Raw genomic sequence first — 57,164 nt, 5'->3', positions numbered from 1 at the left:
GAGCTTATTGAACAGCGTCGTGCTGCTGAAGAAGCGGCTGCCGCTGCACAGGCCGAGCAGGTGGTTGCTGCGTCAGCTGCCTCAGCACCGTCTGAGAGTAGTTCGTCATCGAATAGCAACTCTAATTCATCTTCGGGTTCCAACTCAAGCACACGCAGCAATTCGAGTTCCAACTCAAGCACACGTAATAACTCAAGTTCAAATTCGAACTCCAGCAGCAATTCTTCTTCGAGCAGTGGCAGCTGGGAAGGCGGCAGCGATATAGTCAGCCGTGCCTATGCTTGCATCGGCGCTCCCTATGTATGGGGTGCTGTTGGTCCTGCCGGATATGATTGCTCTGGTTTGGTTAGTTACTGCTTGACTGGTCGCCATGCACGTATTTGCACGTCGAGTGACTATGCAGGTAAGGCAGCAGTAAGTAATCCGTCTCCGGGCGATATCGTCTGGTATCCCGGCCATGTGGCTATTTATGTCGGCGGTGGTCAGATGATTGAGGCTCCTTATACGGGTGCAACCGTCAGGAAGACGGCCGTGCGTAGTGGTGGCAAGATCGTCCGTGCTTAAAGGTGCTTTGACGTTTCCATATCTTGCGGAAAGTACCTTTGCTGAGCGGTTACATGCCTCTGACGTATTCAGCCGGTAGCGCTATTTATGCAGTTTTTGCTGGGTATTTTTGAGTTATCAAGCGGCGCTCTCAGTTCTTTTCTTTTCTGTGGCTTGTGATAATATAGCTGCGCCGCAGACTTATGGCGGTATTACGGGATGTGGCTCAGCTTGGTAGAGCGCTGCGTTCGGGACGCAGAGGTCGCTGGTTCAAATCCAGTCATCCCGACCATGAACCTATAGGGGGTGCACTCTCAAATAAGGGTGCATCCCTTTCTTCCGAAAAGGCGCCCACTGCGCGTGATCGGGACTCTTCGCGGGATTATATCCCGCGGTGTTTCAAGGAGGAGACATGAAATTCGGTGGTATCGGCATTCCTGAGCTCGTTATTATTTTGGTGGTTGTCCTGCTCATCTTTGGGCCGAAAAACCTTCCCAAGATTGGTAGTGCGCTTGGCAAGACGGTAAAGAATCTGCGTGACGGCATGGGTGGCGGCTCGAAAGATGTCGAGGAAACCACTGATACTGACGATTCCGACGAGAAAACATCTGACGAAAAGAAGAGCACTTCGAAGAAGGTTGACGCGAAGAGTTCAAAAAAGGCTGAGTAACACTGCCTAGCAGAGGCATGCGCGGCATGTGCGTTTTGCGCGTGCCGCGTTTCCATTGCTTGGCTTGCCGAATAGAGCAAAGGACATAACATGGCTGATCAATCATATATTCTTACTGAAGAAGGAAAACAGAAGCTTGAAGAAGAGCTTCATTATCTGGAAACTGAAAAGCGTGCTGAGGTAGGTGCGCGCATTAAAGTGGCACGTGAATTCGGCGATATTTCTGAAAACTCCGAATATGATGACGCGAAGAATGAGCAGGGCTTGCTCGAAGCACGTATCGCTGAAATCAATCGCATCCTGTCTGAGGCTACGGTTGTTGCGGCACCTAAACGTTCTTCAAAGGTGGGCATTGGCTCTACCGTGACCGTTGCCATTGGTGGATCGCAGCGCGTGTTCAACATCGTCGGTGCTGCTGAATCGAATGTACGTGAAGGGCGTATCAGCAACGAATCGCCCGTGGGGTCTGCGCTTATCGGCCACAAAAAGGGCGATACCGTCGTCGCCGAAGGGCCGACCGGTCGTGAAGTTAAGATGACCATCGAAAAGATCGAGCATTAGTAGCTGCATTCTGCAGGATGGTTTTCGTCTCTACACAGATGTGTGTGAGAAGGCGTTCAGTTATATTCGCAGGTAATGAATGCGCCGCAATGATGCGAAAGGAAGCGCAATGAGTAAGGAAACCCTTGTGCAGGAAGAAACTGCTCGCATTGAAGATGACCCACGGACGGTCCGCCTCGCCAAGCGGGCCGAGCTCTATACAGCTGGAGAAGACCCGTACGGTCATGCGTTTACCGTTACTCATCACGTGGACGAGCTTGAGGCGAAGTACGCCAACCTCGCAGCTGGCGAGCGTACCGAAGATGTTGTTGCCATGGCGGGTCGCATTATGGCTATTCGCAATCAGGGTAAGATCATGTTCATGGTTCTGCGCGAGCGTGAAGGCGACATACAGCTGTTCTGTCGGGTGAATGAGCTTGGTGACGAAGCATTTAGTCGCATGACGAACTTCGATCTGGGCGATTGGATTGCTGTGACTGGTACGATTTTGCGCACAAAGCGTGGTGAACTTTCCGTAGCGGTAACTTCATTCGAGCTCATGAGCAAGTCTATTCGTCCGCTCCCTGAAAAATTTCACGGCCTCACTGATAAGGAAACACGCTATCGGCAGCGCTACGTTGACCTAGTTGTCAATCCGCAGGTTAAACAGGTATTTATTAACCGGTCGAAGATTATTTCAGCGTGTCGCACCTATATGGCGCAAGAAGGGTACTACGAGGCCGAGACCCCCATTTTGCAAGAAATTATGGGTGGCGCGAACGCAAAGCCGTTTATTACTCACTTCAATGCGCTCAATCAAGAGTGCTATTTGCGTATTGCGACTGAATTGCATCTCAAGCGTCTGCTGGTAGGTGGCATGGATCGCGTTTACGAAATCGGCCGTATTTTCCGCAATGAAGGCATGGATCTTACGCACAATCCTGAGTTCACCACGATGGAAGCTTACTGCGCGTTTTCTGATCTTGCCGGTATGAAGCAGCTATGCGAAGGCTTTGTTAAGGCTGGTCTCCATGCGGTGTGCGACAGTGAAATCATCACCTATCAAGGCACGTCAATCGATCTTTCCGGCGAATGGCGCAGTGTATCGATGGCTGAATTAGTTAGTGAGGTCGTGGGGGAGACAGTTGATATCGACACGCCGCCTGAAACGTATCATTTGATTTTCGACCGGTTTGGTCTTGAATGGAAGCAGGATTGGGGATCCGGTAAGCTCATGTTTGAGCTGTATGACGAGCTGTGTGAGCGCACACTTGTGAACCCAACGTTTGTCTGCGACTATCCAGTTGAGGTATCCCCGCTTGCAAAGCGCAAGCCAAAAGATCCGCGTCTGACCGATCGCTTTGAGCTGGTGATTGCCGGTCATGAATACGCCAATGCCTTTACTGAGCTCAACGACCCCGTTGACCAGGAATCACGTTTTGCCGCCCAGATGGAAGCAAAACGCCATGGCGATGAAGAGGCGATGGAGTACGACACCGACTATGTTCGCGCCCTCGAGTATGGCATGCCGCCTGCGGGAGGCATTGGTATTGGCATCGATCGTTTAGTTATGCTGCTGACTGATTCAGTATCTATTCGTGATGTTTTGCTCTTCCCCCATATGCGGCCTGAGCGAAATACTCAGCGTTCAGCTGCGATTGATGGCGAAGGAGTTATGAGCACTGCGGGAGAGAAGACCACGGCCACTGCTGCGCCCGAAGGGGACGTTTCTCTGCCCGATTCTGCAACAGGGACGACTTGCGCGACAAAGCCCACGACAGAAGCAGCAACCGTATCAGACGTGGAAGCTATCGACAGCCCGTGGAAAAAAGTTCCTGCCCCTCAGCCAGGTGACCAGCTTGATGCTGGTATCAGTCGCGATAAAGCCTTCGAACTATTGAAAGAGCATAACAAAGACGCGTTTCACATTGAGCATGGTCAGACACTTGAAGGGCTTATGCGCTATTACGCGGCTCAGTTTGATCCAGATAACATCGAGTTTTGGGGTATTGTCGGCTTGCTACACGATCTTGATTGGGAAGAGTATCCCGACGGGAATGACCACACTGTCAAGACTGCCGAGATGCTTTTGCCTCTCGGCGTGAATCCGCAGTTGGTGCGTGCAATTCAAACGCATAATTTCGACTGGAATAAAGCACTGCCTGCTCCTGAGGCAAAAATGGAAAAGGTTCTGTTTGCGTGTGATGAGTTATCAGGGCTTATTGATGCGTGCGTTATGGTGCGCCCATCTCGATCGGTGCAAGATTTCTCTCTGAAGTCGCTGAAGAAAAAGTTCAAGACAAAGAGCTTTGCTGCTGGGTGTGATCGCGATCAAATTACCCATGGAGCTGAGCTTATGGAAATGGACCTCGACGAATGGTTTACCAGCGTTATTGCAGCGATGAAGGAAATCGACCCGAATAAAGATTCCTTCTCGGCTGAATAACACTAATCATCGATCGATTCCCCGATACAGGCGGTAAAGCGCAATGCTGATTACATATCGCCACCTCGAGACATGCGGTAAGGCGTAATGGTTCGGCGCAATAAGTGCGATTCTTTTTGCGTGCACCTCGTATTACGGAAAGGTATCAGATTCTCAAAAAGAAGGTGAGTCGTTGGCACTCATAATTAGTGAGTGCTAGGATAGCCACACAAATTAGCTTACGCGAAACCTCAAAGAAACGAGGCGCACATGTCATTTGATAAATTTACCGACAAGGCGCGCAAGGTGCTTGTAATCGCCCAAGACGAAGCTCGCACTCTGCATCAGCCCTATGTTGGTACCGAACATATACTTCTTGCGCTTATTAAGGAAAAAGATGGCCTTGCCGCACAAGCGCTTGATCGCTTGAATGTTACATACGATGAGACTGTTCAGACAATTCGGCAAGTAGTTGCTATCGATCCTGATACCGATGTGTCGGGACATTTGGGCTTCACATCGAGGGTTAAGCGGGTGCTAGAAAACAGCCTGCGTGAAGCTATGCAGATGGGACAGAGCTACATTTCTACCGAGCATCTTTTGCTGGGCATTATTCGCGAGGGCGAAGGTGTGGCTATCGACGTACTTGCTCGCATGGGCGTTACGGGTGATGCCGTACGCGGAGCCTTAAACGATCTCGTCGGACAATCGGCGGTGTTTGCTGGTCGGATTAACCCTGATGTACAGAGCACTCCTTCCGAAAGTGCCCTGAAAGAATATGGCACCGACCTTACCAAGAAAGCGTTCGACGGAAAGCTCGATCCGGTTATTGGCCGCGCGGGTGAAATCGAACGTATTATGCAGATACTCTGCCGCCGTCAGAAAAATAATCCCCTGCTCATTGGCGAACCGGGCGTTGGGAAGACGGCTGTGGTGGAGGGTTTGGCACAATTGATTGTTTCAAATCAGGTGCCTGATATCTTGCGCAATCGCCGCCTGTTCACGCTTGATATTTCAAGTTTGGTAGCCGGCAGTAAGTACCGCGGTGAATTCGAAGAGCGCTTGAAAAAATGCATTCGTGAAGTGGTCAATGCGGGCGATATTATTCTGTTTATCGACGAATTGCATACGCTTATTGGTGCTGGCGCCGCCGAAGGCTCTATCGACGCAGCGAGCATTTTAAAGCCGCCTCTGTCTCGTGGTGAAATCCAAGTGATTGGCGCGACAACGATCGACGAGTATCGCAAACATATCGAAAAAGATTCAGCTCTCGAGCGGCGCTTCCAGCCTATTACGGTGGGCGAACCCAACGAAGAGCAATCGGTGCGCATTATGCAGGGTCTGCGCGATCGCTACGAAGAACACCATCAGGTGCACTTCAGCGATGAAGCGCTGCAGGCGGCTGTCACGCTTTCAAACCGCTATATTCAGGATCGCTTTTTGCCTGATAAAGCTATCGACGTGCTTGATGAAGCGGGTGCGCGCATGCGCATTCGCAACATGACGCTTCCGCCCGAGTTGCGCGACATCGACGAAGAACTGCGCGAGATGCGCATGAAGAAAGAGGCGGCTATCGCCAATCAAGACTTCGAAGAGGCTGCTACATTGCGCGATCAAGAAGATCAATTGCGTGATAAGCGTGCCGAGGCGCAGAAGAGCTGGGAAGAGTCGTCGCGCAAAGACGTGCAGAACGTGTCGGCAGAGGATATTGCCGATGTGGTGAGCATGACGACCGGCGTGCCGGTGTCTGATCTAACCGAAGCCGAAGCCGATAAGCTTCTGCGTATGGAAAGTGTCTTGCACGAGCGTATTATTGGTCAGGATGAAGCTGTTACGGCCGTATCGAAGGCGATTCGTCGAGCACGTAGTGGCTTAGCCGATCCGAAACGTCCCACCGGTTCGTTTATCTTCCTTGGTCCGTCGGGCGTCGGTAAGACCGAACTGTCAAAGGCACTTGCTGAATTCCTCTTTAACAGCGAAGATGCACTCGTGAGCTTTGACATGAGTGAATACATGGAAAAGCATACGGTTTCTCGTTTGATCGGCAGCCCTCCGGGCTATGTCGGCTACGACGAAGGTGGTCAGCTCACAAAGGCCGTGCGTCAACGTCCTTATTCGGTGGTGTTGTTTGATGAAATCGAAAAGGCGCACCCTGATGTCTTCAATATCTTGCTGGAGATTCTTGAAGAAGGGCGCCTGACCGATGGACAGGGTCGCGTTGTCGATTTCCGTAACACGGTCATTATTATGACAAGCAACGTGGGTGCGCGTGATATTGCGCAGACGCAGACGCTCGGCTTCGGTGAAGGCGGATCGGGTCTGTCCGACAAAGAGATCAAGAGTCGGGTGACAAGCGAACTGAAGAAGCTCTTCCGTCCTGAATTCCTGAACCGCATTGATGAAACAATCGTGTTCAAGAGCCTGACAAAGGATGAAATTGGGCAGATCGTGAAGCTTATGGTGGCCGATCTGCGCGAGCGTTTGATTGCTCAGAATATGACGATCAATATTACCGATGAAGCATGCCGCTATATTGCCAGCGAAGGAACTGATGTTACCTTTGGGGCTCGTCCGCTGCGTCGCGCAATTCAGCGTCTACTGGAAGATCCGATCTCCGACCAGGTGCTTGAAGGACGCTGGACAAGTGGATCGGTTATCGATGTCGATTTTGAAGACGGCAAGCTGGTGTTTAAAGAAGGCACAGGGTCGATCCCGGCGCCACGCAAACGCGATAGCATTGCCCAAGATGCTGAATTGTTGTTACGCGGATATGACCTGTCCAACACTGGGCGCGCGTTAAGTCGTGATGGCGGCGGGTCGGCTTCGGGCGGTTTGGCTGCAGGTGGTGCAACTGACTAACTCAAAGTTTAGCCTGCGTTTACCCATTTGAGCGAAGTAACGGTACCGTGTCTGAATGGTGCCGTTACTTTTTCTATATATGCCCTGTTTGGCAGTGAGTATGTCGTATTATGAAACAGTGCAGTAAGCGGCAAAGGTGAATAAGTACTGACAGGAGGCTCGACGGATGAAAGACACCGATGCAATCAGCAAGCGCGCGATGGGTACCGTTGATCCGGTGTTTGCTCCTTCAGCTCTTAAAATATCCGAACAGCTGCTGGGACACCTCGATTTTGATGCCCTCACTAAGAGCCTGAGCGGTCTCGAGGGGAAGGTTGGCGACAATCCAAAGACTGCTGCGATTATCCTTGCAGGTGGCCAGGGAGAGCGGTTTGGTCGCGAAGGTGGCAAGCAGCTGGTAGAAATTGCTGGTAAGCCAGTGCTCACCTGGTCAGCTGAAGCGTTTGATGCAGTGGCTGATATCGGCCTGATCGTTGTGGTTTGTCCGGAAGACCGCCAGGCTGAATACCTTTCCCACGCTATCGACCCGTTCCCATTTGTTACCCCAGTTGTATTGGCGCCGGCAGGGTCGATCCGTCAGGAATCAGCACTTTCAGGTTTAGAATTTGTTCCCGAAGATTTTGAGTTTGTTGTGCTTCATGATGGTGCAAGGCCTCTGATCAGCCCTGACTTAATCGAGCACACGATCAATACCCTGAAGGGTAATTTCGACTCTGATGGTGCGGTGGTTGCTCATCCATCCATTGATACGCTTAAAGTAGTCGAAAACGATGTGATTGTTGGCACGCCCGACCGCACGGTGTTCTGGAACGCTCAGACCCCCCAGGTTTTTCGCGCTGGCATTTATCGCCGAGCACATGCCGCTGCTCTTTCTGATGGCTTTGTGGGAACCGACGATTCATCGCTTATCGAGCGATTGGGTGGCAAGGTTCTCGTGGTCGAAGGTAAGCGCGACAATATTAAGCTAACTGTTCCCGAGGATTATCTTATGCTGGCTGCTGCCGTGCATTCTATCTTGCGAGAGGACGCAAAATGACACATTCGACCGGTCTGCGCATTGGTCTTGGTTTCGATGTCCATGCGCTCGTATCCGATCGCAAACTTATTATCGGCGGCGTTGAGATTCCGTATGAAAAAGGGCTCGCCGGTCATTCCGATGCTGACGTGTTGGCGCATGCGGTGGCCGATGCGGTGTTGGGAGCGGCCCGGGCGGGCGACATTGGGAAGCTCTTTCCCGATACTGATCCTACCTTTGCTGGAGCAGATTCGCTTCAGTTGCTCAGTCAAGTTGCGGCTACGGTACGTTCAGCCGGGTTTTCCATTGTGGATATCGATAGCGTTATTGCCGCTCAAGCGCCGAAGCTTTCACCCTATCGCGACCAAATGCGCGCACGACTGGCGGATGCATTGGGTATTGATATGGAATGCGTAGGTGTCAAAGCGACAACAACCGAGCATCTTGGTTTTGAAGGACGCGGTGAAGGTATTTCAGCTCAAGCGGTTGCCCTGCTTGAAGAACAACGATAAAGGAATACGATGATCAGGATTTATAACACACAAACGCGTAAGAAGGAAGATTTTAAAACCATTGAAGTGGGTCGTGTCCGCATGTATGTATGCGGTCCGACGGTATATAACTACATTCATATTGGTAATGCTCGTACGTTTGTGTCGTTCGACATCGTGCGGCGGTATCTCATGTGGCGCGGATTCGATGTGACGTTTGTGCAAAACGTTACTGACGTTGATGACAAGATTATTAAGCGCGCCGGTGAAGAAGAGTGCGATGCGGCCGAGATCGCTCGCAAGTACACGGATGCGTTCATTGAGGACATGCATGCGATGGGCGTGCTCGATCCTGATAAGCGTCCGCGGGCAACCGAAGAGATTCCTGAAATGATCGAGCTGGTCCAGCGTTTAATCGATACCGGGCATGCCTATGAGGCAGCTGGTGATGTGTATTTCAGCGTGCGGAGTTTCCCTGCGTATGGCCATTTATCTCATCGCGATATTGATGAACTTGAGAGTGGTCATCGCGATCTACGTGCTTCTCATGTGGAGGGCATTGGTGATCGCAAACGGGATCCGCTTGATTTTGCTATTTGGAAGGCTGCTAAACCGGGTGAACCTTCGTGGAAGTCACCTTGGGGGCAAGGTCGTCCCGGCTGGCATATTGAATGCTCTGCAATGTCGCGTAAGTATTTAGGGCTTCCATTCGATGTGCATGGCGGCGGAGCTGATTTGATCTTCCCGCATCACGAAAACGAAACAGCTCAAAGCGAAGCGGCTTGGGGCGAAACATTCACAAATTATTGGATGCACAGCGGGATGTTGCAGATCAATGCTGAAAAAATGAGTAAGTCGCTCGGTAATTTCTTGTTGCTTCGCGATGTTTTAAAGAGTGTTAATCCGCGTTCGTTGCGTATGTTGATGCTCCAGACGCATTACCGCAGTCCCCTCGATTTTAGTGAAGAGCGCTTAACCGAGGCAGCTGCAGCCCTTGCGCGTATTGAAGCGCTGGTAGCTCGCTTGGATTGGGCCATAACGAATGCCGCAGATATTCCGAGCCCCCTTAAGGCAAAAGAGCTGCTTGCCCAGGTACAGCAGACGCGTAATGAATTTATCTACGCAATGGATGACGACTTCAATACAGCTGGTGCGCTCGGAGCTATTTTTACGTTGGTGGGAGACCTTAATACGCAGCTCGGTGACGCAACCGTATCGCGGTCTGATATCCCCGTTCTGCGACAGGCGCGTGAAAGTATCGTTGAACTGATGGGCGTTTTTGGCATTGAAGTGGTTCAGCAGCCTTCTGAGAGTGGCTATCCTGCACAGGTTGTCGATCTTGCTGCTGAACTGGCTGGTTTCGCAGGTACATCGCCTTCTGATGCAGTGGATGCCTTGCTCGGAGCTCGTGCGGCTGCCCGTCAGGCCAAGAACTTTGCCCTTGCCGATGCGGTGCGCGATCGGATGAGCGATCTTGGGTTCACTATCGAAGACACACCGCAGGGTGCCCGCGTTAGCTATCAGGGGTAGTGCAGGGAATCCTCGAGAGGTCTGCTACATATCAGAAAACAAGCCCGATTACGAAGGGGTAATGGCAGAGATAGCTTTCTGCCAGGTTGCGGTCAAGCGAGATTGAAGATGTCGGCAAGGTCGAAGTCTCATGCTTCTTTCAGATGGAAGGAGTTTCATGAGACGCAAAGGCATGCTTGCTATTTCGCTGCTCTGCGGCTTGATCTGTGCGCTCTGCGTGAGTGCGTATCTTCAGGCCGAACAAGCCCGCTTTCAGGCGCAACGTGACGAAGCGCTGTCTCGCTACGGTGGCGATCAGGTACAGGTATGCGTTGCGACGCGTGATATCGCTCCTGGTGAAACATACTCATCAGCCAATGTTGAACTGCGCTCGTGGATTGCAGAACTCTCACCACGCCAGGCGGTGGGCACGGTGGCGGATATCGAAGGCAAGCAAGCAGCGGGGCCGGTATCATCAGGTGAAGTTATCACAACAGTGCGTTGTGCGGACAACACGGCTGCTATCCAGGTACCAGCCGGTAAACAAGCGGTCAGCATTGCCGTCGAAAGTTCCCAAGCCGTGGGTGGTTCGCTTGAGGCGGGGGTGCAGGTATCGGTGTATTCCGCTTCGTCTTCGGGTTCGGTTGCGTATCTCTGCGATGCGCAGGTGCTTGCAGCAGGAACATATTCAGCGGGTCGGATGTGGGTAACACTTGCTGTTGATCCTGCCCAGGTTCAGGAAGTTATCGCCGCTGCGCGGGATTCATCTTCTGTATACCTCACTCTACCTGCGGAAGGGGAGGTACGCTAATGAAGGATAATCAACAAGAAACAGCAACCATCGATACGGCATATCAAGGAGCGATCCTTTGTGCTGAATGCGAAGCGCTTCGTAATCCCATCATGTTGGGCTTGCCCGATGAACAGCTCGATCAGCAGCCGTGGCTTACAACCTTCTCTGATGCTGATGAAGCGCGCCATCAGATTCGGCACTTCCATAATGCGGGCGTGAAGATACCAGTATGGGTGGCAGGAAGCGACCAGGTTGATGCGATTAATCTTGCAGCAGCGCTTTGCAGCGATGGAGTAGCGGCGTCACTCGTATCGTTTAAGGGTACCGGGTCGCTCTATAGTCGCGCTCGCATTGCGGGTATTGAAGAAGTCCTCGGACAACAGGAATTTCTCGAGCGGTTTAGCATATGCAAGCAACGTTTTTCTGCTCGTCAATTGTCGACATCAGAAACGTCAACATCACATCAGCCGATGGTGGGAGTATCGGCGCCATCTGAGCCATTATCAGAAGCGTTATCATCGTCGATAGAGTCAGTACCGACACCAGAAGCATGTTCGGTGCCGATACAGCCAATGCCGGAAGCTACGATGCCGCTTGAGGCAGTACCAAAAGCTACAGCGCCAGCGTCGCTTGGGTCATCATCGAAGGTCACAGTATCATCGCCCAAGCCGACAGGAGAAGCTATAGCGACGTCAACCGGCCGCGCGGAAGAGGCGACAACATCGTTATCTCAGTGCCTTAGTGGACGCAATAGCTCAAATGGTTTTAGTTGTGATCAAGTTGAAAAAGACCAGTTCAACGCTGTATCAAATCCCGCTCAGAAACCGACCACTCTCGTGAGTGGCGCATCTGCTCCATCAAAAGCATTCATTCTTGCGGTTGTTTCAGCCGAAGGCGGATCAGGCAAAAGTGCGGTAGCTGCCCTCGCAGCAATGTATCTTCAATCAAAGGGCTGTCGCACCGTTTTGGTTGATGGTGACTTGCAAGGTGGCGACCTGGGGTATTTAACAGATGAAGCAACTTCAGTTCGTCTCGATGATCTTATTGGGTCGCCAGCTCGTATCGAAGCACTGAAACCGCACGATAAGATTCCCGCTTTAGTAACGGCGCCTGCTCATGTTGAAGTTTCTGAACAAGTGGCACCTCAATTTAAGCAGGTCATTGACCAACTGTCAGAACGTTTTGATGCAGTCGTGGTCAATACAGGGTCAGAATGGGGTGATGTTCAGCTTGACGTTATTGCTGCAGCGTCGCGCACGGTATTTCTGATTGGTCAGCAGCCGTGGAGCCTTAAACGCTGCCGACATGTCTTAGATCTGTGTGCACGCTGTGGGGTGGCATCGCAGTCGTTCCTTTTTGCAGTCAATCACTGCACTCGTCAGGCGCTTTTAACCTCTATTGATGTTTCGTGTGCCTTATCCGGTGCTCATGCGGTTGAACTGCAGGAGGGCGGCAAAGTTGTCTCTGAATATCTTGGCTCGGGCCAACCGTCGGAATTACTTGAAGTGAAGAACGCTTTTGCGCAGAGCGTATTTGCTATGGTTGATGGAATGGCTCCTGCGCTTGCTGGTGGAAATTCAAGCGATCAAGCTGTTCATTCGTTTTCTTTTAATCCGTTTACGCTGCTCAGGAGTCGATCATGACGTTGATGGAGCGTGTGCGTGCTGCGGGCAATGAAACAGAAGCAGCCATTCGACACGAAAGCATTGCCGAACTCAGACGGCGGGTTCAGAATCAGGTCCCACCCGATGTACTCGGTCGCATGCGGGCAGAGAATCCAGCGCGGGCAGAAAATGAGATACGCGCCGCGTGTACGGCAATTTTTGAGGATGCACCATGGCTGATTGATGCTGGTCAAGCGCGCGATCAGGCAATTGAAACATTACTAGACGATGTGTTCGGACTGGGCCCACTTGAATGGATGCTTGCCGATGAATCCATTACCGAAATCATGGTTAATGCGGCGGATACCCTGTATGTAGAACGCGATGGCTTACTTGAATCGCATTCGAACCCCTTTAACGGCAACGATGAGGTGCGAGCTTTAATTGATCGTATTATTGGCCCATTAGGAAGGCGCGTTGACGAAGCGTCTCCTATGGTGAATGCGCGGCTTTCCCAAGGTCATCGGGTCAATGCGATCATACCGCCACTTGCTCCTGATGGACCAGTGCTGACCATCCGTAAATTCCGCGAGCGTATTATCACGCTTGAAGAAATGGTCGAATCGGCCTCAATCGAAGCCTCGGTGCGTTTATATCTTGTGTGGTGTGTGCACGCCAGGCGCAATCTTGCTGTTTCAGGGGGAACAGGAAGCGGCAAGACAACCTTGCTGAATGCGTTGTCCTGCAAGATTGGGCAGGCAGAACGCATTATTACCATCGAGGATTCGCTTGAGTTGCGCTTTACTGATCACCCTCATGTCATACGCCTTGAAGCGCGCCCGGCAAGTATCGAAGGCGCGGGCGAAGTAACTATCCGTGACCTCGTCATTAACGCGCTGCGTATGCGTCCCGATCGTATCATCGTCGGCGAATGTCGTGGTGGCGAGGCGCTCGATATGCTGCAGGCCATGAATACCGGTCACGACGGATCGCTTACAACTCTGCATGCTAATTCACCAGCTGATTGCATCCTGCGCTTAACTACGATGGTGCGTTACGCAGCCGATTTACCGGTAGAAGTTGTTCAGGCTCAGATAGGAAGTGCTATTCAATGCATCGTACAAACTGCGCGCGACAGATCGGGCGTGCGCTTTGTAACTGAAATTGACGAGATTTCCTACGACGGCACAAACCGTTGTTGTCACATGACCGTCGTGTATCAGCGCGCCTTTGCTTCGGTTGGCGGCCAGTGGCTCACTATTCCTGCATGGCTTCTTGAGGCGAGCGATTTGCCAGAGCCAGCTGAAGGAGGTGAAGCGGAATGGATGAATTCACTCTCTTTGCCGGATTAGCGTTCTTTGCATCGTTCGCCAGTGCCGGTCTTGGCGTGTACTGCCTGCTTATAACGTACTATCGCTTTAAGCGCATTGCCTGTGCGTCTACGATATCGGTTTCAGGGGCTTCAGCTATTCTTGCTCGTCGTGGTCTTCGTCCATTTGTGCCGATTGCCCGCGTTATATTGCGTCAGCCTGTCATAGCCCAATACATAGCGAAGCTTTCACTGCCGCTCCGCTGTCGTTTCATTATTGTGCGTGATGAAGCGCTGTGTTCATGCTTAGTTGGTTTCTTTCTTGTTTGTCTTGTGGGTGGTGCGGTGCTGGGAGCACCCCTTATGGGTGCAGCCATTCCAATTGCTATTCTCGCATTGGCTTCCCAGGTAGCATCGCATGCTATTGAGCGGCGCGAAGATGCATTACGTGAGGCTCTTCCTGATGCGGTTTGGTCGATAGGCATTTGCCTTCATGCAGGGTTATCGCAACAGCAAACTTTTAGCCGTCTTGAAGAAGAATCGCACGGACCGCTCAAAGAGGTATTCAGTCGGGTTTCTCAGGCACTTGCAGCGGGGTCTCCCCTTGACGAAGCGCTTGCCTTACTGAAAGGAGACGGGTCGATACGAGAATTGACCTTCGTTGCCACTGCTTTGGAAATACAGCATCAAGCGGGTGGAAGTATGAAACAGGTACTTGAAACAGCTGGTGAAATGCTTGCACACGAAACAAATCTTCGGCGGTCACTTGCGGTTAATACCGCGCAAGCCCGTCTTTCAGCTCGCGTTGTTGTGGCGGTAACGGTGCTACTGGCAGGGGTTCTCTCGGTTTTATCAGATGGGTTCCTTGAAACATTTTTCTCATCGACAGAAGGAATCATCATGCTCGCGGTCGCACTATCTATGCAGGTGGGCGGGATTATGGCGGTACGGAAGATCCTTTCTCGGGAGTCATTCTAATGGACGCATGGGTCTTTTTGGTTATCTCGGTACTTTCAGCAAGCTTTTTTGGCTTTGCTCTGTCGTGGTATGTGTTGGCTATTCGGTTAGCGCATCGTCGGCGCAAGAATCTCCGCTCGTTCGCCATGGGCGCAGCTCCGTCTTACCCTTGGCTTTCACGAGGCAGTACGTCACTTGTTTTATCGCGTTTACGGTTTCATTCGCGATCGGCGCGCTTACGGGAATGTCAAAAGCAAGAGCGATGGTGCCAGCACGATCAAGATCTTGTTCGTAAGGCAGGGCTCCTGTCGGAGGTATCGGCAGCAGGTTGGTCTTATACCCGCCGGGAAGCCATTCTTGTTGGTACAGCTGGAGGGACACTTGTTGGCATGATGGTATCGCTTGAGGTGTCTGCAATAGGTGCACTGGTCGGTGCCTTTTGCGGATGGCGTGCGGTCCCTTGGGCTCTTGGTCGTGAAGTTGTTTTACGGAAAAAGCAGATGGAGCGGCATCTATCTGAAGCGCTATCCATTCTCTGTCTTGGTCTGCGCAGTGGCCTGTCGTTCGATAGAGCGCTTGAAAAATACTGTGCCAGTTTTCCGACCATGCTTGCCTCGGAGTTGTCGGGCGCCCACATGGCTTGGATGACAGGGCTCACAACACGTACTGAAGCGTTACATGCAGTGGCTTCGAAATACGATTCGCCGCTGATCAGACGAGTGATGGATAGCATTGTGCGGTCCATGCGCTTTGGTGCACCACTAGCAGATGCTCTTGACGAATTGGCTGCAGAAGCTCGTTTGGCACGTAAGGCCTTACTTGACGAAGAAGTCATGAAAGCGCCGGTCAAAATGATGATTCCGGTGGGAACGCTCATCCTGCCATCAATGCTGTTGATGGTGCTGGGACCAGTTTTACTTGACCTGGTCGCAGGGCAATAGATTTGGGGAAATGAAAGGGACGGCAATGAAAACAGACAACGTAACAGCTGCTTATCTTAAGGGAAGAACTCTTTTAGTACGGGCTGGGCGGGCACTGCACGATCGGCGCGGACAAGGGACAACCGAATACGCGATTCTTGTCGGCGTTCTTGTGGTGATTGCTATTGTGGCTATCACCCTATTTCGGCCAAAGATTCAGGAGCTGTGGGATGCAATCGCCAATGGTATCAATGGGCTGTAGGGGAACAAAAACCCCTGACAATCGCCGTATCGTGGCCTGTTCAAGGGGACAATCAACGGTTGAATGGGTGCTCGTCATGGCTGCTCTTATTGCAGTAGTTATTGGCTTAGGGTGTCTCTGGCGGCTTGGCGACTCTGGTGCCTTTGTGCAGCATGAACTGTTGTCGGCTCCGAATCATGTTAGTGCTTCGGCGGGTGCTTGGTGCGATGCTTTGGCGTGCTGACAGTGGACAGTCTACGGTTGAAGCAGCATTTCTTATTCCGGTGCTGTTTATGGTCGTCATCGTGCTCGTACAGCCGGGGATCATCCTCTATGACCGGATGGTCATGCGCGCTTCAGCAGCTCAGGCCTGCCGAGTACTTGCCACAGCGGGGCAGGGTGAGACACAAATTGACAGCTGTCGATCGATGGCTGTGCGTCATCTAGGGGCGATTCCACCACACGAGTTGTTTCATGTGCAAACAGCAGGGGACAACTCGTGGGAGGTCGAACTTGAGGGCGATGAAGAGTCTACCGAAGTAGCAGTCACGATACGTAACAAGATCCATCTTTTACCACTTATCGATGTGGCTTGTCGGACTCTTCATATCACCAGTGAAGATGACTTCTTTTCGTTCGAAGTTACTGAAACTGCACGTACCCGACCGGCATGGCTCCAGAGCGGATCGCCACAAGAGTGGGTACAAGGACGTGAGAGGAGGGAACACGAATGAGCAAGCGGATTTTTAGCAAATGGACGCCGAATGAGAATAAAAATAAGAGCAAGACGGGATCCTCTGGCGCGTGCCGCCCCTTCTTTCGTTCTGATGGTGGATTTTCCACGGTGGGAATGGTTATCGCTCTTTTACTAACTCTTTCGCTTATCTTTTCTGCTGCTCAGGTGCATCGTATACAGTCAATTTCGTCCGAGGTGCAGAATGTCGCTGATGCAGCAGCTCTTGCGGCTGAGAATCAAGTGGCTTCGTTTTATGTCGTGATTCAGGTTTGTGACGCAGCGGTATTATCACTTTCTTTAACCGGTCTCATTATGGCAGGGGCAGGAGCCGTTGCGCTGTGCGTTCCCGCTTGTCAGCCGATTGCGGCGACGCTCATAGAAGCGGCAGATAAAGTCATCCGCATGCGCGATACGTTTGCAGAATCTGCTACGCGTGGCCTGAACGCCCTTCAGGCATTCCTTCCTTTTATCGCTGCAGCTCAGTCTGCATCCGTTGCATCAGCTAACAGCACCTCTCACGCAACCTATCTTGGAATGGCTCTTTTGCTTCCCTTAGAAGGAAAAGAGCTTACGTACCCATCCCTTACAGGAGCCCATGAGGCACTTGAGACACTGCATTCAAAAGGGGAAGAAATAGCTTCTACTGCCGAGGAAGCAGAGGAAGCGTCCCGCGAGGCCAACGAGCATAAGATGCGAGCGTTTATGGCTGACTGCGGTAATGAACCCGGGTATTGTATGAGCGAACGTGCGCGGAGTCTTGCTTCTATGGCTGGTGGAGAGAACCCACTGTTTTCCCAGGTAGATAACTGGTCATTTTCAGTTCCCCTTGCACGGGCACGAGCCTATTATGGACGTCGCGCGCTTGCAGAAGCGCCTCATTCATCTTCCGTTGATGAACAACAGAACTCTGTCCTGCGTAAACAATTTTATGAATATGCATCAGGGGAGCTTGCGCGCGGATATGTAGTGGAAAAAGAGGATTCCTTCGAATCCTATTTTCCACTGCTGCCTAAAAATACTGACGAAATGCGGCAAAGTAGTTTATATCAACAAGCAGTTTATCCGGTTACGGTTGATGAACATGGAATACGCTATCTGCACGCATGGGACGGGTGTCCGGGCATCGCAGAGTGTGGGCACTTGGCGGGGTACGCTTCACTGCAACAGTTCGAAGCAGAGGGAATGTCCCCGTGTCCCTTCTGCCGCTTTTCTCCTGTGAGCCTTGGTGAAGTGGCGGCAGCATCTACTTCGATCGAAAATGGCTTTGAGCACCACTATCGTATTGTGGCTGAAGAGGCGCGCTTATACCAGAAAGCACGAGAGAGGCTCGAGCCAGCAATGAAGCAGGTCAAAGAACCAGTTGGGTCCATACTTGATAATCTTGAGAATGCCATGAAGGCTGCCACTACTACGCGGCTTGATGATGCGTTCCCACCAGGTGCGTATGGGGCTCTTGCCCTTGTGGTAAATACCAAGGTTAATACTCTCGATAATCTTGCACCGGTAGCATTTTTTAGCAGCGATTCTTCGCTTGGTCCTTCTGCCGCGCTTTCGGGTGCTACGTTAGCTCAGGATCAATCGACTCCTTCAGGAGAAGTCGTCGATTCACTGCTGGATGGATTCATGGGGGACTCTTCAGACGTCGCTGCCTTTTTGCCGCACGAGGTGCTCAAGTTATGGGGCACCGCACTGCGCTTCTATACCCAGGGGTTTAATGCGCTGGATGAAGGCATGAAGTCAGTGCTGGGTTCAATTCCAATTGCTTCCCAAAGTGGGCTGGGAGATTGGGCGTCAAAGCGCTTTCATTCAGCGGCTGATGCTGTCGGTTTACAGTCAGCTGATACGGCGGCATGGAAACCTGTGACAGTGAACTCTTGGCATGTTGCTCAGGCGGATCCTCATGCGCCTGCTTCTGATGCGCTTTTGCGTGCCAAGCATCTGGTTACCCATCTCTCGTCCAATTCTTCTGCGCCCCTTTCCGACATCGTTGATGCTTCTGCTGCGGTGGTCGAAGAGGAGATCGACGGTATTGGGACAGTGCGTATTGCTGAAATATCTCTTGGTGATGAACAAGGGCCATCGATACCGATAGAAATTGCCTTGCCGTCAGGGGTAAAGGATGCAGGCAAAGATTTTCTCGGGAGGGCGCGTGATGCGCTTAAATCATTAACGACATCACCAAGTCAGGTGGTGAAGCCATGGAGTTGAGAAAGCAGTTCAGAAGAAGTCAACAAGCGACTTTTCGAATGGCACTTCAACAAATGAACCAGGTTAGGATAAGGGATATTCAGCACGGTATTCAGTGGCCTGCAAATAGAGTGTTGCTCTGCAATCGAGTGGGCCAGATGACCATTGAAGCAGTGGTCACCCTTCCAGTGCTTATAACGGTTGCAATCATAGCGATCAATGTGTTGATGTTTCTGGGTGATTGTGCTGCTTTTGATCGTTTGTCGCGCGATGCTGTGCGCAGCGTGGCAACGGTTCCCTCTTATCACGAGACATCTCAGGATACTGCTGCCCAAATTGAGAATGACCTGAATCAATCGTTTGCGAGCAACCATACAGCGGTACATGTCTTGGTCGAAGGACGGAGTCCTGGATATCTTTCATACATTGCCGTATTGGAGTTTCGTCCATCACTGTTTGGTCATGCACTCAACAGCACTATTTTTGGTGTATCGCTTCCTTCAGTTGAGCATCGCGCCACATTGACGATCGACCCTTATAAACCGGGAGCAATTATATGAGTGCGCAGATGAAACGGTTCATCGCAGCGCTTGCTATGGTGGGTACCCTTTTTGCGGTACTGCTTGGTATTCATGCGGTTCAGAGTGTCAACAAGGGTGCATCAATTGTATCCAGCAGCACAAATGAAGTCGCTGAAGAGCAGAAAGAAGATCACGCTCAAAACCAAGAACCACCACTCTCTACTAAGTGGATGCTCGATCAAATGTCTCAAGATGAAAGCGAGACAGTGCTGTTCAGGGCATTTGAGCAAGCAGGAGGTGCGCCGGTTCGTTGGGAAGAACTTCCTGCAGGGTTTGCTGATGAGTTCTTTGAACCAGGCGATATCGATGCCTATCAGGTTGCTTCTTTGGATGCTGGAGTTGGGCTTCTCTGTGGTGGCGATCCGCAGCAGCAGGAAAAACGCGTCAAAGCGCTTCTGACAGAAAAGGGCTGGACTGCTATTGAGTCTCCATCCAAAGGAACAATGGGGAGTGCTTGGGTAAAGCAAGGGGGCCAGTGGCAATGGGCTTTTGTGAGTGCTCAGCAATCAGGGAAGACAACATGCATCACCGTTTTATTTTGGAGGTATTAATATGAGGATGAAGAGAGGTATACGCATTGCTTCTACCTGGCCTGATCGTGTCAAAGGGCTGCTTGGCGCTGACCCGAGTGCAGAAATACTGCTTCTGACACCCTGTCGAAGCATTCATACCTTTGGTATGGGATTTTCCATCGATGTAGCGTTTATCGATCGTGAGGGTGTGGTACTGCGCGCTAAGCGGTCGGTGCCATCGTGTCGTATGCTCAAACAGGCCGATGCATATGCAGTTCTCGAGCGTTGTAGTCTACCACGTGCACGATGGTTTCAACGGGGTGATCGCATTGGCATTGACACGTTTCTATCGTCAGCAGGTTCTATTACGCGTGCGCCATGCCAAAAGCGCATCGACAAAGTTCAAGCGCGCAGGGCGGACCCCGTTACGCGGGGGTTTCGCGGCATGAACCATCACCAAAGCACGCAACACCGCAGAAGTAAGAGGGAAGGGGAATCACAATGAAGGTTTGTCCAACTTGTCAGTCGCGCTGTTTCGATGATATGGCAGTTTGTTACGGATGCTTGCATCGATTTACCGAAAAGTCAGTTGAAGACGGCCTGCGAGAGCAGCCGAGTATAGACACCGAAGACTTTATTGATGTTGATGAGGGCGCGGTAGAGTCATTGGATCACCAGGAGCTTTGTTCAGCAACGAGGCCGTTACCTCGAGCGCGTGTATCTCAAAAGGCGAGAGGGGAAGGGATTCAGCTGACTATTACTATCGAAATGCCTGGTCTTGGTACTTCTCTACAGACACAAACCGTGCAGACAAATGAGAGGAGTGGAGCACCACTCTCTTCTGTGGTTGTTGGATAAGAGCGGCTGCCCATACAAACACAACTACACCGATACGTAGAACATAGTTCCACGTATCGGTGTAGTGTTAAAACGAAGCAAGAACGAGTGTTTAAGATGAGGCAAGAAGGTTAGCTGTTTTGCGAGACGCTGTGTCTATAACCGTTGATCTAACCTTGTCATAGGCATCAAGTAAGGTTAAGCAATCAGCAGTAAGAGTACTGCCATGAGCTCCATCGCGAACAAGCAGCTGGACTCCCAAAGCAGCTTCCGTTTCTTTCAGTACGCGCCAGGCTTTGCTGTAGGCCATGCCCATGCTTTTAGCAGCAGCATTAAGCGACCCTGTTTCTTGGACACCACGACACAGAGCCATAACACCTGGTCCAAATACCGGCCCATGGCTTTCATCGGGGTTGACAAAAGAAAGCTTAACGCTCGGTTTAAGATGTTCGACGCTCACTGTGCGCCTCCTATCAGTAAGTATGTCAATGGAAAGATTATATCGATTCAAAGACAGACGAGATATTTCTTAGTGTTAATGGACAGCGAGGGGAGAAGAAACGTTACGAAACGTTACGAAACATAACGTATATGGAGATATATGAGGATGCCAGCGAGACTTCTCCGCCATATTGAGTGACCTGAGATTTACTGAATCGAAGAAAGAAACAGTGAAATAGCCTCTTCGACAGCGGATTTATCAGAGTCAATAACGGTGGTGAAACGTGCCTTCATCGTATCCAGGGAGGCTAATCCTGCAGGGATGGGTCCACATCCGGTTTCCTGGGAAATCAGGTCGTTAAGTTCGCAGTCGGTTAGCTGTTCTACTTCACGGGGCAGACTATCTGACACCGTAAGCTCATGGAGTGCTCGGTAGACGCTCCCGCCAAATTTGGCCCAGTGTGCTGTGCTGGCGACAAGAACAGGATTGTCCGAACGAAGACGTTCAGCGACTTTGCAGGCAACTGCCGTATGGGGATCGATAAGGTATCCATGTGCATCAAAGGTTTCCTTAATGGTTCTTAAGCACTCATCGTTGGAGACGGAGTCGCTTGCAAACTCAGCACGAAGCCGCGTAAAGGTATGGGGATCAATACGGAAACATCCCTTTTCAGCAAGATCTTTCATCCAATATGAGATAGCAGAACCATCACGCCCAGTGAGTTCGAATAGCTGCCGTTCCAAATTGGATGACACAAGGATATCCATAGAGGGACTTGGCGTAAGTATAAACGGACGATCGACGATGGTGTAGGTGCCGGTATTGATGAAGTCGGTCAGCACGCGATTCTCGTTGCTGGCGCAGAGAAGACGTTCGATAGGTGCACCAATTTTTTTGGCATACCATGCTGCGAGAATATTGCCAAAGTTTCCTGTTGGAACGCAGATGTCGATGGCTTGGCCCGCCTCAATCGTTGAGCTGCGGACGAGTTGGGCATAGCTTGAGAGGTAATAAACCACTTGAGGGAGTAGCCGCCCCCAGTTGATGGAGTTAGCGCTTGACAGAGCAACGCCATATTCCGTTTTGAGCTTACAGGCGAAATCAGAGTCGTTAAAGATACGCTTAGCGCTCGTTTGGCAATTATCGAAATTACCTCTCACCGCCCAAACTACTACATTGTCGCCCGATTGCGTAATCATTTGCTTGCGCTGGATGTCACTTACGCCACCATCAGGATAGAGCACACCAATAGAGACGCCATTTCGGTTAGCAAATCCTTCAAGTGCAGCCTTTCCGGTGTCACCTGAGGTCGCCACGAGAATCATGAATTCAGTGTCAATGTTCCCTTCAGCGCGAAGCACTTCGGCGCTTGCTTCAAAAAACAGGGGAAGGCACTGAAGTGCCATATCTTTAAAAGCGCTTGTGGGCCCATGCCACAATTCAAGTACATGGGTCTTTTCATCAAGCGAGGTAATGGGACAAATGTCTTCAGTATCGAAGTTATCGCTATAGGCTTTTTGCATAAGGGATTCGATTTGCTCAGCAGAAAGATCGATATCAAAGGCGCGATATATCCGCGCCGCACGCTGCGCATACGGAATATCAGCGAGCGCAACAATTTCTTCCAAGGAAAGCTGGGGGATGTGTTCGGGTACAAACAAGCCGCCTCCATCGGCAAGTCCTTTGACGACTGCTTGAGTAAAGGGGATCGGTTCAACAGTGCTGTTTCTCGTGTCGATATAACGGTTAGTGGTCATGTGGCCTTCCTTAGGGTCTCTGCACTGCGAACAGGGTCAGTATACTATGCCCCTTATATCTCTTATTTTCGCAGAGGATTGCAATCACTTTACAAAGTTTAACGATCGATGTTTAAACTCGGCGAAACCTGCGCTTTACCAGTTTCTATGGGAGAAGAACACGGTTTAATCTTCCAAAGAGATCATATAAAGAGCGTTAATTAATGCTATAATTATGTACATAAAGGTACTGGGAAAGGATGTCATTATGGATGAGCTCACTGCAACGGTGGCTGAAACTCGAGCACATTTTTCGCATATAGCTTCTGAGGTAAATAAATCTGGAAAGCCTGTCACCGTATTCAGAAATTCAAAACCGTGGGTTGTTATTGCGCCTATCTCATCAGGGTATGGTGATCATATTCCCTATGTTGACTGGTCAAAGCAGGATTACGTACCTATGGATCCAAAGACGCACAAAACGACCCTTCCTGCAGAATGGAATGATCCTGAAGACGAAGGCCTTTATGATGATCTCGTCTAAGCCAAGTATTGGAGACATCTGGTTAGCATGGGTTGAATTTGCAGATCATCCCAATGTAGGAAAAGTTAGACCTGTAGTAGTTATCGATGTCCAGAACGATACCTGTACGGTTGTTGCGGCCAAGATTACTTCTAAGAATCTCGAGGTAGACAGTTCAGGAAAATGTATCCCCATACTTGATTGGGCGACCTATGGCTTAAGGCGGCCTTCCTATATAAGGCTTGATCAAAAACTTGAACTATCATTTGAAAAGCTTCTGAGAGATGCGCCAATAGGGCGCCTATCAAGAATATATCTGGATGTTATATCTGATGCCCTAAACAACCTTTAGTCTGAGATCTCGTTTTGTTTCCATTGCATGTTCTTTCCTTAGAGGAGCTGATTCTCATTAATAAATAAAGTCCTTATAACAGGCGTAAAAGCACCATTATGGCTGCGATAGAGAGTCGTTTCTCGTTGGTTTATGGATGAAGGCTAAGTGTTTGGATAGCTTCGTAATCGAAACGTACAAAGGGTCGAAAAATTTTTTAAAATAAAAAGTGAAATATAGTTGACTTTAAGTTAGGAATACCTAACATATACTTTACCGAAACGGTTATGGGTTCTTGTTCCCACAGTAAAAGATTATTTTGCTCGAAGAGTTGGAATGGACAAATCGTTTCCGCCGCAAGGCGATTAACAAGTTAACTCGAAGGCCCCATGCACACCTCCTTCTCGTCTGCTATATCGCATGAGGGTCCCGAGCGGGTTCCGAAGCTTCTCCCGGGACCCGCTCTTTTTTACCAGTTGCATTACGAAGACCTAAGTTGCATTTTGGCAAGTATTTCCAACTTCCCCTTAATGTTTTCAATAAGAAAAATATGAAAGAACTTTCTTATTTTGATTGACACTCAATTAGCTATGTCTAACATGTTCCTGGAGAGTTAGCAGGACCTAACGTTAAGAATGCCATTTTAAATAAGGTGGATCAACGGTGAGGCTGCCAATTTCAGAGCGAAAGGAGCATGAATGATACTGGCGACGGCCGAACTCGGTAGAGACTATCTTATTCATGCAATAACCGGCGAGGGTGATACACGCTTGCACCTGGAGGGTCTTGGCTTTGTGCCAGGTGCCCGTGTCAAGGTGGTATCACGCATTGGGGGCAACCTCATTGTAAACGTCAAGGGTTCTCGCGTTGCTCTGGATCGCAAACTTGCGCAGTGCGTGATGGTTTAGCGCTCTCAGAGAAGCTTGTGCACGCTCGCAGGGTCTTTAGCAGAATATAAGAGAGTATTGCTGCAGGTCATAGCGAACGTGCGCATTCTGTCGATTAGCAGGAGTGATTATTGCGAGGGAGGGAAAGAAATGGCAACACTCGATATAGCAAAGCCCGGTCAGACCGTTGTGGTCGCTAAGCTTGTTGGCGAAGGCGCCACAAAACGTCGCATCATGGACATGGGTATCACCAAAGGCACTTCGGTATATGTGCGTAAGGTTGCTCCACTGGGAGATCCAGTTGAAGTAACTGTTCGCGGCTATGAGCTGTCCTTGCGTAAAAGCGAAGCTGAGCATGTAGAGATCGTTTAGACGATCACCTGTGCTACTGCTGGCCAATTTTGCAGCTTTATTTTAGGTCAATAGTTAACAATAGCTAACTATTGTAGTATCATGGAGGTATCAATGGAACTGAACGTGGCGTTGGTGGGCAATCCTAATTGTGGGAAAACCACCTTATTTAACGCCCTCACCGGTGCAAACCAGTACGTAGGTAACTGGCCTGGTGTAACCGTTGAGAAGAAAACTGGTAAGTTGAAAGGCCATTCAGATGTGACCATCGTTGACTTGCCGGGTATTTACTCGCTTTCACCGTATACGCTTGAAGAAGTGGTGGCGCGCGATTATTTAATCGATGGGAAGCCTGATGCGATAATCAATATCGTCGACGGAAGCAACCTAGAGCGCAACCTTTACTTAAGCACGCAGGTGATCGAGCTTGGCATACCTACCATCATGGCCGTGAACATGATGGACGTTGTAGAAAAGGAAGGCGATAGCATTGATCTGCAGGCGCTTTCTGAAAAAATGGGTTGTCCGGTTGTCGCTATCTCAGCCCTTAAGAATACCGGTATCACCGAAGCGGTCGAGAAGGTTCTTGAAGTAGCACAAGCTAAACAGGCTCCTGTTCGCAAACACCAGTTTGCCGATGAAGTTGAGCAGGCACTAACCAAGATCGAAGATCTTTTACCTGCCGATGTTTCGGCTGGTGCGAAGCGTTTCTTTGCTGTGAAGCTGTTTGAACGTGACAGCAAGATAGAATCTCATCTGAGTGCAAAACCCGCTGTCGAAGACATCATTAAAACGCTTGAGAAATCTATGGACGACGATGCTGAGAGCATCATTGTTAATGAGCGTTATTCTTATATTACCAGTATTATTGATCGGTGCGTTACCTGTAAAAACACAGGTGGCATGAGTGTTTCTGACAAAATTGACCAGGTTGTAACCAACCGTTTCTTAGCTCTGCCTATTTTCGTTGTCATTATGTTCTTTGTGTATTGGGTGTCGGTAAGCGCCTTGGGCACGAACCTCACTGACTGGATCAATGATGGCCTTTTTGGTGATGGTTGGTATATCGGTGCAGGTCAAGATGAATACAGTGAAGTGCATGACCCATATGAACAGGCGCAGAATGAGATTAAAGCATTCAATAAAGCTGCTGCTGAGTATGGCTTAGAAGCGCCTGAAGCTCCTGGTGATGATGCGAGCGATGCCGATAAGGCCGCATATGAAGACGACCTTGATGAGTTTATTCAGCAGGCACGTGATGCAGGTATTTCGATTGACTACGATGCCTACGATCAGGATGCCGGCGAAAACGAAGTCGTGACGGTCGACGCCGACGAATATGCCGATGCTGTTGCACTTGAAGAACCCGATCCAACTGAATATGGCTTCTGGGTGCCGGGTGTGTCAGCTCTGCTTGGCGACGCCATGAAAGCTGGTCATGTTGACGAGCAAGTTCAGAGCTTAGTAACCGACGGTATTATTCCTGGTGTCAGTTCTGTACTGAGCTTCTTGCCGCAGTTGATTCTTCTGTTCCTGTTCCTCGCATTCCTTGAAGGTTGCGGGTACATGGCGCGTGTTGCCTTTATTCTTGACCGTGTGTTCCGTCGTTTCGGCCTGTCGGGCAAGAGCTTTATTCCGATGCTTATCGGTACTGGCTGCGGCGTGCCGGGTGTTATGGCGTCGCGTACGATCGAGAATGAAAACGATCGTCATATGACGGTTATGACCACGACGTTCATGCCGTGCTCAGCTAAGCTTCCTATTATTGCGCTTATTGCTGGTGCCGTATTCGGCGGCGTATGGTGGGTTGCCCCAAGCGCCTACTTCTTGGGAATAGCCTCGATTCTCGTATCAGGTATTATCCTGAAGAAGACAAAGCCTTTTGCTGGCAAAGCAGCTCCGTTTGTTATGGAATTGCCGGCTTATCACTGGCCAACACCAGGTTCAATCCTACGTAGTATGGGTGAGCGTTGCTGGTCATTCATCAGAAAAGCTGGCACGATCATCTTGGCTGCAGCTATCGTGATTTGGTTCCTTTCGGGTTACGGATTTACTGATGGTGCATTCGGGCCAGTTGACGACCAGGCTATGAGCTTACTAGCCATGTTTGGTAACGCGATTGCGTGGATCTTTACGCCGCAAGGCTTCAATGATTGGCAGGCAGCAGCGGCTACCATTACAGGTTTGATTGCCAAGGAGAACGTCATCAGTACTTTTGGTATTTTGTACGCTGGTGGTGCTGGCTGGTACGCCAATGTGCAGGCGGCTTATGCTCCTGCAATGGGTTACGCATTCTTGGCCTTTAACCTGTTGTGTGCTCCGTGCTTTGCTGCCATGGGCGCTATTCGTAAGGAAATGGGCGGTGGTAAGTGGTTCTGGGCGGCCATCGGTTATGAGTGCGGTTTCGCATACGTAATCTCGATGCTCATTTACCAGTTTGCTGGTTTGGTTCTGGGCGAGGTTTCGTTCAATGTATTCACTATTGTCGCTATTGCGGTAGCAGCTGCGATGATTTATCTGCTTGTTCGCCCAAACAAGTACGAGAGCGAAAAAGTGCGCTTATCTGTCAATGAAAAGGATGCGTCATAGTTGATGCATCTTGGGGCGGTCGGGTTTTGCCCGACCGCCCCTTTATCCATCTGGTTTCATACCTGTAACAAGATGGAATTTCCCCTGTCGCTAAGAGTAATTTTTGATGGCAGACAGGTTAAGAAAGTAAGGTAATACGTCATGGAACTGAATGTAGGAACAATTCTTACGCTGGCGATTATTTTGATCGCCCTTATTCCGACGATTCGTCGCTTGGTGGGTCGTGGACCGCGCGGGTGCGACGGATGCGACGGTGCCTGCAATGGGTGTGATGTTGCCGATAAAATGGTTGCCGATATGGAAAAGGCTGATGAAAGGGCGCAGAGGCGTCAATGAAAGCGGCTCAGAAAAATAAAGGTGGATTGCACGCATGATAGAGGCTGCCTTTCGACCTGTGCGCCCGTTTTATGGAGCGCGATCGATAGAGCTTTTTCCGGGTGTCGTTCTTTACGTCGTCAATATGCTGCCTGTTGCACAAGCTTCGGGCAAGCAGAATGCTGTTACTTTGCCACATGCAGGCGAAACAACATCGATTGCTTACTGTGGGAGAGGGCTTGCGCACTGTCGGTTTTCTCGTAGGCACAATACAACGGTCCATGCTGGAAGTACGGTAGCGCTGCACTCCAATTCAGAACAGCAAGCATCTGTTACTCTCGAGAACTTTCGTGGCGTGGTTGTTTCATGTGAGGCGCGTGCTTATAACGAAGCTGATGGCTGCCTATCTCGCTTTGGTGTTACTGGGGTAGCCATGGCAAGCCTTGTTGCTCCTAAAGATTCCTGTTGTCATCTTGAAACGGGTACCGCGATAGCTCATATTGCAGCTGAAATAGAAAATATGGCTCGCGAAGGAGATGTGGAGTACTGTCGTCTTAAAGCAATTGAATTGTTGCTCGTGGCTTTGCGCGCTTCACGTCAGCAGGGCCTGCTCAGTGCTGATGCAAGCATGCAAGCGCGTCGACTGCGTATTGCGCTGCGCGCTCAAGAGGTTATGATGCGTGACCTCACGCGGGCTTTAACCATTTCTGAGGTTGCACAAGAATGTGGAGCATCAGCGACGGTGCTCAAAGAAGCTTTTAAAGAAGCATTTGGCATTCCTTTGTATTCCTGGTATCGCTTGTACCGCATGCAACGTGCTGGCGATCTTCTTCTGGAGCGCGGAGGCGTTTCAATTGCGAGTATTGCCGCTGAAGTCGGCTACGCAAACCCGTCAAAGTTCTCCCATGCGTTTACGGCTTGCATGGGTATGACACCGCGCCTTTGGCGACAGCGCGCGAATCCAGCGGAAACCTAATTCTCGGGGTATCTTTATCGGGGGATAACATATTGGTGCAGTTTTAGCGGCAGATACCAGGCGGTAGGCGAGGGTTTAAAGGCACTTTGTTCTCTACCTTCTGCCCCTCGCTTTCAGGACAAGTTTACTTTGTTTCTGACTCGTCCTCTTCTTGAGGAGCGTCTTTAAGGGCATCAGCGAAATATACTTTAAGGCATTTAAAGGTTTCATCGCTGATATAGTGCTCGATGCGACAGGCGTCATGGACGGCCACATCGGGGGAAACGCCGATCAATTGGAATATTTGATTGAGCACCGTATGGCGTTCATAAATGCTTTGTGCTATTTTCTCGCCATGCTCCGACAGAATGATAGAGCCGTTTGCTGCTGCGCTAATCAGCCCCTCTTTTTTGAGCTTTCCCATCCATTCACTAATGGTTGGTTTTGAGAAACCCATCTCTGCAGCAATATCGACAGCACGCACATTGTCGCTTCGTTGCTGCAGTAGATAGATGGTTTCGAGATACATTTCAGCGGATTCATGTAAGACAAGGGACATAAGCGTATCCTTCCCAATTCGGTTTTACTATTGTAGCTAAAACAATGGAGAGTTAGCCTCACCTTCCTTTAAAAGTGAAAAGAAGTAAGGAATTACTGTCAAAAATAAAAAGAGGAAGGTTAGGTTTTCCAACCTTATGTGGATTATTTCGCATATGGTCCTTTTGGATTGTTCTCGTCTTTTTGGAGTGGAATAACGACGGCGCCGCTTGGATACTCAGTTGTGGCGAAAGCAAGGTATGCAATGTACATGTAATTATCTTTGAAAGGGGTCTGACTATGGGTTGGGCAAAAATCGGCTTATTTGCAGGTGGCATGGTTGCGTCAGCAGTCATCCAAGCGGCATCGAAAAGCGCGACGGTGCGTAAGGGCGTCGTGAAAGGTGTGGCGTCAGCCATGGCTGCAAACGATAGTCTTCAGACAGCAACGCAGAGCATTATTGATGATGCACAGGACCTCCGTGCTGAAGCTGATCGCAAGCGTCGCATTGAAGCAGCGGTTCGTCAGCGCATGGATGAAGTTGAACAAGAAGCTCGCGAAGAAGCAACCGCGCAAATCGACGGTAAGACTACATCCAAAAAAGGAAAGTAATTCTACCTGAAACAGGCTGCTGTAGTGCAGAGAGACGCGCCTAGCCGTATTGGCTGGGCGCGTCGTTATTCGTTTTACTGTTATTTACTACTAATTGTCTTTTGTAACCAAAACTATTATTTACAGTTGGTATTGTGTAGGCAATTGTTACCTGTAGTTGATATTGCCTGTGGTTACATCGCCTTTTACAGTTGATGTTGCTTGAGGTTAAACCCCGTAGTTGGAGCATTTAACGGTACGCGTTGTTTATAGACGTACTACTGGTAACCGATGAGAGTTGAGTGGGTTTAAAGAAGGGGATTAATTCATGATCTATCGCGTCATGCAAGATATTCCGGGTCGTTTACGCTTACGTTGTGGTGCTGCGTTATTTACCACTGTTGAGGCATATGGTGTGGCGGCTGCCCTGCGTCAGATCGAGGGCGTTGATAACGCACAGGTGCGCAGTGCGAATGGCAGCGTGTTGATTGAATATGACCCTGTACATTCTGTCGTGCGCGATCAAGCTCTTGCGCTCGTTAATGGGCTCGATATGTATGACCTGCCTGTGGCTGAAGCGGATGCGAACGAGGACATGGCTCATGAGAATAACGAATTTGCCCGGGCTCTTGTAATTGCGGTCGGTGGGTATATTACCAGGCGGTTTTTGATGCCACCACCATTTGCAACAGCATTCACACTTATTCGAGCAGCTGGGTTTATCTTAAAGGGCTTGCGTGATTTGCTTTCCGGTAAGTTGACAGTTGAGGTGCTTGATGCAACAGCCATTACGGTATCTCTGCTGCAGCGTCAGTTCGCACAGGCAGGCGGCATTATGTTTCTGCTGTCGATATCCGACATGATGCAGCAGCATGTGAATGCACGTACTCGTATTGCACTTGAAAACAGTCTTCTTGTACGTGGCGACACGGTATGGGTAGTTGACGATGACGGATCTGAACGTGAACACCGTCTAGAGACGGTTCAAATTGGACAACTTATTCGTATCCGTACTGGATTTTCGGTGCCGGTTGACGCAACAGTCGTTGAAGGTGAAGGTGAAGTGAACGAAGCTTCGATGACTGGCGAATCCATTTTGGTTCATAAGCGTGAAGGCTCAACATTGTTTGCAGGAACTGCAGTTGAGGATGGCTCAATGATTGTGCGGGTCAACGCGCTTCCGGGCCACACTCGTATTGATCGTATTGTTGCGCTTGTGCAAGAGTCATCTGAACTTAAGGCGTCAGCTCAGAGCCGTGCTGAGCGTTTGGCTGATAGACTTGTTCCATTTAATTTATTTGCATTCGTCGCTATGTTAGCCCTTACAGGTGGAAACTTGGTACGTGCTTCAAGCACTCTCATGGTGGATTACTCATGTGCAATTAAGCTTTCGACGCCTGTTGCAGTAATGTCTGCGATGCGGGAAGCTTCTAATCGCGGTGCTGTGGTTAAGGGTGGCAAATACCTTGAAGCACTCGATGCTGCTGACGTGGTTGTATTTGATAAAACGGGTACGTTGACCGAAGCGTCTCCACAGGTTGAAAAAATTATCTGTATGGATGGCGAAAATGAGGACCATGTCCTTAAGATTGCTGCCTGCCTTGAAGAGCATTTCCCTCACAGTCTAGCTCGTGCAATTGTTAGAGCCGCCAGCGATGCGGGACTTCATCATGAAAAAGAACTTCATACCGAAGTTGAATACGTTGTTGCACACGGTATTGCTTCGACAGTTGGGGGAAAATCGGCACGCATTGGTAGTGCTCACTTTATCTTTGAAGATGAAGGAACACCCTGTCCTGAAGGTTTATTTGAACGACTAGAAGCCGAGGCTCCTGCTTCGTCTACTGTATTTTTAGCTATTGATGGTACTTTGCGCGGCGTGCTATGTATTACCGACCCTTTGCGTTCTGAGGCGGCTGATGCGGTAGCGCAGTTGCGTGCGTCAGGCATTCAGAGGGTGGTTATGCTGACAGGTGATGCTGAGTTGTGTGCGCGACAAATTGCTAAACAAGTTGGTATCGATGAATATCATGCACAGGTATTGCCTGAAGATAAAGCGAGCTATGTTGAGCGTCTTAAAGAAGAAGGACACACGGTCATTATGGTTGGCGATGGCATTAATGATTCGCCGGCGCTTGCTTCAGCGAACGTATCAGTTGCCTTAAGTGACGCTAGCGATGTGGCTCGTGCGGTAGCTGATGTGACAGTGCTTGACGCTTCGCTGGAGTCATTGGTGATGCTTCGTCGGCTTTCACGTGGATTGATGAAGCGTATTCATAGCGACTATCAATTTATTGTTGGGTTCAACACCACGCTTATTGCATTGGGTGTGGCCGGCGTACTTACCCCTGCGATTACCTCAACGCTGCATAATCTTTCAACGGTGGGAGTAACCGCACATAACACGACCTCTTTGTTGCCAGCGGCATCTTTACCTGAATCTGATGCGGAAATTTTCTAAACGCTGTAAGTCAGAGCAAGGTACACTTGCATGTTCGTTCTTGTGAGGAGAGTTTGACGAAGGATTGTTTCACGTGTTTGACAAGAGGCTTTTAAGGGTAATGGCGTGTTGTCGTTCGTGTGTGGAACACTATTCAATTAAGCTGGTGGAAGGATAGAGTATGATACAGACAACGATTCATATCGATGGAATGATGTGCGGTATGTGTGAAGCGCATATCAATGATGCTATCCGTAAAGCGTTTTCCGTAAAAAAGGTTTCAGCGTCTCACGGGAAGGGCACAGCGGTTGTTCTTTCTGAAGAGCCGCTTGATGAATCCCAGCTCAAACACATAATTGACGAAACGGGTTATACATTTGTGTCTGCGCAGGTTGGTGAGCCTCGTAAGCGATTTTTGGGGTTGTTCTAGTTCACTTCGCTTGCTTGAGTGCCGACATCCGAGCACCACGCTGTTAGCGTTAAATGATTCTGCTTGAGTAGCAGATATGGTTTGTTTCAATGTCCCGCCTGATATCCTAGTTCGGTGGTAGGATATTCTCCGTGAAACGGACAAGCGGGATAGCAGACTCCGCTGCAAACAAAACTCAAGGAGGCGCATATGGAAGACGCGCTACTTTCTGTTCATGGTCTTAATGCTGGTGTGGACGATAAGCCGATCTTGCATGGCATCGATCTGACAATTAATCGCGGTAATACTCATGTGCTCATGGGTCCTAACGGGGCAGGTAAGTCCACGCTCGGTCAGGTTATTATGGGCAACCCCGTATATGACCTTACGGGTGGGTCGATTGTGCTTGATGGGGTAGACCTCACGGAACTCAATGTAACCGATCGATCCCGCCAGGGGTTGTTTATGAGCTTTCAAGCACCTGTCGAAGTCCCGGGAGTGCCGCTGTCAAGCTTTCTTCGCGCTATTACCGCGCAGCATAAAAATCTAAATCTTAAGGGCAAGCGCTACAAAAAACGTATTGCCGAAGTTATGGATCAGCTCGACATGAGCGAGTCATACTTACAGCGCGAGCTCAATGTTGGCTTTTCGGGTGGCGAAAAGAAAAAGGTCGAGATGCTCCAGCTGCTTCTTTTGCAGCCGAAGCTTGCCATTCTCGATGAAACCGATTCGGGCTTAGACATCGATGCGCTCAATGTGGTATCGCGTGCCATTGCCGCGTATCGCGAAGACTGCGATGGCACCATTTTGCTTATCACCCACAACACGCGCATTCTTGAGCATCTTTCGGTCGATCGCACGCACGTAATGGTAAAGGGTCATATGGTAGCCGAAGGTGATGCGTCACTTATTGACAACATTAACGAACGGGGCTTCGAGCAATTCGGCGACCCCGATCCTGATGCTGGTTCTAATTCCAACGTTTGTGCCAATTCTGACACAAACGTGCATGCCAACGAGGGAACTCGCACCACCGGCAACGCTCAGCCTCTTGCTGACGAGGTAGCACAAGAAGAGTCCTCCTTCGATGCCGAGGCTGCTCTTAAACGGGCTGAGGCAGCTCTTTCTGCGGAGGATCAGTAATGGCTGCCGAAACACAGGCGGTTACCGAGGTCGATCGGAGCCTGTACGACTTCATTAAAAGTGAAGAGGGCTACGATCGGCTTGATGCCGGCCTGACTCCCGATATCGTGCGTGAAATATCTGCGCGCAAAGATGAACCGCAGTGGATGCTCGATCTGCGTTTGGAATCGCTTGAGATCTATAATCGCATGCCGGTGCCCGATTGGGGCCCTTCGGTTGAAGGTCTCGATATGGATCATATTGTCACGTACGTAAAACCGCCGACCGAGCAAAAAAGCGACTGGGAAAGCGTGCCTGACGACATTAAGGACACATTTGAGCGTTTAGGTATTCCGCAGGCAGAACGTGCCTATTTGGCGGGGGTTGGTGCTCAGTACGATTCTGAACTCGTCTATCACAACATCCAGGACACTGTTGCCAAAGAGGGCGTGGTGTATTCCGGTATCGAAGAAGCGCTTCATGGCGAGTACGCCGATCTTATCCGCGAGCACTTCATGAAGCTGATTACGCCCGAAGATCACAAATTCGCGGCACTGCATGGAGCAGTCTGGTCAGGTGGTTCGTTTGTGTATGTCCCGCGCGGGGTAAAGATGGACTTCCCACTGCAGAGCTACTTTCGCTTAAATGCGAAAGGGGCTGGCCAGTTTGAACATACGCTCATTATTGTTGAGGACGATGCCGATCTGCATTTCATTGAGGGATGCAGCGCTCCGAAGTACAATGTGGCGAATTTGCATGCCGGTGCGGTTGAGCTGTTTGTGGGTAAGAACGCGCGGCTGCGCTATTCAACGATCGAAAATTGGTCGAAGAATATGTATAACCTCAACACCAAACGTGCTGTCGTTGACGACAATGGCAAGATTGAATGGGTGTCGGGTAGTTTTGGCTCTCACGTGGGCTATCTGTACCCGATGAGCATTATGAATGGCGCCGATTCGTCCTGCGAATTTACCGGCATTACGTTTTCAGGCGCGACGCAGAACCTCGATACGGGCTGCAAGGTGGTGCTGAATGCTCCGCGTGCGGCTGCTCATATTGATACGAAGGGTATTTCTAAGGACGGTGGTGTTCAGACATTCCGTTCGAGTGTGTTAGTTACTGAAGCGGCCGAGGACGCCGATGTCTATGTGTCGTGTCAGTCGCTTATGCTTGACGATCTCAGTCGGTCCGATACGATTCCAGCAATGGATGTACGTGCCGAGCACGTCAACGTTGGCCACGAAGCAAGTATTGGCCGTATTGGTGACGACATGATGTTCTACTTACGTAGCCGTGGCATTTCAGAGCAAGAGGCTTCTACGATGATCGTGAACGGTTTTGCCGATCCGATTTCCAAAGAGTTGCCACTTGAGTACGCAGTTGAGATGAACAACCTGATCAAGCTGGAGATGGAAGGCATGGAAGGGGCGATCGGGTAATGGGTACGACATCACAAGATACCGCCTTACGTACTGCGCGGCGCAGTCAGTTTACCGCTGAAGAAGTAGCTGCTTCTCCAATGGGCGATGAAGCACAAATACTTATGGTGAACCGTCCGCGGGCGATTACCTGGCATAATCTTAAAATGAATGAAGTTCCCTTTAAGACAGCCGCCCTCGTGCGTGCTAATGCCGATTCTATTTCGCTTTCAGCTTCCAAGGGCGTTGTTCTTTCATCGGGTCAAACAGCATTTGATGAAGTCCTTGCACAGATTGAAGCAGAACGGTTCGAATCGGGCATGGGTCCGGAAGCGGAAGCATGGCTCGATCGAGCGGCTTGCACGACAACTTCGGCGGTAGTTGACGAAGGTGCTGATGCAACAATCGATTTGTATCTCGATGCTCAAGCACAGGCTACTACGGTGGCTGTTCTCAACGTAGCTGCACTTCCTGAAGCCCGCGTTCGTGTGTTGGTTCATGTGGATTCTCCGGCTGGTAGTAGTACTGGCGTTGGTGTTCATGCTGGCGGCAGTGATGCTGATATCGACAGCGATTCTCCGAGCGCTGGCCCCAGTGTTACCGGTACGGGCATTTGTGGTACCGCGGGCGTACAAGTGCGCGTTGCGGCTGCTGCACAGGCATGTGTCCGCGTTGAGTTCTTACAGACACTCGATGAAGGCTTTGCATACCTCGAAAATGTCGCTGCGTTCGCGACACGCGAAGCACGCATCGAAATGGACGAGACCATTCTTGGTTCAGATGCTTCATGGATAGGTATGGCGATCGATCTTGCGGGTGCGAAGGCAACCACGGGTGTTGACACGCACTACCTGGGGCATGGTATGGGGAAGCTCGACTTCAATTACCTTATTGTTCAGCGCGGTACAGAAACTGAAGGGCTGCTTTCTGCAAACGGTGTATTAGCTGATGAATCGAGTAAAACACTACGTGGAACTATCGATTTGGTGCGCGGTTGTTCGGGTTCAGTTGGGCGTGAACAAGAAACCGTTCTTATTGCTAGTGAAGGCGCGCGCAATAAAACGATGCCTGTTATTCTCTGTCACGAGGACGATGTGCAGGGCGATCACGGGGCAACTATTGGGCATGTAAACCCTGAACAGTTGGAATACTTACAGGCACGTGGGCTGTCAGTTAAGCAAGCCGAAGCGCTATTTATTGGCGCACAGTTTGATTACGCCGCTACACATGCACGTACCAAGGCTGCTCGTACTAGTATCGATCGTCTTGCGCTGCGTGTTATTGACCGTAGGGCCGGTAGCGAGAACGACAAAGGAGAAGAAAACTAATGGCACCTTTCGCTCCTCAGGCCACGCAAGAAGCTATTGACGCGGTCGATATACAAGAAAACCCCTACAAGAAGGATTTTCCCCTTCTTGCAAACGCGCAAGATCTTACGTTTTTGGATAGTGCAGCTACGGCACAGCGCGCTGCCGGTGTCCTTGATGCTCAACGCGATTTTTATGAGCGCCTCAACAGCAATCCGCTTCGGGGGCTCTATCGTCTTTCTATCGAAGCAACTGAGGCAATCGATAAGGTACGCCGCAAGGTCGCTGACTTTATTGGTGCTCCGCTCTCTCAGGAAATTGTCTTTACCCGTAACGCAACAGAGTCGCTCAATATTCTGGCGGCATCGCTCGGGCGCACCATTTTGGGGCCGGGCGATGAAGTGTGCATTACCATCATGGAGCATCACAGCAATCTCATTCCCTGGCAGGAAGTATGCCGTGCCACGGGCGCCAAGTTGGTGTTTATGCGTCCCGACAGTGAGTGCGTTATCACACCTGAAGAAATTGAGGCGAAAATCACGCCGCGCACGAAGATTGTTTCAGTCGTGCAGGTAAGCAACGTACTTGGTGTTGAGAATCCGGTGCGGGAGATTGCTCAACGTGCCCATGAAATGGGCGCTCTCTGTTTCGTTGATGGCGCTCAGAGCGCTCCCCACATGGGTGTCAATGTACAGGAACTTGGCTGCGATGCATTCGTATTTTCGGCCCATAAGATGTTCGGCCCTATGGGCATTGGTGTACTTTGGGCAAAGAAAAGCCTTCTCGAAAAAATGCCACCATTCCTGACGGGTGGTGAAATGATCGATTGGGTAACCGAAGAATCGTATGGTTGCGCTGCTGTTCCGCAGAAGTTTGAAGCAGGCACTCAAGATGCTGCTGGCATTGTTGGACTGGGGGCAGCGGTCGACTATATGCGTGCGGTCAAGCGTGAAAATATTGAGGCGCGCGAGCGGGCTTTAGTGATTGAATGCACGCGTCGCTTATGTGAATTACCCTACATTCGCCTGATCGGCCCGTCCGATCCAGCATCACATGTTGGGGTGGTGTCATTCAATGTTTGTGGGGTGCATCCCCATGATGTCGCAAGCATTCTCGATTCTCAGGGCGTAGCTATTCGCGCTGGCCATCATTGCGCGCAGCCCCTTCTTCGCTGGATGGGTGTTGAAAGTTGCTGCCGCGCTTCAGTGGCTCTTTATAACGATCAGTCTGACATCGATGCATTGGTGTCAGGTATTGCAAAGGTGCGGGAGATATTCCATGGCGCTTAATGATATTTATACAGCGGCTCTTATGGAGCATAATGCTCACCCGGATTACAAGTATCAAATGGACGACCCCACGATGTCTCATCAGGGGATTAACCCGAGTTGTGGCGATGACATTACGCTGTCGCTTAAGATTGAAAATGGGGTTGTAGAAGAAGCTGCATTTGTGGGAAGTGGCTGTGCTGTTAGCCAAGCTTCGGCCGATATTATGGCTGACCTGATTACCGATGAAACGGTTGAGAATGCCCGGCATCTCTGTGATATTTTCCTTCGCATGATTGTGGGTAATGCTACCGATGCAGAACTTGAAGAACTCGGCGAGGCGGCTCAGCTGAAAAGCATTGCTTTGATGCCCGCACGCGTAAAGTGTGCTGAACTTGGTTGGCGTACTGCACTCACCATGCTTGATCAGAGCATTTCTGCTGCGCAGGATGCGCAGAACGGATAGGAAGACGAGACGCATAACTGCATAACCACGCACAGGTGCACAAACCTATAGGGCGCGAGCTTGATCTTTGATCGATATTTAGCCTTCTGCTTAGCCGCAACTTGTAGACGCACAAGATCTATAGGGTGCGGACTGCATAACTTCTTCGAAGAGACCATTTTTCACCACACTGTTTCTTTCTACCAGGTGAGAGAATGCTATATTAAGAAATGGGCAGACGGATACTGCGTTTTACGTGGCTATCAAAGTGTGAGCAACGATAGGGGAAGCTATGGATAAGCATCGTCAAGCTCGTCCGGTTATGTCGGAATCGCACGAGGATTATCTTGAATCAATCGTTCGCCTTGGGGGAACCGATAAAACGCCGGTTCGCTCTGTTGATGTGGCGACCGACCTTGGTGTGTCAAAGGCGTCAGTCAGTAAGGCCGTATCGAGTCTGAAGGCAGCAGGAATGCTTGACCAGCCCTATTATGGCGATATTACGTTAACGTCAGTTGGCTATGAATATGGGCGCAAAGTGCTGGATCACCATATGCTCCTATTCGGCTTTTTACACGATATCTTGGGTATCGATGAAGAAACCGCTGATACTGAAGCATGCCTGATCGAGCACGATATCAGCGACGCTTCCTACGAGAAGTGGATTGCCTACATTAAAGGACTTGAGTCTAAATAGCAGGCGGCTTGTCGAGGCGCATTCTCGACCCTGCTAGAAATGTGCTAACAATACGCCACAATTCTGTCTACTGAGTTGGTATTTTTTCAGCTGTTGATATGGTATGATTCGAACAGATGTTTGTATTATTAACTGAGTGGTTGGGGAACTATGGAATCGCGTATTGTCATGGGAATTGATCCCGGCCTTGCTCATACAGGATGGGGCATTGTGAATCAAACGGGTTTACGCCTGTCCTGCGAGGCATACGGTTGTATTGTTACCACGGCTGCGCAGCCGCTTTCGTCGCGCCTGAACAAGATTTACGAACAAATAGGGGCCGTTATTAACCATTATCGTCCAGCTTGTGTTGGCATCGAAACAATATGGTTTGGCAACAATGTAACCAGCGCCTTTGCAACCGGGCAAGCACGTGGTGCCGCGTTAGTTGCTTGTGCGCAAGGCAAAATTCAGGTGGGGGAATATACGCCGAGTGCTATTAAAATGGCAGTTGTTGGTACAGGTTCAGCCGATAAGCATCAAGTACAGTACATGGTGGCGCAAATTCTTGGTTTAGCAACTGAACCACAGCCCGACCATGCGGCTGACGCCTTGGCAGCTGCTATTTGCTACACCACACATGAAGGCGTGTGTACTCCCGTAACTCCTATATCGATGAAAGGGCCGATATCGTGATAGCCTCACTGAAAGGAACTTTAGTAGCACGGGAGGCAGACGGTATAGTTCTTGACGTCGGTGGTGTCGGATTTTCCGTCGGCATGTCAACCCAATCTCTCTCGCGGCTCCCTTCGGTTGGTGTTACCGTGCAGATTCATACCTATTTGCAGGTGCGCGAAGATGCACTCACGCTGTTTGGGTTTACATCGGTAAAAGAAAAAGCCCTTTTCGAAAAACTCCTCAGCGTTTCAGGTATCGGTCCAAAAGTTGCGTTATCAGCGCTTTCGTCATTTACTCCCGATGCATTGACGTCTGCTATCATGACCAACGATGTAACAGGGGTATCGCGCATTCCCGGCATTGGAAAAAAGACGGCACAGCGCATTATTCTTGAACTACAAGGTTCGCTTGATGTTGCCGAGCAGACATCTGATCAAATGGCAGTACCGAGTGATACACAACTACATCATCGGGCTCTCGATGATCTGCTTGCTTTAGGATTTTCATCGACAGAAGCTGAGTTGGCACTCAAAGGGGCGCCAAAAGATGCGACAGAAGCATCGCTTGTTCAATATGCGCTGAAACGATTGGGGGAATAAGTGTCCGACGGCATACGCATCGAAGGGACTATATTCGACGCATCGTCGGCATCAGAGGGGGGGCAGACGATGATCTCTCCGGATAACCAGCACCAACGTATTGCCTCGGTGGAGTTAACCGAAGACGATCTTGCTCTTGATAGAAGTTTGCGTCCTCGTATGCTTGAGGACTATCTTGGTCAAACGAAAATTAAAGATAGCCTTCGTATTCTTATCAAGGCTGCTCAACAGCGTGAGGATGTTGTCGATCATATCTTGTTTTCGGGTCCTCCGGGTTTAGGCAAGACTACCCTTGCAACGGTGGTAGCCAACGAAATGGGTGCTCACATCAAAACAACCAGCGGGCCAGCAATTGCACGGACGGGCGATCTTGCTGCTATTCTCACAAATCTGGAAGATGGCGACGTTCTTTTTATTGATGAAATTCATCGAATGAATCGAATGGTGGAAGAAGTCCTGTATCCAGCGCTTGAGGACTATGCGCTCGATATTGTTGTTGGTAAGGGCCCTGCTGCCCGTTCTATCAGGCTCGATCTGCCGAAGTTTACTCTTATCGGTGCCACTACACGCACCGGTCTGCTTACCGGTCCTTTGCGTGATCGTTTTGGCATTGCCTTCCGCTTGAACTATTACACACCTGAAGAGCTTTCTGCCATTGTTGTTCGTTCGGCAGAAATTCTCGAGGTGTCTATAGATGCTGAAGGGGCTCTTGAGATTGCTCGCCGGAGCCGAGGGACACCACGTTTAGCAAATCGTCTCTTGAAGCGTGTCCGTGATTGGGCGCAAGTCAAAGGAAATGGCAGTATCGATGAAGACTGTGCCGCTGAAGCATTGAGCTTTTTCGAGGTAGACTCTCTTGGCCTTGATGCTGTAGATAATCGTATCTTGCAGTTACTTTGCCAGCAGTTTGGTGGACAACCAGTAGGGCTTTCTACGCTTGCTTCGGCGTTGTCAGAAGATCCTGATTCGCTTGAAGATGTCTATGAGCCGTATCTGATGCAGCAGGGGTTGCTCATTCGGACGCCGAAAGGCCGACAGGCAACGGATCGCGCTTATCATCATCTAGGTATTCTTGCGCCGAGTGACAAGCCCCACTAAGTAGCGGCTGGTTGGTGCAGGCACCTGGCAGCACAACAAGGAGCAGTATGTTTGAACGAGATTATCTAATGCGGCTTATCATGCAGCTGGTTGAAGCCATTCAGCGCAGTTTTCAACTTGCCGACGAAGATAAAGATCCAGCGGCTGCCGCAGACTTGCTTGAAGGGGCTATTGGCACAGCGGTTGACATGGATAGTGGGGTATTTCTTTCGCTTGCCCCCGATTCGCTTGCTGATGTTTTGCGCGTGTCTTCCGATGGTGCTCAGATGGCCGAATATGTCGGGCGGTCGTTGCGTCTTGAAGCGAACTACCTAGTAGCTGCTGGCAATGTAGAGCGTGCTGCCTTGCGTCTTGATCAGGCGCAAGCGCTTGCGGATTCATTTGGATTTTCACTTGACGAAGAAACAGGACCGCAAGCTGCTATGGAAGCCTTTTTAGCGGATGACACTGTGAGTGAAGCTGAAGAGAGTGAAGAGTTAGGGGGAGCCCGGGGGGCTGAATCCGAGGAGGCCAAATAAGCTGAGGAGACCCGAGACAACGCGACGGCGAGCAGCCCGAAAAGACGGGACGCCCGAGGCAGCGGGAAGCGAGAAACTTGAGAGGATGGCGCCGTGAGCGAATAGGACGGCTTCTACGCTTTGATTATGCGAGGCAGAGAAATGTCGCGGTCGTCGTGCGGCACACTACCTGTTTGCTGCTCGCAGAAGGCTACACCACTTACCAGGACGCCCTCTTTTAGGCGGGGTAACAAGCGGTCATAGCAAGCTCCACCGTATCCTAGGCGATGAAGTTCCTGGTCAAATGCAACCAGTGGCACAACAAGAGCATCAATCTGGTTTGGCTCACAGGCGGGATATGCTTCAAGTGCTGCGTCGGTGGGATCCCATGTTTTAAGTGGCTTGCCAATAAAGTTTTGGCACGCATCGTGATAGTGGGTGGCTGGTATGGTGCGAAAGCGCATGGTGGGTAAGGCGCGTATTTCGTCAGCCGCTGCATAGTCCTTGCGAATCAAGTAAGGAAACGCAACGGTATGCCCATTCTGGTAGGCCCAATCGATAAGCTCTCTTATATCTACTTCACTTCCCATAGGGAAATAAACGCCGATAGTCATGCGGTCGGCGGGCATATGTTCCTGCTGCCACGCAGAAATGAGATGTGCGACTTGACGACAGATGTTTGTGCTCTTTGTTGCGCGGCTTTTGTGATCTATCGCATCACGTAAACCCAGCATGTGTTTGCGAAGCGCACGTTTTTCCTGATCGAGTGCTTTTTGCTGAACGCCATCAGCGCGTGCATCCTGTTTCATTGACGGGGCAGTAGTAGATGAACTTTGTTGCGCCAGAGAAGTACTCATAAATGAATTTTGCTGTGCTACAGAAGTAGTAGCTTTTTGCTTCTCCTGCTCACGTTCAAATGAGCTATCAATAGGGGATTTATTCAAGATATCCTCTTATCCTTCTTGGCTGGTGCTGCATGTGCAAGCGATAGAGGAAAGTGTAGGGCATTCTTTTCTCTACTTGCTGTGGTGCACACTAACTGATGTGGTCGCGCTACCCAACGCCAAGAACCTGCAGTGCGAGCAGAATTACCGTCAGTACTGCGACGATCCCAACCGTTGCCCATAAAGCCCCGCGCGCAAGCAGGCTGTTTACGTGTTTCCCCATATTAACCTTCACAAAAGCCTGTCTGACGGTTCCAGAGGTGCGCGTATTCACCACCGGTAGCAATCAGTTCTTGGTGGGTGCCATCTTCAACAATGCGCCCATGATCGAGCACTACAATGCGGTCAAGGCTGGCGACTGTTGAAAGCCGATGCGCTACCACAATAGACGTGCGGCCATGCATGAGCTTTTCAAGCGCTTCCTGTACAAGCTTTTCGCTTTCGCTATCAAGGGCGCTAGTCGCTTCATCCAAAACTAGAATAGGGCAGTTGGCAAGCATGGCACGGGCAATAGCTACCCGTTGGCGCTGACCGCCTGACAACTTGATGCCTCGTTCTCCGGTGATAGTTTCGAATCCCTGCGGAAGTTGCTCGATGAACTCTAACGCATTTGCTTGGCGTGCTGCTTCACGTATTTCTTCCCTAGTGGCGTCGGGTCGACCATATGCAATGTTTTCAGCGATTGTTCGATGGAACAGCAACGCTTCTTGTGGCACGTAGGCAACCTGGCGACGAAGACTTTGCTGCGTAGTTTTTGCCACATTTTGCCCGTCGATTAAAATCTGACCTTCTTGCACATCGGAGAGGCGGAGGAGCAACTTCGTGAGCGTGGTTTTCCCGGCACCCGACCGGCCAACCAGGCCAACGCGCTGTCCCGCAGGAATATGCAGGTTGAATTCGTCGAATACCTTGGTCTGAACTCCGCCATCGACATACCAGAAATTCAAATCTTTGAAGTCAATTGTTCCTTCATGCACGATAAGCGGCGCGGCATCGGGTTCGTCATCAACAAGGCGCGGCTCATCCAGAACGCGGGTCATTCCGCTGGCATCACCAAATGCGCGATTGAAGCGCTGCAGTCCGGTATTAATGAAGTTAAAGTTGTTCGTAATACTATATGTATATGTGAACATAACAACCAGCGTACCAGGGGTAATGCCAAACCACGCATTGCCGCCAGCAATAAAGATCGAAACCATGGACATAATGAAAAGCGTGATAGATGCCGTAATAATTCCGCGGGCAAGCGAACTCATCATGCGTTTTGTATCACGTGCCACTACTTCTTTATTGGCTGCATCAAACAGCTGGCGCTCGTAATCTTCGCGCCCGTAGGTTTTTACAGAAAGAATGTTAGTGACGGCATCTGAAAGCTCGCCGGAAAGTTGGTTCTGGGCACCGGCTGCTTTTTCATTCAGACCAAGGATGCGCTTATACATAATGTAGGAAACCGTGGCATAGATAACAAGCAGCGCCAACAAGATGGCTACATATAACGACACGCGTGGCATCAAGATAATGCAGGTGAATACCACCGAGCACACAACAGGGATAAATGGGAAGTTAAGGTTCTCAATAATCTGCGAATATGCGTTCATAAATTTAGTGGTTTGGCTTACAAGCGTGCCACCAAAGCGGTTGGAATGAAAAGTCATCGATTGGTTTGACAGAGCGTCGAAGCTCATTTTGGCGAGGTCATACGATACAGCAATTTCAAGTTTGAACAGGGTGTAGTCCTGCAGCTTGCTTGCAATTTGCCCAATAAGATTTATCAGTATCAGCGCTACAATATAGAGGCCAAATACGCTTAGTACTTGGTCGGCTGGTACTGGGTCGGCGCTCACGCGATCGACAATCAAGCTCATGACATATGGGTTGCCGTAGGAAAGCAGTGCGATAAATGTTATGTCAGATACCAAAAGGGCAATAAAATATCCCAGATGGTTACGCGTTGCTTGCCAATAGTAGTACAGGGTGCGTTGGGTAGTGCTTGGTGCGCTCGCTCTTACTTTTTGTTCCATGGCAAACCCCCTGCATACTGCTTGACATTCGTGCCCTAATTGAAAAATACGCGGACATCAGGATCTTCTTGTCCGTAACATTGAAATTTAAGAAGCGTTTGGTATTCGTAGTTGTTCTTTATGTTCCCTGTTAGTCGTTTGAGATGCAGAACAAACGGTATGTACCTTCTGCGTATAGTAGCTGATAGCAATCTCAAAATACGCGAGAAGTAAAAAGCCAGGAAGCAAAAGCTTCCTGGCTTATAGATTCAGCTGGTGCGCCGTGAGGGATTCGAACCCCCGACGTACTGATTCGTAGTCAGTCCCTCTATCCAGCTGAGGTAACGGCGCATTTGAAATTCAGCGTTGATCATATTGCCATTACCATTTTACCCTGTCAACGGGTTTAAACAAAAAAGTTTCCCGTGTTGCAAATAATCACTCTATAATGCATAGTTTATGCATCTCTATCGGCTGATTGACAGTTCTATGCAAATTCTTGTGGAAAGTACGCCAGCGGATAATTTGGCGGAAGGGGTTCGCTTATGAGCGTGTGCGACAAACTAGCACTCTATCAGGACTTCGAGCGCATCAACTCAATCGATCCTGCATGGTACGATGCATACGATGTCAAACGTGGTTTGCGTAATGCCGATGGATCAGGCGTCGTAGCGGGTATTACAAACATCTCAAACGTGCATGGTTACGTGATGAGCGATGGCGATAAGGTACCTGATGAAGGGCGTCTTACGCTGCGCGGCTATAACCTTGGCGACCTGATTGGCGAAGAGGACGCCACGCGGCGTTTCAATTACGAAGAGATTGCCTATCTGCTTCTTATGGGTGATTTGCCTCATCAAGAAGAGCTCGAAAGTTTCGTGGAAGCTCTTGATGCCGAGCGCGATTTACCCGATGGTTTCACGGCGTCCATCATCATGAAGGAAACGCCACCCGACATCATGAATATGCTGCAGCGTTGTGTGTTGCTGCTGTATTCATACGACGTCAGCGCAGAGGTGCGCAGCTACGAGCATGAGGTGAAAACAGCCATATCGCTTCTTTCGCGTCTACCGCGGATTGCTGTTCTGACGTACTACGCCAAGCAAGCACGTTTTGCAAAAGGTTCAATGATTATGCATCCGTTTCTGCCTGGCTCTTCGACGGCTGAAACGATTCTGTCTATGTTGCGTCCCGATCGCCAATTTACCCCAGAAGAGGCGCGCCTGCTCGATATCATGCTGTGCTTGCATGCTGAACATGGTGGCGGAAACAATTCAACCTTTACCTGTCGCGTTCTTTCTTCGGCTGATACCGATCCATATGCAGCATACGCGGCCGCTATTGGATCGCTCAAGGGGCTCAAACATGGGGGCGCGAACCATAAGGTTCGCGAAATGCAGCAGGAGATTAAAGATCACGTTACGTGTTGGGAAAACGACGATGAAGTCGCGGATTATTTGGCGCGTATCGTGAACAAAAAGGCTTATGACAACACGGGTCTCATCTATGGGATGGGCCATGCGGTTTATACGCGCAGCGATCCGCGCGCTGTCATTCTCAAGCGATTTGCCGCTCGGTTGGCGGCCGGAACTGAATTTGAAGCGGAGTTTAAGCTGCTCGAATCTATTGAGCGGTTGAGTCCCGAGGTCATCCTGCGTGAACGCGGCATCAAAAAAGACATGTGTGCAAACGTGGATATGTATTCTGGTTTTGTGTATTCCCTGTTGGGTATTCCTGAAGACTTATACACGCCACTGTTTGCGTGTGCTCGTCTGGCGGGATGGAGTGCTCATCGTTTTGAAGAGTTGGTAAGCGGTAAACGGATTATTCGCCCGGCATATAAATCGACACGTCGCGAGACGCGTCCGTGGGTTCCCGTGGAAAAGCGGTTGACTGAATAGTTTAGGAAGAATGAAGACTCAGCTCAAAACGCAGGGTAAAGTGTTGGGGTTCAGCAATAGAATGGACAGACTTTCATACGAACAGTTCATATCGAATAGATTAGAGGATCAAGCGATTTGTGGCCTTATGGTGGTGAGTAGCCACAGACACACTTTTCTGCCTATATCCCCAGCTCTAAAGAAGGAACTCATAATCAAAATAAAAGGGCTCAGATACTTCTGGGCCCGATAGTGCTGGCGGAGGAAGTAGGATTCGAACCCACGGAACCTTGCGGCTCAACAGTTTTCAAGACTGCCGCCTTCAACCACTCGGCCATTCCTCCTAATTACGCCGTGCTCGCACGGTGCGTGCATCAGGATACCATATAATGATGCGCGATATGAAAGAACAAAACAGCGAATACAGAGACAGCGAATACATGCAGATGGCTCTTAACGAAGCGCGTCATGCGCAGGGCTTGGGTGAAATACCCATTGGAGCTGTGGTCGTGTATGAGCCTATTGACCCAGCTACACGTCGTCCGCTTGCTTGCCCGCAGGTGATTGCTCGTGCAGGAAATCGTCGCGAGACCGACGCCGATCCAGCGGGGCATGCTGAATTCTTAGCCTTGCGCGAAGCGGCTCGGCGGCTCGGCGTCTGGCGACTGACTGGTTGTACGGTGTATGTCACGCTTGAGCCCTGCATCATGTGCGCAGGTCTGATGCATCAGGCGCGTATTGACTGCTGTGTTTTTGGCGCTTTCGATCCGAAGGCTGGCGCGCTGGGATCTCTATATCGCATTCACGAAGATGAACGGTTGAATCACTCCTTTGCGGTACGGTCAGGTGTATGCGCCGATGAAAGTGCTCAGCTGCTCCGTTCGTTCTTTGCGACACGGCGTGCGCAAGCGCGGGCGCGACGCAGCACAGCAGACGGTCAGGTATATAGCGCCTTATCCGACAGCCAGGGCACGCAAGGTGAAGGAGAACAGTCTGATGCAGACAATTAATCTTATTGCACCAGCGAAAGTGAATTTGTTTCTGGGTGTTGGTCGCTTGCAGCCCGACGGTTATCACGAGGTGACAACTGTTATGCAGGCCCTTGCTTTGCACGACACGATTCATATGACGCTGGTTTCCAGCGGCGAGCAGGTTGTGCTGGCAGAACCGTGCGACGAAGCTCAGCCGATACGCGAGCATACGATTGAAGTTCCTGCAGGAAGCGGGCTTTCTGTAAGCGTCAATATGCAATGGCGCGAAGGAATTGCTCCCGCAGACATTACCGATCAAGATAATCTTGCCTGTCGCGCAGTACGTGTACTGGCGCGTTTGATGGGGCGCACTAACGACGAACATGTGCGTCTGGTGATTGAAAAACATATACCGCCGCAGTCTGGCTTGGGGGGAGGAAGTTCCGATGCAGCTGCTGCCCTGATAGGCGCCGCGGCACTGTGGAATGTTGACCCAACAGACCAGGTGATTTATCAGGCGGCTCAGGAAATTGGCGCGGATACAGCCTTTTTCTTGCACGGGGGAAGTGCCCTTTTAGAGGGGCGGGGAGACATTCTTCGTAAGCGATATCGTTCTCGCAGCGAACAGGTTGTTATTATTCGCCCCGCTGAAGGTATTTCGACCGCACAAGCCTATCGAACCTTTGACAAAGCCCCTGTTTATTCGTGTGACGATATGCTTGCAGTGCTACACGATGCGACCGATGCGTCTGAGATTCCGCTTTACAACAATCTTCAAGCGCCTGCCGAATTGCTCTTGCCGGCACTTTCTGACGTGAAGGGCTTCATACGGAATACTACGCGAGCGGGTAACGCAGAGGTGAATAGCACAGTGGCCGATAGTGCAGGGGAGGATGATAGTGTGGCGCCAAAGGATTGCTTGCTTTGTGGAAGCGGTTCAGCCACTTTCGTGGTATGCGAGAGTCTTGAAGCAGCGCACGCACTGACTGCCGCTGCTCGTTTAGCGGGGTATTGGGCGCGTGCGACATCGTTTTCTTCTATTCGCGCCGCTCAGCTTCCTCGTTAAGATTTGGCTACATTCTTCAGGTTAGTGTCATAGCAGTCAGGCTGACACCATAGCATTCGTAAGCTAGCGCCATAGCATCCCTCAGGCTGGCATCAAGCAGCCTTTGGATGAATAAAAAGCCGAAGCAGTGCGTAAAAGCTATTCGAAGCCGTCGGTTTGGTTTCAGAGCTTGTCCGTGAGTTCATCTGTGAAGGGAGCATGCTAGAATAAAGTGCATCGATTCCCTACAAAGGAGACTGCAATGATTTCTGCCATCCTTATTATTGTCGGCATCATCGTTGTGTTGGCGATCGCACTTATTGCGCTGTACAACAATCTGATCAAATTGCGTAACCGAGTAGATAATGCCTGGTCGCAGATAGATGTACAACTCCAACGGCGTCTTGATTTGATTCCTAATCTGGTTGAGACGGTTAAGGGATATGCTCAGCACGAACGCAAAACACTTGATGAAGTCACGCAAGCGCGTGCAGCTGTGGCGACAGCTCAGACTCCTGGTGAAAAGATGGCAGCCGATAATGTGCTGACCAGTACCTTAAAGACGCTCTTTGCTGTCAGTGAATCGTATCCAGAGCTGAAGGCAAACGAGAACTTCCTTGACCTGCAGAATCAGCTGTCAGACACAGAAGATAAGATCAGTTACATGCGGCAGAGCTATAACGACACGGTAATGAACTTCAATAATGCTATTCAGACATTTCCAGCAGTACTTATTGCTGGTGCTATGGGCTTTACGAAGCGTGAGAGCTTTGATGCTGCAAGTGGTGCCGAGCAGGCACCCGCTGTGCAATTTCAATCGTAGTTAGTTCCAGTCGTAGTTTCACCCAGAGGTCGAGATGGTTGCTCGTTTTGCGCGTGTCCTGCCTCTTCTGGTGGTGATGGCTCTTATTGCTGCTGTAATCTACGTAGCAGTGTCATGGCGCTCTTCTCCCAATCGGGCGAAAGAGTTACTCATTCATATTTTCTTCGGAATCAATGGTCTTATCTGCGCATTTTTTGGTCTCGCAGCGCTCTATGCCTTGTTTGAATCGAACAGTGTGGCAGTCGAATTGGCATTTTCATTTTTTGCGGTAGGGGCTATTGGTTTGGTGGTGACAGCAATCTGTCGCACGATTTTTCATCGAAACCATCCGCACTACCGTTTTATACCTGTGGAAGCAGAGGTTATTAACCCACCAATATGGCAGCGCATTGCTGCTGAAGTGCTTCGTCGTCTGCTGCACCGCCGCTAATTGATACTTGCGACGACACCTGTGGCGATGCACCGTTTGCACGGTATCACTTTCCGGCGGCTGTAAGAAGAATACGACTGAGCTGAGTTGCAGTGTACGGAAATAGACACGGGTATATCGGGTCAAAACCGCTTGCTGATATTACGTATGGGTGGGTGTCTGAAAAGCAGACTCAAGAATAAAAGTGGCGGAGAGCTGGGGATTCGAACCCCAGATACCCTTTTGGGGCATACTCGCTTAGCAGGCGAGCACCTTCGGCCTCTCGGTCAGCTCTCCGTCCGGCCTTTACGCGTCCGAAGCCCGAGACGCAATGGCTCATACTAGCGTCTTTCAATGAAAGATGCAAGAAGCGGAAGAGTGATTCAGCGCGCTCTTTCGGTATCATCACCGCATTTCTAGCTTTCGTGTCAATCTCTGCTGCCAGTCGGCTGGTACAATTGAAATGCACACCGTTTCTGGAGGTATACATGCCAGTGAAGTCAGCTGCCTTAGTGCACACCCCCCATCGTTCTGCACACTCTAGCAAGCTCAGTCATCTCCTGCTTTTTTCGCTTGCGTTATTCACGCTCTTCATTGCTGTTCAGGCAACGTTTCCGTCTACGGCGTGGGCGAAAGATTTCAAGATGCCTCAGGTGGATATCGTTGCAGACATGCAAAGCGATGGGTCGCTGCATGTTGTTGAAAAGCGTACCTTTGATTTTGACGGATCGTTCTCAGCAATTTGGTGGACATTCAATAGCGGTAATATCACCGTCAATAGTATGTCTATGACAAAAACAACCCAGTGGACATCCGGACCGGAGACGAGCACGGTAGAACTTTCAGAAGTGCCTTTTCAAACCTCGTGGCGCAATGAAGGAGGGCCTGGAAAAGAGGCCTACTCAGTGGATAGCGTGAAGAATACGGTGTATGCCTTTTTCTTCGCAACTAACGAGCAGCGCACCATCACTATCGACTACACCGTCGTTGATACCGTAGCGGTCTACGATGATGGAGTTGATCTCTATTGGCAATTTGTCGGAGACGGTTGGAGTGAAGCTTCCTCGAATGTTACCTGTAAGATAAATCTACCTGCACCAGCTGGAATAGCTGCGCAGCCCGGAAGCGATGTCTATGCCTGGGGCCACGGCCCAGCAAGTGGTACGGTTTCGTTTAATGATGATGGAACGAGTCTTACCTATGCGATTTCCAAGGTTCCTTCGGGTTCGTTTGCTGAGGCACGAGTGGTCTTCCCGCGTGCATGGCTTGTCGATTTGCCACAGAATTATGCGAATTACCACCCCGGTGTCTCCCATCTTGACCAGGTGAAAGAAGAAGAAGAGAAGTGGGCTAATGAGGCTAATCTAGGGCGGGCATTAAACATCGCATTTATTGCGGGTGTTGTGCTTCTTTGTGTGCTTGCTCTTTTGATTGCTTGGCGTTTGTATCTTCGGTATGGCAAGGAATTCAAGCCAACTTTTACGGATAAATATTGGCGTGATGTACCTGATAAAGAGGTACATCCTGCGGTGATAGCGCGCCTGTGGAAGATGGGAAAGACAAACAATTCTGAGCTAACAGCAACTATCATGCATCTGGCTAACGAAGGTGCCGTTATTATTGCACGTGGTACCTATCCCAATGCAAAAGGTAAAGAAGTAGAAGATTTCTATCTCACACGCGTACCTGCCAAAGTTGAGCAGTTAGCCGACCCGATTGATCGGAAAGTCATTGAGTTTTTGTTTGATAAGATTGCACAGGGTGAAGACGCTCTCTGGTTAGGAACTATCAAACAGTATGGCTCAGACAATCCCAGCGCATACGATAAGCAGATTAGATCGTGGCGCGGGCTGGTAACCGCTGAAACAAACAGGCAGGAATACTTTGAGCAGTCTCATAAGGGTACCCTCACGGCATTAAGGGGATTTGTTGTTATTGCTGCCTTTGGTGCGTCTTTCGTAACCGGGAATTTCATTCCACTTATTTGTGCGGTTCCGACAGCGTTTATTATTTTTATTATTTCTTCAAAGATGGAACGTCGTACGCAGAAGGGAACTGATACGTATGCACGTTGTAAAGCATTACGTAACTGGCTAAAGGACTTTTCTGCTATCGACGAGCGACCGCCGACTGATGTAAAGGTCTGGGGTGAATTCATGGTATATGCCTATCTGTTTGGTGTTGCCACCGAAACGATTGCTCAGTTGCGTGCAGCCTTCCCTGAGATGTTTGCCGAAGCCGAGACGGGAAGTGATTCCTCTCTTAACTGGTATACAACGTGGTATGCATACAATGCTGGTGCACACGGGGGATCTGCTGCGGATAGCTTTACGTCAGCTTTCGACACGATGGTCAGTAATACCGAAAGTGTGGTAAGTAGTGCCCTGTCGCCTTCATCGTCTGGTGGTGGTTTTGGCGGAGGGTTCTCCGGCGGCGGCGGAGGCGGTTTTGGCGGCGGCGGAGGCGGTGCGCGCTAAGCCTGCGAAGCATACTTCAGTAAAACTGTGTTTTAACGCTCGTCTAAAAATGATTTGCTCACGACGCGCACTTGTGCTGACTTATTTTGGCTATCACTTGCTATAGTGCTGTGATTGAATGTTGTTGGGTGTGAATAGGTAAAGGAACGCCATGGTGGAGAAAGATAATATTGTGCTTATTGGCATGCCAGGAGCTGGAAAGTCGACACTCGGTATTGTGTTGGCCAAGATCTTGGGGTTCGATTTTATCGATGCTGATTTGCTTATTCAGAATCAGAGTAATAAGACTCTGCAAAAGATCCTTGATGCCTGTGGACCAACTGGCTTTATTCAGGTAGAAAACGAAGTGCTTTGCGGTCTCGAAGCATCGCGCACGGTAATAGCAACTGGTGGCTCTGCCGTGTATTCCGACGAAGCCATGAAGCACCTTATGCATATTGGTACGATAGTGTACTTGAAGACATCGCTTGAAGAACTCACCATGCGACTTGGTGGGTTATACGAACGTGGCGTTGTGATGAAAGACGGTATGGGTATGAGCCTATCCGACCTGTATGAAGAGCGTATTCCTCTGTATGAACAATATGCTGAAGTGACTCTTGATCTTGATGGTATGAGCGTGCGTGATGCTGCCCGTAAGCTTGTTGATATTTTGTCGCTGCAGGAATCAAATCCTTCAAACCCTTCATAGGGTGGTCTTCATAAGAAAACGAGCTTATAAGCCTATAAGAAACTTTCAGAAAGAGCCTTCCTTGCAAGAGCGAGGAAGGCTCTTTAGCTACCGTTGCTCGTTTTCTAAATATGCGGTGTTTATCCGCGTCTTTGTTCTTGCGTTTGTCTTTATCCCTCGGGTGGGGCAACTTCTTGTGTTACCCCTGCGGGGAGCCGACCTTCCAGTCAATAGGATCGTTCACGTAGGCGACCATATCTTCTTCGTTGCCGCTAGCATCGGCTAAGCGCGTGAAGTACGTCTTTGTTTCGTGAGCCACAATTCCTGAAAGGGCAAACAGCGCAATCATATTGGGAATAGCCATAAGGCCGTTGAAGATGTCAGCAATGGTCCACACAGCAGCAACAGTCATGTATGGTCCAATGAATACACAGAGGATGTAAAGCCATCGGTAGGCCTTTACTACCTGTAGATTGCCGCCAGTAAGATATTCAAGGCAACGCTCGCTATAGTAATCCCAGCCAAGAATCGTAGTAAAACCAAAGAGTACCATGCATATCATTACGAGGAAGTTCACCAGAAGTTCAGGCAAGAATGGCAGCCCTAAGCTAAATGCTTTCATGGTGACAGCAGCACCTTGCAAATCAGCGATGTTGTAGGCGCCGGTCATCACAAGAGCGAGACCAGTCATTGAACAAACGACAATGGTGTCGAGGAAGGTGCCTGTCATGGACACCAGACCCTGACGCACCGGTTCGTTTGTTTGAGCAGCTGCTGCCGCAATAGGAGCCGAACCCAAGCCTGCTTCGTTACTGAAGATACCGCGGGCGATACCTTTTTGCATGGCAATAATAATGGCACCAAGTGCTCCACCTGCTGCAGCCCGCAGGCCAAAGGCACCTTCGAAAATCTCAATGAAGGCACTTGGTAGCTTGTCAAGGTTACATATGATCAGCAACACTGCAAGACCCACATAAATGACCATCATAGCGGGAATAACACGTTCTGCTACTGAGGCAATGCGCCTGAGACCGCCAATAACGATTAAGGCAACAAATGCAGCCAGCAAAAGACCACCAATAACGGTTGCCCAGGAGTAATCCATGCCAAGCAGTTGCACGGTGACGGACTTCTGAGGGTCGAAAAAGTTAACAATCGAAGATGAAATACTGTTGACTTGGGTAAAGGTACCAATGCCAAACAGTCCTACGCACACGCCGAAAAACGCAAATAGTTTTGCAAGCCATTTCCAGCGATGGCCCATGCCACGTTCGATGTAGTAAAAAGGGCCACCGAGCACATGGCCTGTTTTCGAATCCCAGTTACGATACTTAACTGCGAGCAGGCCTTCGGAGTATTTTGTTGCCATGCCAAACAGAGCAGCTATCCACATCCAAAAAAGCGCGCCGGGGCCGCCTGCGATTACTGCAGTGGCAACGCCGACGATATTGCCAGTTCCGATTGTGGCAGAAAGTGCTGTACAGAGTGCACCAAAGCTGGAAACTTCCCCTTTCGCACTTTTTTCGTTTTTCAACATGTAACGCAAAGCGCGACCGAGCTGTCTAAATTGCAGTCCACCCATGCGACAGGTTAAGAAGATGCCGCCAAATAGGATGAGGCAAATAAGCGGTACACCCCACACGGCATCGTCGACGGCCATCAGGAAGCTGTTGATGGCAGCAAACACTGGTTCCACGATACAAAACTCCTCTTCTGAATTCTTCATAGAAGCGTAACTCTGGGATGAGGAAAACATGCTTCTAGAATGTTTGAACCACTTCTGAATAAATGCGAACAGACTACCACTTTTATCGGATAAACCGCCCTACTCCTTTTAAGAAGTACTTATTGTGGAAGCAAAACCTTGCCAGGCGGTTTATCCGCTTGCCCGTGTGAGCGTTTTGCACCAGCGGCTCGTGCTTGTGACTCATAAGTTCGTGAGAGATGAGCCGCGTGCGTGGTTAGTTGGTTTTGGCAGTGCTCTTACCTGCTGGGACACCTGCTGCATCTGTTGGCACTGATCCAATGGTTCGCTTCAAGACAATCAAAGTGGCTATCGTGAGCACAATCCCAATAAGAAGACAGATAGCTGCGTTCTGCACAAAGCCGGCAACAAGGAACATAACAAATGAAAGACCTCCTACCGTTAGCGCATAGGGCAACTGCGTCGATACATGGTCCAGATGATTGACGTTTGCACCAGCCGATGACATAACTGTTGTATCGGATATGGGTGAGATATGATCGCCGCATACGGCGCCAGCAAGACAGGCCGAAATGCCGATAGTCAGCAGCGTTGATTCACTTGAGAAAATTGGCAACACAATAGGAATAAGGATACCGAAGGTTCCCCAGCTGGTACCCGTTGAAAAAGCGAGCCCCAAAGCAACAAGGAAGATAATACCGGGCAGGAAATTGTATAGACCAGCTGCCGCGCCTTCCATAAGTCCTGCCACGTAAGTATCGGCCCCTAGCGCGGTGGTCATCAACTTCAAGGTAAGGGCGAAGGTAAGAATAAGTAGTGCAGGTACCATGGCGCGGAAGCCTTCGACGAAACAATCGGTAGCCCGCTTAAAGGTGATTACGCGGCGTGCAATCAAATAAATAAACGACAAGATAAGAGCAATAAGTGAACCAAAAGGTAAACCGACCGAAGCATCAGTATTTGCAAATGCTGCTGAAGGATCAGCGAATCCGTCCGCGGTTGGATCCCAAAAACCGCCCACATAGAGCATACCGATAATGCAGAAAGCGATTAACAAAAGCACGGGGATAAGCATGTCCCACAGCGTTGCGCGTTTGTTATGCGCGCGTTCTTCGCCACCGAGACTACCCAGTTCACCATCGCGATATGCGGCTAATTCAGCTGAAGCCATGGGGCCATAATCGAAGCCCATAATGCATATGCCGATAATAAACACAATGGTCAGGATGGAATAGAAATTAAACGGAATAGCCTGGATGAATAGTTGGATACCCGTAATGCCAGTATCAAGGTTGGACGCGGTAGCTGAAACAGCCGCTGCCCACGAAGAGATAGGGGCAATCATGCAGATAGGTGCAGCAGTCGCATCAATAAGGTAAGACAGTTTTGCGCGTGAGACTCGCTGCTCGTCGGTAACGGGACGCATAACAGCACCCACCGTTAAGCAGTTAAAATAGTCATCCACAAAAATGAGTACGCCCATCACGAAGGTGGCAAGCATGGCTCCCCGGCGTGATTTCACATGGCGCGCCGCCCAAGCCCCGAAAGCAGCTGCGCCACCGGTTGCATTCACGAGCGCCACGATAATACCCAGCATAACCAAGAAGAAAAAGATGCCAGCGTTCCAAGGGTCGGCTAGGGCATTGATAAAACCAGTTTTACTAGCGTCATCGCCTTCGCCGAGCGTGCCAGAAATAATGAATTGAAGGGTCTGAACAGGATTACCCGCAGCAAGCAGTATTGCGCCGACAACGATGCCGATAAAAAGCGAACTAAAGGTTTCTTTCGTGATAAGTGCTAAGATAATAGCAACAATAGGGGGCACGAGCGCCCAAAACGTTCCGATGAATTCCATGTATGCTCCTTTGTCGAACAGGTCATGATCGCCATGACTTGCCGACGGGAACGTCCGCACGCCACGATAGCTCTCCGCAAAAGCGGCAACAAGTACGATATTCTCGCGCTTGCCAGGTATCGTACAACGGAAATTGTGCGACCCTTCGGCGGCGTTCCCTTTTACTCCGTGTGTTTCCGCACCGTTAAGGAGCTACTGATGAAAACCGCGCCTCTACCACACCTGTAGGCTTACAGTCGCTTCATTCTAGTTGATATAAAGCATGCAGGGAAGATGCATAAAATGAAAAATTGATACTTTCACAATGAGGATAGGGTGCTCATCTGCTGGGCATGTGCGGAGTAAAAGGTGTTGGGAACGAATGGTATAGTAAGGCACTGATCTGCTCGTTAATGAAAGGAAGGGCATGTCTCATACTCCTACAACAGATTCGTCCGATGTA

General features: G+C 50.1%; 56 protein-coding genes, 4 tRNA genes and 1 riboswitch (2 of these 61 only partly in view). Of the genes, 50 read left to right on the top strand and 10 right to left on the bottom strand.

Features of this window, described 5'->3' with window-relative positions:
• From CCUR_RS06595 to CCUR_RS07585, 22 genes are all read left to right on the top strand, one after another.
• Positions 1-564: the 3' portion of a coiled-coil domain-containing protein gene (locus tag CCUR_RS06595; RefSeq protein WP_015778867.1), read on the top strand. It extends 606 nt beyond the left edge of the window; only the last 564 of its 1,170 coding nucleotides appear in the window; its start codon lies beyond the left edge, outside the window; it ends in the stop codon at positions 562-564.
• Between the two features lie 194 nt (positions 565-758).
• Positions 759-835: transfer RNA gene (locus CCUR_RS06590), tRNA-Pro, on the top strand.
• 120 nt (positions 836-955) lie between these two features.
• Positions 956-1,213 carry a Sec-independent protein translocase subunit TatA/TatB gene (locus CCUR_RS06585; RefSeq protein WP_015778866.1) on the top strand — a complete coding sequence of 86 codons (258 nt, stop codon included), beginning with the start codon at positions 956-958 and terminating at the stop codon, positions 1,211-1,213.
• 90 nt (positions 1,214-1,303) lie between these two features.
• On the top strand, positions 1,304-1,774 hold the full coding sequence (gene greA, locus CCUR_RS06580; RefSeq protein ID WP_015778865.1) for a transcription elongation factor GreA: 471 nt from the start codon (positions 1,304-1,306) through the stop codon (positions 1,772-1,774).
• Between the two features lie 109 nt (positions 1,775-1,883).
• Positions 1,884-4,199 (top strand): lysine--tRNA ligase, encoded by a 2,316-nt coding sequence (gene lysS, locus CCUR_RS07660; RefSeq protein ID WP_015778864.1) that lies wholly within the window; start codon positions 1,884-1,886, stop codon positions 4,197-4,199.
• Between the two features lie 249 nt (positions 4,200-4,448).
• Entirely contained in the window at positions 4,449-7,037 is a 2,589-nt protein-coding gene (locus tag CCUR_RS06570; RefSeq protein WP_015778863.1) for an ATP-dependent Clp protease ATP-binding subunit, read from the top strand.
• A gap of 166 nt (positions 7,038-7,203) precedes the next feature.
• On the top strand, positions 7,204-8,073 hold the full coding sequence (gene ispD, locus CCUR_RS06565) for a 2-C-methyl-D-erythritol 4-phosphate cytidylyltransferase (protein ID WP_015778862.1): 870 nt from the start codon (positions 7,204-7,206) through the stop codon (positions 8,071-8,073).
• A complete protein-coding gene (ispF, locus tag CCUR_RS06560; protein WP_015778861.1) occupies positions 8,070-8,564 on the top strand; it encodes a 2-C-methyl-D-erythritol 2,4-cyclodiphosphate synthase in 495 nt (164 codons plus the stop codon). Before ispD ends, ispF begins: the two co-directional genes overlap by 4 nt.
• A 9-nt stretch (positions 8,565-8,573) precedes the next feature.
• The gene (gene cysS / locus CCUR_RS06555) at positions 8,574-10,073 is read left to right on the top strand and encodes a cysteine--tRNA ligase (protein ID WP_015778860.1); all 1,500 of its coding nucleotides are present in this window, start codon (positions 8,574-8,576) and stop codon (positions 10,071-10,073) included.
• A gap of 157 nt (positions 10,074-10,230) precedes the next feature.
• Entirely contained in the window at positions 10,231-10,863 is a 633-nt protein-coding gene (gene cpaB / locus CCUR_RS06550) for a Flp pilus assembly protein CpaB (RefSeq protein ID WP_015778859.1), read from the top strand.
• Positions 10,863-12,488: a CpaE/TadZ family protein gene (locus CCUR_RS07335; protein ID WP_015778858.1), complete on the top strand. Its 1,626-nt coding sequence runs from the start codon at positions 10,863-10,865 to the stop codon at positions 12,486-12,488. Before cpaB ends, CCUR_RS07335 begins: the two co-directional genes overlap by 1 nt.
• Positions 12,485-13,801, top strand: coding sequence for a TadA family conjugal transfer-associated ATPase (locus tag CCUR_RS06540; protein ID WP_015778857.1), 1,317 nt, complete (start codon positions 12,485-12,487; stop codon positions 13,799-13,801). Before CCUR_RS07335 ends, CCUR_RS06540 begins: the two co-directional genes overlap by 4 nt.
• A complete protein-coding gene (locus CCUR_RS07330; RefSeq protein WP_015778856.1) occupies positions 13,771-14,736 on the top strand; it encodes a type II secretion system F family protein in 966 nt (321 codons plus the stop codon). The genes CCUR_RS06540 and CCUR_RS07330 overlap by 31 nt, the downstream gene beginning before the upstream one ends.
• Positions 14,736-15,656 (top strand): type II secretion system F family protein, encoded by a 921-nt coding sequence (locus CCUR_RS06530; RefSeq protein ID WP_015778855.1) that lies wholly within the window; start codon positions 14,736-14,738, stop codon positions 15,654-15,656. Before CCUR_RS07330 ends, CCUR_RS06530 begins: the two co-directional genes overlap by 1 nt.
• A gap of 25 nt (positions 15,657-15,681) precedes the next feature.
• Entirely contained in the window at positions 15,682-15,897 is a 216-nt protein-coding gene (locus CCUR_RS07655; protein ID WP_015778854.1) for a class III signal peptide-containing protein, read from the top strand.
• Entirely contained in the window at positions 15,866-16,120 is a 255-nt protein-coding gene (locus CCUR_RS06520) for a hypothetical protein (protein WP_245526095.1), read from the top strand. Before CCUR_RS07655 ends, CCUR_RS06520 begins: the two co-directional genes overlap by 32 nt.
• Complete coding sequence (locus CCUR_RS06515; protein WP_015778852.1) at positions 16,104-16,610, top strand: TadE/TadG family type IV pilus assembly protein; 507 nt, start codon at positions 16,104-16,106, stop codon at positions 16,608-16,610. Before CCUR_RS06520 ends, CCUR_RS06515 begins: the two co-directional genes overlap by 17 nt.
• Entirely contained in the window at positions 16,607-18,820 is a 2,214-nt protein-coding gene (locus tag CCUR_RS06510; RefSeq protein ID WP_015778851.1) for a pilus assembly protein TadG-related protein, read from the top strand. The genes CCUR_RS06515 and CCUR_RS06510 overlap by 4 nt, the downstream gene beginning before the upstream one ends.
• Positions 18,811-19,359 (top strand): hypothetical protein, encoded by a 549-nt coding sequence (locus CCUR_RS06505; RefSeq protein WP_143711824.1) that lies wholly within the window; start codon positions 18,811-18,813, stop codon positions 19,357-19,359. The genes CCUR_RS06510 and CCUR_RS06505 overlap by 10 nt, the downstream gene beginning before the upstream one ends.
• An 8-nt stretch (positions 19,360-19,367) precedes the next feature.
• Positions 19,368-19,931, top strand: coding sequence for a hypothetical protein (locus tag CCUR_RS06500; protein WP_169302072.1), 564 nt, complete (start codon positions 19,368-19,370; stop codon positions 19,929-19,931).
• 1 nt (position 19,932) lies between these two features.
• Positions 19,933-20,397 carry a DUF192 domain-containing protein gene (locus CCUR_RS07325; RefSeq protein WP_049754305.1) on the top strand — a complete coding sequence of 155 codons (465 nt, stop codon included), beginning with the start codon at positions 19,933-19,935 and terminating at the stop codon, positions 20,395-20,397.
• Positions 20,394-20,750 (top strand): hypothetical protein, encoded by a 357-nt coding sequence (locus CCUR_RS07585; RefSeq protein WP_015778847.1) that lies wholly within the window; start codon positions 20,394-20,396, stop codon positions 20,748-20,750. The genes CCUR_RS07325 and CCUR_RS07585 overlap by 4 nt, the downstream gene beginning before the upstream one ends.
• 91 nt (positions 20,751-20,841) lie before the next feature.
• Here the strand turns inward: CCUR_RS07585 and CCUR_RS06485 are convergent, their stop codons facing one another.
• Positions 20,842-21,189, bottom strand: coding sequence for a winged helix-turn-helix domain-containing protein (locus CCUR_RS06485; protein ID WP_015778846.1), 348 nt, complete (start codon positions 21,187-21,189; stop codon positions 20,842-20,844).
• 188 nt (positions 21,190-21,377) lie between these two features.
• Positions 21,378-22,928: a threonine synthase gene (thrC, locus tag CCUR_RS06480; RefSeq protein ID WP_015778845.1), complete on the bottom strand. Its 1,551-nt coding sequence runs from the start codon at positions 22,926-22,928 to the stop codon at positions 21,378-21,380.
• A 247-nt stretch (positions 22,929-23,175) separates the two neighbouring features.
• Between thrC and CCUR_RS07565 the strand changes: the two genes are divergently transcribed.
• The 7 genes from CCUR_RS07565 (at position 23,176) to CCUR_RS06445 (ending at position 28,879) form a co-directional block, all read left to right on the top strand.
• Entirely contained in the window at positions 23,176-23,451 is a 276-nt protein-coding gene (locus CCUR_RS07565) for a type II toxin-antitoxin system Phd/YefM family antitoxin (protein ID WP_015778844.1), read from the top strand.
• Positions 23,435-23,782: a type II toxin-antitoxin system PemK/MazF family toxin gene (locus tag CCUR_RS06470; RefSeq protein WP_015778843.1), complete on the top strand. Its 348-nt coding sequence runs from the start codon at positions 23,435-23,437 to the stop codon at positions 23,780-23,782. Before CCUR_RS07565 ends, CCUR_RS06470 begins: the two co-directional genes overlap by 17 nt.
• A gap of 677 nt (positions 23,783-24,459) precedes the next feature.
• Positions 24,460-24,669, top strand: a complete 210-nt coding sequence (locus CCUR_RS06465) for a FeoA family protein (RefSeq protein ID WP_015778842.1) — start codon at positions 24,460-24,462, stop codon at positions 24,667-24,669.
• Between the two features lie 129 nt (positions 24,670-24,798).
• Positions 24,799-25,020: a FeoA family protein gene (locus CCUR_RS06460; protein WP_015778841.1), complete on the top strand. Its 222-nt coding sequence runs from the start codon at positions 24,799-24,801 to the stop codon at positions 25,018-25,020.
• 93 nt (positions 25,021-25,113) lie between these two features.
• Entirely contained in the window at positions 25,114-27,588 is a 2,475-nt protein-coding gene (gene feoB, locus CCUR_RS06455) for a ferrous iron transporter B (protein WP_015778840.1), read from the top strand.
• A 141-nt stretch (positions 27,589-27,729) separates the two neighbouring features.
• Positions 27,730-27,924 carry a FeoB-associated Cys-rich membrane protein gene (locus CCUR_RS06450; protein WP_015778839.1) on the top strand — a complete coding sequence of 65 codons (195 nt, stop codon included), beginning with the start codon at positions 27,730-27,732 and terminating at the stop codon, positions 27,922-27,924.
• 34 nt (positions 27,925-27,958) lie between these two features.
• On the top strand, positions 27,959-28,879 hold the full coding sequence (locus CCUR_RS06445) for a helix-turn-helix domain-containing protein (RefSeq protein ID WP_015778838.1): 921 nt from the start codon (positions 27,959-27,961) through the stop codon (positions 28,877-28,879).
• A gap of 124 nt (positions 28,880-29,003) precedes the next feature.
• Here CCUR_RS06445 and CCUR_RS06440 read toward each other — a convergent pair whose 3' ends face one another.
• Positions 29,004-29,417 (bottom strand): metal-dependent transcriptional regulator, encoded by a 414-nt coding sequence (locus tag CCUR_RS06440; RefSeq protein WP_015778837.1) that lies wholly within the window; start codon positions 29,415-29,417, stop codon positions 29,004-29,006.
• Positions 29,418-29,695: 278 nt separating this feature from the next.
• On the opposite strand from CCUR_RS06440, the gene CCUR_RS06435 reads away from it, so the two are divergent.
• The 13 genes from CCUR_RS06435 (at position 29,696) to CCUR_RS06375 (ending at position 41,964) form a co-directional block, all read left to right on the top strand.
• Positions 29,696-30,007, top strand: a complete 312-nt coding sequence (locus CCUR_RS06435; RefSeq protein WP_015778836.1) for a hypothetical protein — start codon at positions 29,696-29,698, stop codon at positions 30,005-30,007.
• A 307-nt stretch (positions 30,008-30,314) separates the two neighbouring features.
• Positions 30,315-32,447: a heavy metal translocating P-type ATPase gene (locus CCUR_RS06430; protein ID WP_015778835.1), complete on the top strand. Its 2,133-nt coding sequence runs from the start codon at positions 30,315-30,317 to the stop codon at positions 32,445-32,447.
• A 160-nt stretch (positions 32,448-32,607) separates the two neighbouring features.
• Positions 32,608-32,856 carry a heavy-metal-associated domain-containing protein gene (locus CCUR_RS06425; RefSeq protein WP_015778834.1) on the top strand — a complete coding sequence of 83 codons (249 nt, stop codon included), beginning with the start codon at positions 32,608-32,610 and terminating at the stop codon, positions 32,854-32,856.
• Between the two features lie 189 nt (positions 32,857-33,045).
• Positions 33,046-33,978, top strand: a complete 933-nt coding sequence (sufC, locus tag CCUR_RS06420) for a Fe-S cluster assembly ATPase SufC (RefSeq protein ID WP_015778833.1) — start codon at positions 33,046-33,048, stop codon at positions 33,976-33,978.
• On the top strand, positions 33,978-35,396 hold the full coding sequence (sufB, locus tag CCUR_RS06415) for a Fe-S cluster assembly protein SufB (protein ID WP_015778832.1): 1,419 nt from the start codon (positions 33,978-33,980) through the stop codon (positions 35,394-35,396). The genes sufC and sufB overlap by 1 nt, the downstream gene beginning before the upstream one ends.
• Complete coding sequence (locus CCUR_RS06410; RefSeq protein ID WP_015778831.1) at positions 35,396-36,703, top strand: SufB/SufD family protein; 1,308 nt, start codon at positions 35,396-35,398, stop codon at positions 36,701-36,703. The genes sufB and CCUR_RS06410 overlap by 1 nt, the downstream gene beginning before the upstream one ends.
• Entirely contained in the window at positions 36,703-37,971 is a 1,269-nt protein-coding gene (locus tag CCUR_RS06405) for an aminotransferase class V-fold PLP-dependent enzyme (RefSeq protein ID WP_015778830.1), read from the top strand. Before CCUR_RS06410 ends, CCUR_RS06405 begins: the two co-directional genes overlap by 1 nt.
• Complete coding sequence (sufU, locus tag CCUR_RS06400; protein WP_015778829.1) at positions 37,961-38,416, top strand: Fe-S cluster assembly sulfur transfer protein SufU; 456 nt, start codon at positions 37,961-37,963, stop codon at positions 38,414-38,416. The genes CCUR_RS06405 and sufU overlap by 11 nt, the downstream gene beginning before the upstream one ends.
• A gap of 271 nt (positions 38,417-38,687) precedes the next feature.
• The gene (locus tag CCUR_RS06395; protein ID WP_015778828.1) at positions 38,688-39,092 is read left to right on the top strand and encodes a metal-dependent transcriptional regulator; all 405 of its coding nucleotides are present in this window, start codon (positions 38,688-38,690) and stop codon (positions 39,090-39,092) included.
• Between the two features lie 150 nt (positions 39,093-39,242).
• Positions 39,243-39,767, top strand: coding sequence for a crossover junction endodeoxyribonuclease RuvC (gene ruvC, locus CCUR_RS06390; RefSeq protein ID WP_015778827.1), 525 nt, complete (start codon positions 39,243-39,245; stop codon positions 39,765-39,767).
• Positions 39,764-40,348, top strand: a complete 585-nt coding sequence (gene ruvA / locus CCUR_RS06385) for a Holliday junction branch migration protein RuvA (protein ID WP_015778826.1) — start codon at positions 39,764-39,766, stop codon at positions 40,346-40,348. Before ruvC ends, ruvA begins: the two co-directional genes overlap by 4 nt.
• A 69-nt stretch (positions 40,349-40,417) precedes the next feature.
• A complete protein-coding gene (gene ruvB / locus CCUR_RS06380) occupies positions 40,418-41,446 on the top strand; it encodes a Holliday junction branch migration DNA helicase RuvB (protein WP_015778825.1) in 1,029 nt (342 codons plus the stop codon).
• A gap of 47 nt (positions 41,447-41,493) precedes the next feature.
• Positions 41,494-41,964: a hypothetical protein gene (locus CCUR_RS06375; protein WP_015778824.1), complete on the top strand. Its 471-nt coding sequence runs from the start codon at positions 41,494-41,496 to the stop codon at positions 41,962-41,964.
• Between the two features lie 113 nt (positions 41,965-42,077).
• Here CCUR_RS06375 and CCUR_RS06370 read toward each other — a convergent pair whose 3' ends face one another.
• The 3 genes from CCUR_RS06370 to CCUR_RS06360 form a co-directional block, all read right to left on the bottom strand.
• On the bottom strand, positions 42,078-42,887 hold the full coding sequence (locus CCUR_RS06370; RefSeq protein WP_015778823.1) for a 5-formyltetrahydrofolate cyclo-ligase: 810 nt from the start codon (positions 42,885-42,887) through the stop codon (positions 42,078-42,080).
• 224 nt (positions 42,888-43,111) lie between these two features.
• Positions 43,112-44,908: an ABC transporter ATP-binding protein gene (locus CCUR_RS06365; protein ID WP_015778822.1), complete on the bottom strand. Its 1,797-nt coding sequence runs from the start codon at positions 44,906-44,908 to the stop codon at positions 43,112-43,114.
• Positions 44,909-45,161: 253 nt separating this feature from the next.
• Positions 45,162-45,238: transfer RNA gene (locus CCUR_RS06360), tRNA-Arg, on the bottom strand.
• A 194-nt stretch (positions 45,239-45,432) separates the two neighbouring features.
• On the opposite strand from CCUR_RS06360, the gene CCUR_RS06355 reads away from it, so the two are divergent.
• The gene (locus CCUR_RS06355) at positions 45,433-46,788 is read left to right on the top strand and encodes a citrate/2-methylcitrate synthase (protein WP_015778821.1); all 1,356 of its coding nucleotides are present in this window, start codon (positions 45,433-45,435) and stop codon (positions 46,786-46,788) included.
• Between the two features lie 235 nt (positions 46,789-47,023).
• On the opposite strand, the gene CCUR_RS06345 is transcribed toward CCUR_RS06355, so the two are convergent.
• Positions 47,024-47,111 (bottom strand) — tRNA-Ser (locus CCUR_RS06345).
• Between the two features lie 57 nt (positions 47,112-47,168).
• Here CCUR_RS06345 and CCUR_RS06340 point away from each other — a divergent pair.
• From CCUR_RS06340 to CCUR_RS06325, 4 genes are all read left to right on the top strand, one after another.
• Positions 47,169-47,777, top strand: coding sequence for a nucleoside deaminase (locus CCUR_RS06340; protein ID WP_245526094.1), 609 nt, complete (start codon positions 47,169-47,171; stop codon positions 47,775-47,777).
• Positions 47,764-48,804 (top strand): 4-(cytidine 5'-diphospho)-2-C-methyl-D-erythritol kinase, encoded by a 1,041-nt coding sequence (locus tag CCUR_RS06335; RefSeq protein WP_015778818.1) that lies wholly within the window; start codon positions 47,764-47,766, stop codon positions 48,802-48,804. The genes CCUR_RS06340 and CCUR_RS06335 overlap by 14 nt, the downstream gene beginning before the upstream one ends.
• A gap of 241 nt (positions 48,805-49,045) precedes the next feature.
• Positions 49,046-49,606 carry a LemA family protein gene (locus CCUR_RS06330; protein ID WP_015778817.1) on the top strand — a complete coding sequence of 187 codons (561 nt, stop codon included), beginning with the start codon at positions 49,046-49,048 and terminating at the stop codon, positions 49,604-49,606.
• Positions 49,607-49,640: 34 nt separating this feature from the next.
• Positions 49,641-50,036, top strand: a complete 396-nt coding sequence (locus tag CCUR_RS06325) for a hypothetical protein (protein WP_015778816.1) — start codon at positions 49,641-49,643, stop codon at positions 50,034-50,036.
• A gap of 185 nt (positions 50,037-50,221) precedes the next feature.
• Here the strand turns inward: CCUR_RS06325 and CCUR_RS06320 are convergent.
• Positions 50,222-50,312: transfer RNA gene (locus CCUR_RS06320), tRNA-Ser, on the bottom strand.
• 191 nt (positions 50,313-50,503) lie between these two features.
• Between CCUR_RS06320 and CCUR_RS06315 the strand changes: the two genes are divergently transcribed.
• Both CCUR_RS06315 and CCUR_RS06310 read left to right on the top strand, forming a co-directional pair.
• The gene (locus tag CCUR_RS06315) at positions 50,504-52,492 is read left to right on the top strand and encodes a DUF2207 domain-containing protein (RefSeq protein ID WP_015778815.1); all 1,989 of its coding nucleotides are present in this window, start codon (positions 50,504-50,506) and stop codon (positions 52,490-52,492) included.
• 151 nt (positions 52,493-52,643) lie between these two features.
• Positions 52,644-53,183 carry a shikimate kinase gene (locus CCUR_RS06310; protein ID WP_015778814.1) on the top strand — a complete coding sequence of 180 codons (540 nt, stop codon included), beginning with the start codon at positions 52,644-52,646 and terminating at the stop codon, positions 53,181-53,183.
• A 178-nt stretch (positions 53,184-53,361) separates the two neighbouring features.
• Here the strand turns inward: CCUR_RS06310 and CCUR_RS06305 are convergent, their stop codons facing one another.
• Both CCUR_RS06305 and CCUR_RS06300 read right to left on the bottom strand, forming a co-directional pair.
• Positions 53,362-54,888, bottom strand: coding sequence for an alanine/glycine:cation symporter family protein (locus CCUR_RS06305; RefSeq protein ID WP_174249822.1), 1,527 nt, complete (start codon positions 54,886-54,888; stop codon positions 53,362-53,364).
• Between the two features lie 235 nt (positions 54,889-55,123).
• A complete protein-coding gene (locus CCUR_RS06300) occupies positions 55,124-56,722 on the bottom strand; it encodes a Na+/H+ antiporter NhaC family protein (protein WP_015778812.1) in 1,599 nt (532 codons plus the stop codon).
• Between the two features lie 59 nt (positions 56,723-56,781).
• A riboswitch (Lysine riboswitch) is annotated at positions 56,782-56,946 on the bottom strand.
• A 182-nt stretch (positions 56,947-57,128) separates the two neighbouring features.
• On the opposite strand from CCUR_RS06300, the gene queF reads away from it, so the two are divergent.
• A protein-coding gene (gene queF / locus CCUR_RS06295) for a preQ(1) synthase (protein ID WP_280985056.1) crosses the window boundary here: on the top strand, positions 57,129-57,164 show its 5' portion. The gene runs 591 nt beyond the window's last position; the window shows 36 of its 627 coding nt (coding positions 1-36); it begins with the start codon at positions 57,129-57,131; its stop codon lies beyond the right edge, outside the window.

Source organism: Cryptobacterium curtum DSM 15641 (assembly GCF_000023845.1).
Taxonomy (GTDB): domain Bacteria; phylum Actinomycetota; class Coriobacteriia; order Coriobacteriales; family Eggerthellaceae; genus Cryptobacterium; species Cryptobacterium curtum.
Note: the sequence above shows the minus strand (reverse complement) of the source record. Positions and strands in the feature narration are given on the sequence as shown.

Coding starts and splice junctions, on each gene's coding strand:
- CCUR_RS06325 (WP_015778816.1), top strand. CDS start 49,641: ATGGTTGCTCGTTTTGCGCGTGTCCTGCCTCTTCTGGTGGTGATGGCT.
- ruvC (WP_015778827.1), top strand. CDS start 39,243: ATGGAATCGCGTATTGTCATGGGAATTGATCCCGGCCTTGCTCATACA.
- CCUR_RS06410 (WP_015778831.1), top strand. CDS start 35,396: ATGGGTACGACATCACAAGATACCGCCTTACGTACTGCGCGGCGCAGT.
- CCUR_RS06405 (WP_015778830.1), top strand. CDS start 36,703: ATGGCACCTTTCGCTCCTCAGGCCACGCAAGAAGCTATTGACGCGGTC.
- ispF (WP_015778861.1), top strand. CDS start 8,070: ATGACACATTCGACCGGTCTGCGCATTGGTCTTGGTTTCGATGTCCAT.
- CCUR_RS06540 (WP_015778857.1), top strand. CDS start 12,485: ATGACGTTGATGGAGCGTGTGCGTGCTGCGGGCAATGAAACAGAAGCA.
- CCUR_RS06340 (WP_245526094.1), top strand. CDS start 47,169: ATGAAAGAACAAAACAGCGAATACAGAGACAGCGAATACATGCAGATG.
- CCUR_RS06585 (WP_015778866.1), top strand. CDS start 956: ATGAAATTCGGTGGTATCGGCATTCCTGAGCTCGTTATTATTTTGGTG.
- CCUR_RS06500 (WP_169302072.1), top strand. CDS start 19,368: ATGAAACGGTTCATCGCAGCGCTTGCTATGGTGGGTACCCTTTTTGCG.
- sufC (WP_015778833.1), top strand. CDS start 33,046: ATGGAAGACGCGCTACTTTCTGTTCATGGTCTTAATGCTGGTGTGGAC.
- CCUR_RS06430 (WP_015778835.1), top strand. CDS start 30,315: ATGATCTATCGCGTCATGCAAGATATTCCGGGTCGTTTACGCTTACGT.
- feoB (WP_015778840.1), top strand. CDS start 25,114: ATGGAACTGAACGTGGCGTTGGTGGGCAATCCTAATTGTGGGAAAACC.
- CCUR_RS07325 (WP_049754305.1), top strand. CDS start 19,933: ATGAGGATGAAGAGAGGTATACGCATTGCTTCTACCTGGCCTGATCGT.
- CCUR_RS07335 (WP_015778858.1), top strand. CDS start 10,863: ATGAAGGATAATCAACAAGAAACAGCAACCATCGATACGGCATATCAA.
- CCUR_RS06460 (WP_015778841.1), top strand. CDS start 24,799: ATGGCAACACTCGATATAGCAAAGCCCGGTCAGACCGTTGTGGTCGCT.
- CCUR_RS06465 (WP_015778842.1), top strand. CDS start 24,460: ATGATACTGGCGACGGCCGAACTCGGTAGAGACTATCTTATTCATGCA.
- CCUR_RS06375 (WP_015778824.1), top strand. CDS start 41,494: ATGTTTGAACGAGATTATCTAATGCGGCTTATCATGCAGCTGGTTGAA.
- CCUR_RS06440 (WP_015778837.1), bottom strand. CDS start 29,417: ATGTCCCTTGTCTTACATGAATCCGCTGAAATGTATCTCGAAACCATC.
- CCUR_RS06310 (WP_015778814.1), top strand. CDS start 52,644: ATGGTGGAGAAAGATAATATTGTGCTTATTGGCATGCCAGGAGCTGGA.
- CCUR_RS06315 (WP_015778815.1), top strand. CDS start 50,504: ATGCCAGTGAAGTCAGCTGCCTTAGTGCACACCCCCCATCGTTCTGCA.
- CCUR_RS06355 (WP_015778821.1), top strand. CDS start 45,433: ATGAGCGTGTGCGACAAACTAGCACTCTATCAGGACTTCGAGCGCATC.
- CCUR_RS06505 (WP_143711824.1), top strand. CDS start 18,811: ATGGAGTTGAGAAAGCAGTTCAGAAGAAGTCAACAAGCGACTTTTCGA.
- ruvB (WP_015778825.1), top strand. CDS start 40,418: ATGATCTCTCCGGATAACCAGCACCAACGTATTGCCTCGGTGGAGTTA.
- CCUR_RS06425 (WP_015778834.1), top strand. CDS start 32,608: ATGATACAGACAACGATTCATATCGATGGAATGATGTGCGGTATGTGT.
- CCUR_RS07565 (WP_015778844.1), top strand. CDS start 23,176: ATGGATGAGCTCACTGCAACGGTGGCTGAAACTCGAGCACATTTTTCG.
- CCUR_RS06510 (WP_015778851.1), top strand. CDS start 16,607: ATGAGCAAGCGGATTTTTAGCAAATGGACGCCGAATGAGAATAAAAAT.
- CCUR_RS06520 (WP_245526095.1), top strand. CDS start 15,866: ATGCAATCGCCAATGGTATCAATGGGCTGTAGGGGAACAAAAACCCCT.
- ispD (WP_015778862.1), top strand. CDS start 7,204: ATGAAAGACACCGATGCAATCAGCAAGCGCGCGATGGGTACCGTTGAT.
- CCUR_RS06300 (WP_015778812.1), bottom strand. CDS start 56,722: ATGGAATTCATCGGAACGTTTTGGGCGCTCGTGCCCCCTATTGTTGCT.
- CCUR_RS06515 (WP_015778852.1), top strand. CDS start 16,104: ATGCTTTGGCGTGCTGACAGTGGACAGTCTACGGTTGAAGCAGCATTT.
- lysS (WP_015778864.1), top strand. CDS start 1,884: ATGAGTAAGGAAACCCTTGTGCAGGAAGAAACTGCTCGCATTGAAGAT.
- CCUR_RS06330 (WP_015778817.1), top strand. CDS start 49,046: ATGATTTCTGCCATCCTTATTATTGTCGGCATCATCGTTGTGTTGGCG.
- CCUR_RS06470 (WP_015778843.1), top strand. CDS start 23,435: ATGATGATCTCGTCTAAGCCAAGTATTGGAGACATCTGGTTAGCATGG.
- CCUR_RS06305 (WP_174249822.1), bottom strand. CDS start 54,888: ATGAAGAATTCAGAAGAGGAGTTTTGTATCGTGGAACCAGTGTTTGCT.
- thrC (WP_015778845.1), bottom strand. CDS start 22,928: ATGACCACTAACCGTTATATCGACACGAGAAACAGCACTGTTGAACCG.
- CCUR_RS06365 (WP_015778822.1), bottom strand. CDS start 44,908: ATGGAACAAAAAGTAAGAGCGAGCGCACCAAGCACTACCCAACGCACC.
- sufB (WP_015778832.1), top strand. CDS start 33,978: ATGGCTGCCGAAACACAGGCGGTTACCGAGGTCGATCGGAGCCTGTAC.
- sufU (WP_015778829.1), top strand. CDS start 37,961: ATGGCGCTTAATGATATTTATACAGCGGCTCTTATGGAGCATAATGCT.
- CCUR_RS06530 (WP_015778855.1), top strand. CDS start 14,736: ATGGACGCATGGGTCTTTTTGGTTATCTCGGTACTTTCAGCAAGCTTT.
- CCUR_RS06435 (WP_015778836.1), top strand. CDS start 29,696: ATGGGTTGGGCAAAAATCGGCTTATTTGCAGGTGGCATGGTTGCGTCA.
- CCUR_RS06450 (WP_015778839.1), top strand. CDS start 27,730: ATGGAACTGAATGTAGGAACAATTCTTACGCTGGCGATTATTTTGATC.
- cysS (WP_015778860.1), top strand. CDS start 8,574: ATGATCAGGATTTATAACACACAAACGCGTAAGAAGGAAGATTTTAAA.
- CCUR_RS06445 (WP_015778838.1), top strand. CDS start 27,959: ATGATAGAGGCTGCCTTTCGACCTGTGCGCCCGTTTTATGGAGCGCGA.
- cpaB (WP_015778859.1), top strand. CDS start 10,231: ATGAGACGCAAAGGCATGCTTGCTATTTCGCTGCTCTGCGGCTTGATC.
- CCUR_RS07585 (WP_015778847.1), top strand. CDS start 20,394: ATGAAGGTTTGTCCAACTTGTCAGTCGCGCTGTTTCGATGATATGGCA.
- CCUR_RS07330 (WP_015778856.1), top strand. CDS start 13,771: ATGGATGAATTCACTCTCTTTGCCGGATTAGCGTTCTTTGCATCGTTC.
- CCUR_RS07655 (WP_015778854.1), top strand. CDS start 15,682: ATGAAAACAGACAACGTAACAGCTGCTTATCTTAAGGGAAGAACTCTT.
- greA (WP_015778865.1), top strand. CDS start 1,304: ATGGCTGATCAATCATATATTCTTACTGAAGAAGGAAAACAGAAGCTT.
- CCUR_RS06395 (WP_015778828.1), top strand. CDS start 38,688: ATGGATAAGCATCGTCAAGCTCGTCCGGTTATGTCGGAATCGCACGAG.
- CCUR_RS06570 (WP_015778863.1), top strand. CDS start 4,449: ATGTCATTTGATAAATTTACCGACAAGGCGCGCAAGGTGCTTGTAATC.
- CCUR_RS06335 (WP_015778818.1), top strand. CDS start 47,764: ATGCAGACAATTAATCTTATTGCACCAGCGAAAGTGAATTTGTTTCTG.